Origin of the sequence: Kitasatospora sp. SolWspMP-SS2h (assembly GCF_003259315.1) — a bacterium.
Classification (GTDB): domain Bacteria; phylum Actinomycetota; class Actinomycetes; order Streptomycetales; family Streptomycetaceae; genus Kitasatospora; species Kitasatospora fiedleri.
In genome coordinates, this window is sequence record NZ_QLLT01000022.1 from 57,442 (window position 1) to 114,639 (window position 57,198).

Genomic DNA, 57,198 nt, shown 5'->3' on the forward strand with positions numbered 1-57,198 from the left:
TCTCCGGGTCGGTCATGATGGTGGCCGGGTTGGAGTTGACCAGGATCACCCGCAGGCCCTCGGCCTTGAGCACCCGGCAGGCCTGCGTGCCCGAGTAGTCGAACTCCGCCGCCTGGCCGATGACGATCGGACCGGAGCCGATCACCAGGACGGACTTGATGTCGGTGCGCTTAGGCACGCTGGCCCTCCATGAGCGAGACGAAGCGGTCGAAGAGGTAGGCGGCGTCGTGCGGGCCGGCCGCCGCTTCGGGGTGGTACTGCACGCTGAAGGCGGGGGTGTCGAGTGCCTGGAGGCCCTCGACCACGTCGTCGTTGAGGCAGACGTGGGAGACCTCGACCCGCCCGAAGGGGGTGTCGCTCACCCGGTCCAGCGGCGCGTCCACGGCGAAGCCGTGGTTGTGGGCGGTCACCTCGACCTTGCCGGTGGCGCGGTCCTGCACCGGCTGGTTGATGCCGCGGTGGCCGTACTTGAGCTTGTAGGTGCCGAACCCGAGGGCCCGGCCCAGGAGCTGGTTGCCGAAGCAGATGCCGAAGAACGGGGTCTTCTTGGCCAGCACGCCGCGCAGCACCTCGACCTGCCGGTCGGCGGTGGCCGGGTCGCCGGGGCCGTTGGAGAAGAACACGCCGTCGGGCCGCACGGCGTAGATGTCCTCCACCGAGCTGTTCGCGGGCAGCACGTGCACCTCGATGCCGCGCTCGGCCATCCGCTGCGGGGTCATGCCCTTGATCCCGAGGTCGAGGGCGGCGACGGTGAACTTCTTCTCGCCGACCGCCGGGACGACGTAGGCCTCCTTGGTGGCGACCTCGGCGCACAGGTCGGCGCCCTTCATCTCCGGGGCCTGCTGCACCTTGGCCAGCAGCTCGGCCCGGTCGGCGACGGCCGGGCCGGAGAAGATGCCGACCCGCATCGCGCCGCGCTCGCGCAGGTGGCGGGTGAGCGCGCGGGTGTCGATCCCGCTGATGCCGACCACGCCCTGGCGCTCCAGCTCCTCGTCCAGCGAGCGCTTCGAGCGCCAGTTGGAGGGGACCCGGGCGGGGTCGCGGACCACGTAGCCGGCGACCCAGATCCGCTGCGACTCGTCGTCCTCGTCGTTCCAGCCGGTGTTGCCGATCTGCGGGGCGGTCATCACGACCACCTGGCGGTGGTAGGACGGGTCGGTCAGGGTCTCCTGGTAACCGGACATGCCGGTGTTGAAGACCGCCTCGCCGAAGGTCTCGCCGACCGCGCCGTACGCCTGGCCGCGGAAGGTCCGGCCGTCCTCCAGGACGAGCACGGCGGGCACGCGCTCCTGCCTGGTGCGCTGCGAGGTGGGGGCAGGTGCGGTCATGTGGCGGCCTCTTCCGTCTTCGTCGTCTTCGTACGTGTCACTAGTGCCTGCACGGCCTCGACCCAGTCGTCGTGCGCGGCGGCGGCGTCCAGGCGGAAGCCGCTCTCCAGCTCGCTCCCGCCGAGCCGCCAGCCGACCACCAGCAGTCCGCTCGGCACGACCTTCCCGGCGAGGCCGGAGTCGGTGCGGGCGCCGGTGAGCGCGGCGGCCGGGATCCACAGGTCGTCCTCGCCGGGGCGGCGGGCCAGCAGGCCCCGCTCGGTGAGCGTGAGTTCGGCCAGGCTGCGCCTGCCCAGGCCGTGCGCGACGACCCGGTCCAGCCAGTTCCCGGCGGTGGTGGAGCCGTGGTAGCGGCCGGGCGCCGCCAGCAGCGCCGGGCCGGGGTCCTGCGGTGCGGGCTCCGGCGCGGGCAGGTCGGACTGGAGCGTGCGCCGCCAGTTCCAGCCCTGCCGCATCAGCCAGTACACCAGCGCGATCAGGATCAACAGGCCGACCGTGGCGCCGATGTACCCGGGCCAGTCGGTGACGCGGCCCTTCTCGGTGGCCAGCAGCATCAGCGCTCGACCAGCTCTCCGGCCAGCACGGTCGCCTCACCGCGGAGGAAGGTGGCGTGCACCCGGCCGGGCAGGTCCGTCCCCCGGTACGGGCTGTTGCGGGAGCGGGTGGCGAAGGTGTCGGGGTTCACCACTCCACGGTACGCGGGATCGAACAGCACCAGGTTGGCGGGCTCGCCCACCGAGACCGACCGTCCGTGGCCGCTCAGCCGCCCGATCCGGGCCGGGCGGTGCGACATCCGGTCCGCGACGCCCTCCCAGTTCAGCAGGCCGGTGTCGACCATGGTCTGCTGCACGACCGACAGCGCGGTCTCCAGCCCGACCATGCCCATCGCGGCGACCGTCCAGGCGCAGTCCTTGTCCGCGGCGGGGTGCGGGGCGTGGTCGGTGGCGACGGCGTCGATGGTGCCGTCGGCCAGCGCCTCGCGCAGCGCCTCGACGTCGGCGGCGGTGCGCAGCGGCGGGTTGACCTTGTACACCGGGTCGTTGCTGCGCACCATCTCGTCGGTGAGCAGCAGGTGGTGCGGGGTGACCTCGGCGGTGACGTCCCAGCCGCGGCCCTTGGCCCAGCGGACGATCTCGACCGACCCGGCGGTGGACAGGTGGCAGACGTGCACCCGGGCGCCGAGGTGGGCGGCGAGCAGCACGTCCCGGGCGATGATCGACTCCTCGGCGACGGCGGGCCAGCCGGGCAGGCCCAGCTCGTCGGAGACGGCGCCCTCGTTCATCTGGGCGCCCTCGGTCAGCCGGGGCTCCTGGGCGTGCTGGGCGATCACGCCGCCGACGGTCCGCACGTACTCCAGGGCGCGGCGCATGAGCACCGGGTCGTCCACGCACTTGCCGTCGTCGGAGAACACCCGGACCGCGGCGGCGGAGTCGTGCATCGCGCCGAGGTCGGCGAGCTCCTTGCCCTCCAGGCCGACGGTGACGGCGCCGACCGGCTGCACGTCGCAGTAGCCGGAGGCCCGGCCGAGCCGCCAGACCCGCTCGACCACCTCGGCGCTGTCGGCGACCGGGGAGGTGTTGGCCATCGCGTGCACCGCGGTGTAGCCGCCCATGGCGGCGGCCCGGGTGCCGGTGAGCACGGTCTCGGCGTCCTCCCGGCCGGGCTCGCGCAGGTGGGTGTGCAGGTCGACCAGGCCGGGCAGGGCGACCAGGCCGTGCGCGTCGAGGTCGATGTCGGCCGTGACGTCCAGGTCCTCGCCGATCGCGGCGAAGACGCCGTCGGCGATGTGGATGTCCCGGGGGGCGCCGCCGAGGATCTGGGCGTTGCGGATCAGGTAGGTGGTCACTGGGCGGCCTCCTGGGGGTCGGGGGTGCGGGGAGCGTCGGTGTCGGTCGCCGGGCCGGGGGCGCGGCGCGGGGCGGCCGCGGCGCCGTCGGGGCCGGGGTCGGGGTGGCGCTGCACGCGGCGCTACTGCGCGGGTTCGGGGTCGGCGGCGAGGGCCTGGGAGGAGCGGGCCGCGTAGTCGCGGTCGCCCAGCAGGACGGCGTCCAGCCCGTCGGACTCGGCCAGCCGGACCTGTACGGCCTCGCGCAGCGAGGTGGGCAGGTTCTTGCCCACGTAGTCGGCGCGGATGGGCAGTTCGCGGTGGCCGCGGTCGACCAGGACGGCCAGCCGGACGGCGCGCGGGCGGCCGATGTCGTTGAGCGCGTCGAGCGCGGCGCGGATCGTCCGGCCGGAGAACAGCACGTCGTCGACCATGACCACCAGCTTGCCGTCGATGCCGCCGGGCGGGATCTCGGTGTGCTCCTGGGCCCGTGCGGGCTTCAGCCGCAGGTCGTCCCGGTACATGGTGATGTCCAGCGTCCCGAGCGGGATCTCCCGGCCGGTGATCTGGGCCAGCTTGCCCTGGAGCCGGCGGGCCAGGTGGACGCCGCGGGTGTGGATGCCGAGCAGCACGACGTCCTCGGCGCCCTTGGCGCGTTCGACGATCTCGTGCGCGATCCGGGTGACGACCCGGGCGATGTCGGTGGCGTCCAGCACCTGGTGCGGGGCGCGGGGGGTGGAACTGGGTGTGGTCATGCCGGAGCGGACCTCCTTCCCCGCCTCACGGGACGGGTCTTAAAGGATGTCTGGACTGGTTTCCGACCGCAGCCGGAGCCTCGCCCATGGTAGCAGCGTGCTGATCGCGGCCCGTTCGCCGCCCGTTCGCACGAGTGCCCCATTCGGCTTGACGCGCCACCCTCACTCTACGTAACCTCACAGTGAGTTACGAAGATGCGCCGCAGTGGCCCTCGTCACTCACATTTCAGCGCACGCGAAGCAATCTCGTCCGGGGAGATCCATTGTCCAGCGACTACGCGAAGCAGCTCGGAGCCAAGCTCCGGGCGATCCGCACTCAGCAGGGGCTCTCCCTGCACGGCGTCGAGGAGAAGTCCCAGGGTCGCTGGAAGGCTGTGGTCGTCGGCTCCTACGAGCGCGGCGACCGCGCGGTCACCGTGCAGCGCCTCGCCGAGCTGGCCGAGTTCTACGGCGTCCCGGTGCAGGAGCTGCTGCCCGGCGGCACCCCGGGCGGGGCCGCCGAGCCGCCGCCGCGCCTGGTCCTCGACCTGGAGCGGCTGACCCAGGTCCCGTCCGAGAAGGCCGGCCCGCTGCAGCGCTACGCCGCGACCATCCAGTCGCAGCGCGGCGACTACAACGGCAAGGTGCTCTCGATCCGCCAGGACGACCTGCGCACCCTGGCCGTCATCTACGACCAGTCCCCCTCGATCCTCACCGAGCAGCTGATCAGCTGGGGCGTGCTGAACCCGGACGCGCGCCGCGCGGTCCGCGAGGAGGACGCGAGCTGACCTCGGTCGGCCGCTCGTCCGTTTGAAGAAACGTCACAGCGGGGCGGGGCACCGGAAACGACCGGTCTCCCGCCCCGCCGTCACACCCGAGCCGCCCGCCGGGCGGCTCAGACCACCGTGCCCAGGCTGAACCCGGGGGCCGCCGCCACCCCGGCCACCGCCAGCTCGGCCGGCGACCACTCCTGGCCGGTGCTCCGCCAGGCCCAGGCCACCTGCCGGTACTCCCCGCACAGCGCGCCCGAGCCCTGCGTCCCGTGCAGCACGGCGGCGCCCGGCAGTTCGCGGTAGAGCCCGGCGCACAGCACCGCGGTGACCAGGTCCAGGTCCTCGTCGTTGATCCGCACCGCGCCGTCCTCCCAGTGCAGCACCCGGGCCCGGGCCTCCAGCGGCCCGGACGGCGCGTCCACCACCACCCGGAACTCGTACGCCCCGCAGCCCGCCCCGACCAGCACCCGCCGGAACACCTCGGACGCCTGCTGGTACGTCCAGCGCGCCCGCGGCTCGGCCACCGCGCCCGCCGTCCCGCACAGCGCCCCGTCCATCAGCAGGTCCGCGTACCGGAGCGTCAGCCCGCCCTCGCGGGCCCGGACCAGCCGCGGCAGGAAGTCCGGCAGGTCCTCGCCGCGGTACGTCACCAGCTGGGTCTGCAGCGGCGGGTTGACCAGGTAGCCGTCCCGCGCGGCCTGCTCCCGCACGTCCAGCCCGTGCAGCAGGCAGTAGTCGGCGAAGTCCTGCGGGTGGAACATCCGGGCCCGGACGGTGCCGTACTCCTCGACCGCCCCGGCCAGCAGTTCCCCGGCCTCCCGCAGGTACGTGGCGTAGTCCGGCGCGTCCGTCACCCGCCAGGCCCGCACCCGCTCGAAGTCCGCCTCGCCGGTCAGGATGCCCGTCACGAAGACCTCCCCGCCCCGGTGCGAGGGCTCTGCACTGCAACGGCGCGGCCGGCGGCTGTTCCTGGACATCGGTGGCTCCCGGGGTTCTCGGTCGAGCAACTGCTGTCCCAGTCCTCCCCTCCCACACCCGCCCCACACACACGGCCTGTCACAAGTCTGCAACCGACCGTCGCCGGAGCCGGTCCGGGCCGGGGGGATCAGCGCGGCGTCTTCGCCAACTGGCGGGACTGGGCGACCAGTCGGCCGTTCTCGTCCCAGATCTCGCAGTCCTCCTCGAAGTAGCCGCCGGCCACGTTGCGGGTGGCGTGGGAGACCCGGAGCCAGCCGTCGGCGGGCAGCGCCCGGACGTGCACGGTGAGTTCGATGGTGGGGGCCCAGCCGGGGCGGCCGAGGTCGAAGGTGACCGGCGGGAGGGCGTCGGCCGCGAGCAGCAGGGAGAGCGGGTCGGCGGGGCGCTTGTCGGCGAGCCGGAACCAGCCCTGGATCCGCCCCCGCTTGGACGGCTGCCCCACCGCCCAGCCGATGGCGGCCGGGTCGAGCCGCAGGTCGAGGCGGCGCAACAGGGCGGCCTGGGCGATGAGTTCGCGCGGGGCGTGCTCGACGCCTATGCACTGCTCGGGGCCGGGCAGCTCCGGCGGCAGCGCGGTGGTGGCGACCTCCGCGTCGAGCCCGGCGAGGTCGGTGAAGGAGGCGGTCAGGCGCAGCCGCTCCTCGCCGCCCTGGGAGAGGACGGCGCTGCCGGTGGCCAGGCTGCGCCCGCGCCGGACGATCTCGGTGCGGACGGTGGCCGGGCCGGGCCGGGAGGCGGAGACGTAGGTGCCGCTGACGGTGAGCGGGTGCGGGTGCGCCGGTCCGGCCTCCCGGGCGAGGGCGTGCGCGGCGAAGGCGAGCAGCAGGCCGCCGTTGACGCCGCCGCCGATCTGCCAGCCGTCGCCGAGTTCGCCGTCGTAGCGGCCGGGTTCGCCGGGGTGCGGGGTGAGCGCGATGCCCTGGTCGAACTCGAAGGCGGGGATGGTCTCCGGCATGGCTTCGCGGCCCTTCTGCGCGGCGGGCAAGAACATTACTTGCCGGTAGCTTACGCGCGAAGGCCGCCGGACCAACAGGTCCGGCGGCCTTCGGGAGGTGCGGGGCTCAGCGCCGGATGCTCGGCTTGAGCTCCATGAACCGGGCGAGCAGGCCGTTGACGAAGGCCGGCGACTCGTCCGTGGAGAACTCCTTGGCGATCTCCACCGACTCGTCCAGGACCACCGCGTCGGGCGTCCCGTCCTCCCAGATCAGCTCGTACGCACCGAGCCGGAGCACGTTGCGGTCGGCGATCGGCATCCGGTCCAGCGTCCAGCCCACCGCGTAGGTGGAGATCAGGTCGTCGATGGTGCGCGCGTGCTGCGCGTAGCCCTCGACCAGCTGCATGGTGTACTCCGCGACCTGCGGGATGCCCTCGTCCGGACGGGGGTCGCGGGCCCGCGCGATCCAGTCGGCGAGCACCCGCTCGGGGGACACGCCGCGGTGGTCCGCCTCGAACAGGATCTGGAAGGCCCGGGTGCGGGCCTTGCTACGAGCAGCCGCCACGGTTACTTGACCCGGCCGAGGTAGCTGCCGTCGCGGGTGTCGACCTTGACCTTCTCGCCGGTGGTGACGAAGAGCGGCACCTGGATCTCGGCGCCGGTCTCCAGGGTGGCGGGCTTGGTGCCGCCGGTGGAGCGGTCGCCCTGGACGCCCGGCTCGGTCTCGGCGATGACCAGCTCGACCGCGGCGGGGAGCTCGACGTACAGCGGGACGCCCTCGTTCTGCGCGACCAGGGCCTCGAAGCCCTCCAGCAGGTACTTGGCGGCGTCGCCGACGGTGGCGGCGTCGACCGGGACCTGGTCGTAGGTGTCCATGTCCATGAAGATGAACGCCTCGCCGTCGCGGTACGAGTACTGCATGGTCCGCTTGTCGACGTTGGCGGTCTCGACCTTGATGCCCGCGTTGAAGGTCTTCTCGACGACCTTGCCGGAGAGGACCTCCTTCAGCTTGGTGCGAACGAAGGCCGGGCCCTTGCCGGGCTTGACGTGCTGGAACTCGACGACGGTCCAGAGCTTGCCGCCGTCCAGCTTGAGGACCATGCCGTTCTTGAGATCGTTCGTGGTAGCCACGGGCGCACTTACTCCTGATATGTCCGCTGTCAAGGAACACCAAGCGGCGCGCCGCCGGGACCGGGCTCGGTCACAGCGCGAGGAGCTCCTTGGTGGTGATGGTGAGCAGCTCGGGCCCGCCCTCCTCGGGAGGCCGCACCACGAGCGTGTCCTCGATCCGGACGCCGCCCCGACCCGGGAGATGGACCCCGGGGCCGACGGTGACCGGCACGCGATTGTCCAGTTTACCCATGTCGGCGGGCCCCAGGCGCGGAGCCTCCCGGATCTCCAGGCCGATGCCGTGCCCCAGGGCGTGCACGGAGCGCTCGGCGTGGCCCGCGGCCTGGAGGATCGAGCGGGCCGCGTCGTCCGGGACGTGCTGCTCGACGCCGGGGCCGAGGGCCTCCCGGCCGGCCCGCTGGGCGTGGAAGACCAGCCGGTGCAGCTCGACCTGCCAGGCGGCGGGGGCGGCGCCGATCACGAAGGTGCGGGCGGTGGAGATGCCGTAGCCGCGGTAGCTGGCGCCGAGCGCGACGGTGAGGAAGTCGCCCTCCTCGACCCGGCGGTCGGTGGGCTGGTGGCGCTCCAGTCCGGAGTGGGTGCCGGTGCCGACCGAGACCGGGAAGGCGGCCCGGTCGGCGCCGTGGTCGATCATCCGGCGCTCCAGCTCCATCGCCAGGTGCCGCTCGGTGCGGCCGACCAGGATGGATTCGAGCAGCTCGCCGAGGGCCTGGTCGGCGATCTCGGCGGCGATCCGCAGGTCGGCGATCTCGTGCTCGTCCTTGACCACCCGCAGCCGCTCGACCGCCCGGTCCAGGTCCAGCAGCCGGTCCGCCTGCGCCAGCCGGGCGACGGCGCGGTGCCGGGCCACCGTGAGGTCGTGCTCCTCGACGGCCAGGTCGCGCACCCGCAGCCGGGCGGCGGCCTCGGCGGCGGCGCACGCCGCGTCGGCCTCGCCGGGCACCGGCAGCCGGGTGACCTCCGGGTCGAGCCGCCACCCGCCGCCCTCGCCGCCGCCGGGGGGCGCGGCGTCCTCGGGCAGCGCGAGCAGCGCGCGCTCGCGGGTGAGCAGCAGCGCGGCGCCCAGCGGCGGGCAGCCGGTCAGGTAGCGGACGTTGGCGGCGCGCGTGATCAGCGCGGCGTCGGCCCCGGAGGCGCTGCAGTGCTCGCGGAGGCGTTCGCGTCGTTCGGCGTGCGCGTCGGACATGCCCCGAGCCTACGAACGGGGGCCCCGGGGCGCCTGTCGGGGCGGGCCGTCGGGTGGGGAATGCCCGGCGTGGCGGCCGTGTTGTGACCTGATGAAAACGGCAATCGTTGCCGGGAGAAGGACGGAGAGGAGGCGGGCATGGCACGCAGCGAACTGCGACCGGTGGTCACGCTCCGGTCGACGGCGGGCACCGGGTTCACGTACGCGACGCGGAAGAACCGCCGCAACGACCCGGACCGGATGGTGCTGAGGAAGTTCGATCCGGTGGCCGGGCGGCACGTGGAGTTCCGCGAGGCCCGCTGAGGCCCCCGGGGGGCTCGGTGAGCCCGAAAGCCCGGACCGACCGACACACACAGCGAGGAGGAGCAGTCATGCAGCAGGGAATTCACCCCGACTACCGTCCGGTGGTGTTCCGCGACAAGACCGGGGGCCTGTCGTTCCTGACCCGCTCCACCGCCGCGAGCGAGCGGACGGTCGAGTGGGCCGACGGGCGGACGTACCCGGTGGTGGACGTGGAGACGTCCTCGGCGAGCCACCCGTTCTACACCGGCAAGGCCCGGCTGATGGACACCGAGGGCCGGGTGGAGCTGTACCGGCGCAGGTACGGCGGCTGACGGCGCACGGCGTGACGCGAAGGGCCCCGGGGCTTCCCCGGGGCCCTTCGCCCGTGTCCGGACCGCCGGCCACCGGTCGGCTGTCGGCGATCGGCTACGCGCCGGGCGGGGGGACCGAGACCACCATGGTGACCAGGCACGGCGCGTCGCCGTCGTTGCGGTAGCCGTGCGCGGTGCCGGCCTCGTAGGAGGCGGTGGCCCCGGCCGGGACGCGGTGCTCGCGGCCGTCCAGGGTGAGGGTGAGCACGCCCTCGTCGACCCGGGCGATCTCGACGGTGCCGGGCGGGTGCGGGTCGGAGGCGTGCGACTCGCCGGGGTGCAGCCGCCAAGACCACAGCTCCAGCGGCCCGGGGGCCTCCGCGCCGCCGAGCAGGGTGCCGCTGCCGCCCCCGGGGCCGCTCCACAGCCGGACGGCCTGCTCGGCGGGGACGATCCGGACGGCGGAGGTCTCGTCGTAGTCGAGCAGCCGGGCGATCGAGACCCCGAGCGCGTCGGCGAGCCGGACCACGGTGCCCACGCTCGGGTTGGTGCGGGCCTGTTCGATCTGGACGACCATGCCGCGGCTGACCCCGGAGCGGGCGGCCAGGGCGTCCAGGGTGTGCCCGCGTTCGAGCCGCAGGCGCTTGAGGTTGCGGGCGAGGGCCTGGGTGACGAGATCGGCGTCCGGCACGGGCAGTCCAATATTCTGGTTGGGTGGGTGCAGCAGGTTGAACTATGCTGCGGCGGCATCGACAGATCCACCGACTGTACTGCGGGGTCCACCATGCTGTCCGCCCGCCGGTTCCTCCGGTGAGCGCCGCGTTCGCGCTGCTCGCCAGCCTGCTCTGGGGCGTCGCCGACTACGGGGGCGGGGCGATCACCCGGCGGGTGCCCGCCCCGACCGTGGTGGTGCTCTCCCAGTCGGCCGCCGCCGCGGTGCTCGCGGCGGCGGTGACCGCCACCGGCGGCTGGTCCGGGGCCTCCCCCGCCCTCTGGTACGCGGTGGCGGCGGGCGCGGTCGGGCCGTTCGCGCTGCTGGCGTTCTACCGGGCGCTGGCGCTCGGGCCGATGGGCGTGGTGTCGCCGCTGGCCACCGTCGGCGTGCTGGTGCCGATCGGCGTCGGCCTGTTCCTCGGCGAACGGCCGGGCGCCGTCCAGGGGTTGGGCATCGCGGTGGCCGTCGTCGGGGTCGCCCTGGCGGGCGGCCCGCAGCGCGGCGGGCCCGCGGTCGGCCGGCGGGTGCTGACACTCGCCCTGGGCGCGGCGTTCGCCTTCGGGGCGGTGCTGGCCCTGGTCGCGCACGCCAGTGCGGGCGGCGCCCTGCTGCTGACGCTGTGCGTGCAGCGGCTGACCAACGCGGTGGTCGGCGCCGGGATGCTGGCCGCCGCGGCCCGCCGGCGGCCCCTCGGACTGTCGGCGGGCGCCCGGTCGCTGCCCGCGCTGACCGCCGTCGGGGTGGCCGACGTGGCCGCGAACGGCCTGTACGCGGCCGCCTCGCACCTGGGGTCGGTGGCGGTGGCGGCCGTGCTGGCCTCGCTCTACCCGGTGGTCACCGCGCTGATGGCGCGCGGCCTGCTGAAGGAGCGGCTGCTGCGGGTGCAGGTGGTGGGCGCGGGCCTCGCGGTGGCCGGGACGCTGATCCTGGCCACCGGCTGACGCGCCGCCAGGACGCGCCCGCCCCCGGGCCGCCGAACGTCCGGGAGCGCTCGGCGATCCGCCGGCAGCCGGTCGCGGCGGCCCGGACCACCACGAGCGGGCCGGCGATCACGGAGCCGACGCCGTCCGGGCCGAGCACCGGGCCGACCGGGACCGTCCGCCCGGGGCGGCCGGTCGAGCGGGTGGCCCGGTGCGGCGCCCGGGCCGGGGTGGCGCGGACCGCGCCCGGCCGGCGGCGTGCCGAGCGCGGGTCCCGATCGGCGGCGTACCGAGCGCGGGTCAGGCCATCCAGAAGAAGACGCAGGTCATCCGCTTCTCCTCCAGCGCCGTCCCGTGGTACTCGGTCGCGGTGTGGATCAGGTTGGCGGTGTAGAGCAGCAGCCGGTTGTAGCGGTGCGGGACGGCCAGGTCCTCGGTGAAGGAGTCCGGCGGGACGAAGCGGGTGCCCAGCGCGTCCACCAGGTTGTTGTGCGGGGCGACCACGCTGTTGCCGCCGAGCCGGCCGCCGGGCAGGCTCTGCCGGTAGAAGCTGGTGCCGCAGCGCTTGGGGACGGCCGGGTTGAGGTACAGCACGGCGGCGTAGCGGCACAGCGAGCGGGAGTCGGTGTGCGGGCGCGGCTCGCACTCCCCGGCGCCCACCACCTGCACGCAGTTGTGGTTGAAGGTGCCGCCCTCGGCCTCGTCCAGCGCCCAGATCCGCGGCGCGCCGGTGGCCTCCCGGACCAGTTCCTCGACCCGCGCCAGTTCCGCCGGCTCCAGGCCGGGCATGGCCCGCAGGCCCGGCCAGGACTCCGGCTTGTGCGGGTAGCCCTCGTCCCAGTCGGTGCGCGCCAGGTGCCGGGCGCGCACCGCGTCCGGGTCCGGGAGGACGTCGTCCAGGACCCAGTAGTCACGGCCGCGGGTGGGCTTGCGGTACGGCAGGACCGGGAGTGCCGGGGTGGGGCGCCGGTCCTGGAACGGGAGAGCTGGCATGGACCCGACCATAGGAGCGGCCTGCCGGGGCCTCGCCCAAGGCCCGGTCAACCTTGCGTCAAGGCTTGCCCGTGACGCGGCGTCAGGACCGCTGGCAGCGCGGGCACACCGGCACCACCTGGTGCGCCGAAATCGCGCTCCTGTCGATGGGGCGAACGGCAGACGAGCACCAGCCGCGCAAGCGTCCGGCCGCGACGATTCCGATTGCGGCAAGAACCACCGAACACACCCTGCGCAACCAGACGAGCGCACTATGCTGCCCCCACCCAATCCGCACGACATTCACACGGTCTGACAGGTTTGAACGGAGTCATCTGCATGGTTCACCGCCGCTCCGGACAGCGCAGCGCCACCGACCCCCTGGAGCCGCTCCTGGAGTCCTGGCAGAAGTCCCTGATCGACCTGGGCTTTCGCAACCGGCTGGTGCACTACCGTCGCGGCGGCAGACAGGCGGGCACGGACATCGCTGCCCCGGAACTGGCGCGGGTGCTGGAAGCGCTGCCCAAGGGCTGCCTGTTCGCCCCGGTACCGGAGACGAGCCCGGATGCCGGGACATCGGTCGAGCTGTTCGGATACTCCGACCCCCCGCTCACGAAGCCGACCGGAGGCCGCCCCCTCGACACACCCGCCTCTCGCACGGGCACCGGCGGGACCCGGCTCGCCCTCCGCACGACCAAGGCGACCCAGGGCGAGCAGGACAGGCACCTCAAGCGCCTGGCCACCGTGGCGCAGGAGAAGTACAACGACTTCGGCCTGTGGGTCCTGCACCTCGGTGTCGGTTTCCTACAGTGGTGGCCGGCCGCCGACGCCGATCCCGTATCCTCCCCCCTTCTGCTGGTGCCGGTACGGCTGCGCAAGTGGAAGGGCGACTCCTTCCTTCTGGAACCCAACGGGGACGAGGAGCCGAGCTTCAACCCGGCGCTAGCCGTCAAGATGGAGGAGATGGGCCTCGAATGGCCCGCTCCGGAACAGATCGACCTCACTGACGCCGTGGGCCTGTTGGAGCAGGTCCGCAGGACCGTCTCGGGCCGCACGGGGTGGCAGGTCAGCGAACGTGTGGTGCTGGATGCCTTCAACTCCAGCAAAGAGGTGATGTACCGGGACCTGCGGGACAACATGCAGAGGATCCTGGGCAGTCCGCTGGTGCGCACCCTGGGGCTGGGCTCCGGTCCGGCCGACACCGCAGGCTGGTTCGACTTCGATCCGGTGCCGCTCGACCTGATAGACCAGAAACAACCGCCGGAGAGAGCACCGCTCGTGCTGGACGCGGACTCCTCCCAGCGCCAGTGCGTCGCCGCCGCGATCGACGGCAGGAGCTTCGTGATGGACGGCCCGCCCGGTACCGGCAAGAGCCAGACCATCACCAACATGATCGCCGGGCTCCTCGAGCAAGGGCGCAGTGTCCTGTTCGTCAGCGAGAAGGCCGCCGCGCTGGACGTGGTGCGCAACCGCCTCGAACAGGTCGGTCTGGACGACTACGTCCTCGCCCTGCACAGCAACACCGCCAACCGCAAGCAGGTCGCACAGGAGCTGGGCCGCGCGCTCGCCGCGCCCCGCCGCTCCTTCCCCGCTGCACGTCGGGACGAGCTCCTCACCGCAGAGGAGCTGCGCCGGGAACTCTCCGGGTACGCCGCTGCGATGAACGAGCACCACGAGGGCATGAACCGCTCCCTGCACGACGTCCTGGGCCGGGTCTCGTTGCTGCATTCCCTGCCGCAGCTCGCCCCGGAACGGGAGTTCGACGCGGTCGGCCTCACCGAGGAACTGCTGCGCGGCATCCTCGACGGCGCGCGGTGGGTTTCCCGGTCTTGGCGGCCCGCGGTGGAAGGCGAATCGTTCGTCTGGCGCGGACTCGGTGAATCCGGCGGCGAACTGAACGCCCTGGCAAGGGCCTTGGAAGACTTCGCTGGCCTGCGCGGAGCCTTGGCCCCACATGGCCCGCTACTGGAGGCCATGGGCTGGGACGGCCTCTACGACGTCGAGCGTCTGATCAACGCCATCCGGCTGGGTGCCGGTCGGCCCGCCGTCCCCCTGCCCTGGTTGACGACCGAACCGGACCGGATCACCGACGGCATCCGGATGTTCGAACGCCGGCTGGAGGCAGTGGAAACGTCCGAGCGGAAGGCCCGCGACCTGCTCGGAGCGGGCTGGGCCGAACTCGCGGATCCCCTTGCACCGGTCTCCCCCGAACCCGGGCCACAGGAACGGGCACTGACCGAGCTTGTCCCGGCCGGCCTGGACCTGGCCGAGGCCACCGCCGTACAGGTCGATGCCCTCACCAACCGGCTGACGGCCGATGCGCGGAACCTGGAACGCGCACTGCAGCAACTCGCCAACGCAGCACGCGTGTACGGCGTCCCCGCGCCGGAGACCTGCGCCCAGGGCCTGCGCTTGGTCCAGCTGACCGGTCTGTCCCTGCCGGAACAGACCCAGAAGCCTCCGGCGCAGTGGCTCACTCCCGCCGGTGCGGCCCAGGCCCGTACCGCCCTGGACCGGCTGTCCGACGTAATCGCCGATCTGCGTGCGGCCCGCGACAAGGCCCGTCGGCAGTTCACCGAGCAAGTCCTGGCGGAGACTTCGCTGGTGGATGTGGCCCAACGCTTCGCCACCGTGCATCGCTCGATCACCGCACGCCTGTCCTCCGCGTGCCGGGCCGATCGTCGTACCGTACGAACCCTGCTACCTGCGGGTGCCAAATGCACGAAGGCCGTCCTCGCCGCACTGCCGGACGCAGTCGCCTGGCAGCAGGCCCAACAGCAGCTCGAGTACGAGGGCCGCCGGAGCGGGGAGCTCCTCGGCCACTTCTGGCAGGGCGAGGAGACCGATTTCGCCTCGGCGGAGAAAGCGCTCGGCCTGGCCTCACGGGCCGCCGAACTAGCTCCGCAGGTCCTGGACCTAGAAGCGTTCCGCTCCCAGCTCGCGCACGACGGGGAACCCCGTCCGACGGCCCGCGAGGCCGCCCGGCAGGCTGGCGAATCGCTCGCCGCGTGGCGCGACTCGCTGGTCCTGCCGCCACGTCTGGGCGCGCCCGGCGAGTTGGAGGACGGTTCCCTGGCCGATGCCGTCCGTTGGAGCACCGCCCACCTGCCACCGTTGCGGGAGGCCTCCCGGTTGCTCGCGCACGTCCGTACGGTGTCCGGACACGACGACCTGACCCTGGGGCGGGCACGCGCCGCGGTCACGGCCGCGCTGACCGCTCGGGCCGCCGACGAGGAGTTCGCCGCCCACTCCGTCGGAGACGGTGAGCTCCTCGACGTGCTGTACGCCGGCCGCGGCACGAAACGAACCATGCTGGAGCAGGCCTTGGCCTGGCTGCGGAGGCTGCGGGAGAACTGCCTACTCGAAGATGGGGTGTTCCCCACCGAGGCGGCCCGGATCCTCCATCGGGCGCTTCCCGACCCCGTGCTGGAAGAGGCCAGGGACTTCTGGGACCGCTCCAGCGCCAGATTGGCCGACATGTTCGACGCGTCACGTGAACGTGAACTGCGCGCTGCGCTGTCCGTGACCTCGTCGGCCGAGCTGCTGCTGTCGCTGCTGGACGGCGATCACGGCGGACCTGACGAGTGGGCCGCTTACCAGCGAGGCCAAGGAGCCCTGGAGAAGGCCGGCCTGGGCGATCTGACCTCCCGTGCCGTCCGGGCCGGGATCACCCCGGAGGACTTCCCGAAGGTGGTGGAGAAATCCGTATTGCGCTCCTGGACGGATCGCGTGATCCAGCGCGACCCCCGACTGGTGTGGAACCGGGCCGAGGACCGCGACGACAAGGTCGCCGCGTTCCGCGACATCGACCGCTCCCTCGCCGAACACGCCCGGACGCGGGTGGCCCGCGCCTGCGATCTGAATCGCCCCGACGCGCTCAGCAGCCCCGGCGCGAGGCTGATCCAGCACGAAGGCAAGAAGAAGATCCGGCACAAGCCCGTGCACGTGCTGCTCCGGGAGGCCGGAGCGGCGGCGCTGCGCGTCAAACCCTGCTTCATGATGAGCCCCCTGACGGTCAGCCGGTTCCTGCCGCCGGACCTCACCTTCGACGTTGTGATCTTCGACGAGGCGTCCCAGATCCTGCCGCAGGACGCGATCAACTGCGTTTACCGGGGCAAGGCCCTGATCGTGGCCGGGGACGAGAACCAGTTGCCGCCCACCGCTTTCTTCACCGCAGGCGAGGAGGAGGACGACGACCCGTACACCGAGGACGAAGTCCCTCGGTACGAATCGCTGCTCTCCCTGGCCAAGGGCAACGGGATGCTCAAGGAGCTCTCGTTGCGCTGGCACTACCGCAGCCGGCACGAACACCTGATCGCCTTCAGCAACCGCCAGTTCTACCGGGGTGCGATGACCACCTTCCCCGGCGCGTTCTCCGAGGGCCCCGACGTGGGCGTGGCCTTCTTCCGAGCCGAGCAGGGCCTGTACCGCTCCGGTGTGGCAGCGCGCAACAACCCAGGCGAAGCCGCCGAGGTCACCCGTCGCGTCATCCACCACTTCCGCACCCGCCCGGGCCGTTCGCTGGGCGTCGTCGCGCTCTCCCAGGCCCAGGCCGAGGTGATCCGGGAGGCGGTCGACCAGGAACGCCGGCGGAACCCCGGTCTGGACGAACACTTCTCCGACGACCGGCTGGACGGTTTCTTCGTCAAGAACCTCGAAGCGGTCCAGGGCGACGAGCGCGACGTGATCATCATGTCCGTCGGCTACGGCCCCGATGAGAACGGCAAGCTCAACCAGAACTTCGGACCGATCAACCGCAAGGACGGCTGGCGGCGACTCAATGTCGCCGTCACCCGGGCCCGCTACCGGGTCGAGGTGGTCGCCTCCTTCGAGCCCGATGCCCTCCGCCCGTCCGAAAGCGCGAGCTTCGAACACTTCGCCCGCTACCTCAAGTACGCCAAGTACGGCCCGGCCGCACTCGCTCAGGACAGCGCGGACGACAACGCCCTGCCCGAGAGCCCGTTCGAGGAGTCGGTGCTGGAGGTACTACGCGGCTGGGGCTACACCGTCCAGCCTCAGGTGGGCGTCGCCGGCTACCGCATCGACCTGGGGGTGCGTGACCCTCGATGGCCTGGACGCTACGCCCTCGGGGTCGAGTGCGACGGTGCCATGTACCACTCCTCCAAGGCGGCCCGTGACCGGGACCGGCTGCGCGAATCCATGCTCACCGGTCTCGGCTGGACGCTGCACCGGATCTGGGGCACCGACTGGTACCGCAACCGGGCGGCAGCCGAGAATCGGCTACGAACCGCCGTCGAACGGGCTGCGGCCCGCAGCGCGGACACCGCTCCCCCGTCCGGGGTCGCTGCGGAGATCCCCCGAACCGCGTCCGCGCCGCACTCTCCGACGGCGGCACCCGCACTGAAGCCCTCGTCCTCCGACAGCTCGGTCCCGGCTAAGGGTGCCCTTCCGAATTCCTCCGAACAGCGCGTCCGCCACGAGTTGGAACAGTTGCGAGCACAACTGGAACTGCACTCTGACGCGGCCGTTTCCGACTCCCGGCCCCGGGCCCGTACCGACCAGCAGCGCAGGCAGCGCGGGCTCGCCGAGCAACTGGAGGAGCGTGCCGCCCTGCTCAAGGCCTACCTGACCGGCGACCGTAGAGCTATAGCGGGCACGGTGTGCCCCGGCCGCCTGGTACGGATCGATTTCGGCGGGGACCAGCAGGAGTACGAGATCACCTCCCAGGAACCGCACTCCACCGAGGTCGAGAAGCTCAGCCCATTCACACCGCTCGGCCGGGCTCTGCACGGCCGGATGGCCGGCAACCGTATCGAGTACGAGCACGACGGACGCCGGATCACGGTGCAGCTGCTGACCGTCCGGGACTGACCACACTGCGGTGCGCGTCGCCGGGTGGCCTTCCGACAGGAGCCGCCACCCGGCTCGGCACGCCCCTCGGGCGAGGGGTACCCCAGCCCAGGGTCAGGAGTGCGTCAGGACCGCTGGCAGCGCGGGCACCAGAACAGGTTCCGGGCGGCCAGCTCCTCGGTGCGGACCGGGGTGCCGCAGACCAGGCAGGGCCGGTCGTGCCGCCGGTACACGTACACCTCGCCGCCGTGGTCGTCCACCCGCGGCGGGCGGCCCATCGCCTCCGGGGTGTGCTCGGGGCGGACGGTGTCGATCCGGCCCGCGGCCACGCCGTCGTGCATCAGCGCCACCAGGTCCGTCCAGATCGCGTCCCACTCGGCCCGGGACAGCTCGCGCCCGGGGCGGTGCGGGCTGATCCCGAGCCGGAACAGCACCTCGGCGCGGTACACGTTCCCGACGCCGGCCAGCACCTTCTGGTCCATCAGCAGCGCGGCCACCGTGCTGCCGCTGCGGGAGACCCGCCGCCAGGCCGCCTCCCCCGACTCCCCGGCCCGCAGCGGGTCCGGCCCCAGCCGGTGGTGGACGGCCGCCTTCTCCTCCGGCGTGAGCAGCTCGCAGGCGGTCGGCCCGCGCAGGTCGGCGTACCCGGTGTCGTTGACCATCCGCAGCCGGACCTGCCCGACCGGCTCGGGCGCCTCGCCCGCCCCGAACGCGTACTTCCCGTACAGCCCCAGGTGCACGTGCAGCCAGTGCTCGCCGAAGCCCAGGAACAGGTGCTTGCCGTGCGCCTCCGCCTCGTCCAGCACCCGCCCGTCGATCAGCGCGGCCCCCTCCGCGAAGCGCCCCTGCGGGCTGGACACCCGCACCGGGCGCCCCCCGAACAGCTCGTCGTTCTGCCTGGCCAGGCGGTGGATCACATGCCCCTCGGGCACCGGCGGTCAACTCCTCGGTCGGTGTGGCGTGAGGAGTCCATTGTCCCAGGGCGCTCGGACAGCCCGGGCGGCCCGGCTCAGGGGGCGGCCCGGCTCAGGAGGCGGACCGGTTCAGAGGGCGGCGGCGGCCTCGCGCAGGGCGGCGAGTTCGGCCAGGGCGAGGGCGGTGAAGTCCTGGCCCGGGCGGTCCGCCCAGCGGGCGAGGGCGGTGCGCAGGGCGAGCAGGGCGAGTTCGGCGGTGAGGACGGCGGCCGGGTCGGGGACGCCGCGCTCGCGCAGGGCCGCGGTGAGGGCGGTGGCGAGGGCCTCGCGCTTGAGGAGTTCGCGTTCGGTGAGCTCGGGGTTGGCGGCGACCACCTGCTGGCGCTCGCGGACGGCGGGGTGGCGTTCGGCGGTGAAGGCGTGGGCGCCGGCGGCGGCGAGGGCGGCCCCGGCGGCCTCCAGCGGGCCGGCCCCGGGCGGGGCGGCGGCGATCGCGTCGGCGAGCAGGCGCAGCAGCGCGTCGCCGCCGGAGAGCACCTCGCGCTTGTCGGCGAAGTGCCGGAAGAAGGTGCTCTTGGCCAGCCCGGCGCGTTCGGCGATCTCGGCGACGGTGGTGCGGTCGTAGCCCTGGTGGACGAAGAGTTCGAGCGCCGCGCGCTCCAGCCGTTCGCGCGCGTTCGGGTCCCATCTGGCCATGGCACGGAGTCTACGTGACGGGAGATGGTCGCATCACGGGGCTCGGCGCGTTATGGTGACGGGACAAGGTCTCATCACTCGGAGGTCCACCCCCATGCGCGTCTTCGTCACCGGAGCCACCGGCCACCTCGGCTCCGCCCTCGTCCCCGAACTGCTCGCCGCCGGCCACCGAGTCACCGGCCTGGCCCGCTCCGACGCCTCCGCCACCGCGCTCACCGCCCTCGGCGCGGACGTCCGCCGCGGCGACCTCGACGACCTGGACGGCCTGCGGGCCGCCGCCTCGGCCGCCGACGGGGTGGTCCACCTCGCCTTCAAGCACGAGGCGATGCTCGACGGCGACTACGCGGGCGCGATGGCCGACGACCTGAAGGCCGTCCGGGCCCTGGTCGAGGCGCTCGCGGGCACCGGCAAGCCGCTGGTCGGCACCGGCGGGACGGGCGGCGGCAACACGCCCGGCCGGCCCGCCCTGGAGAGCCTGGTCGCCCCCGGCGCCCCGCGCACCGAGGCCGAGCAGGCGATCGTCGACGCCGCGGCGGACGGCGTGCGCTCCAGCGTCGTCCGGCTGCCCCCGGTCGTCCACAGCCCGCTCGACCGGCACGGCTTCGTCCCCACCCTGATCCGGATCGCCCGCGCCACCGGCACCTCCGGCTACCTCGGCGAGGGCACCAACCGCTGGCCCTCCGTCCACACCCTGGACGCCGCCCACCTCTACCGCCTCGCCCTCGAACACGCCCCCGCCGGCACCCGCCTGCACGCCGTCGACGACGAGGGCGTCCCCTTCCGCGAGATCGCCGAACGCATCGGCATCCGCCTCGGCGTCCCCACCGCCCCCGTCCCCGAGGAGAGCGCCGCCGACCACTTCGGCTTCCTCGCCCGCCTCGTCCCCCTCGACCTGCCCGCCTCCTCCGAAGCCACCCGCGCCCTGCTCGACTGGCGGCCCCGGCACCCGGGCCTGCTCGACGACCTCGACCAGAACCACTACTTCACCGGGAGCTGACCCCCGCCCACCCCCGACCGCACCGCCCGGGGCGGCCACCGCCTCCGCCCCCCTCCGCCCCTCGCCGCGCGGCGGAACCCCCGCGTACGTGCAGCGGACTCAGGACCGGGCGAACCCCGACGCGCGTGCAACCGGACCAGGTTCGCGCGGTCCGGGCCGACGGCGGCCCCCGACGCGCCCCCGCCCCTCGCCGCGCGGCGGAACCTCAGCGCGCCTGCAACCGGCTCAGGACCGCGCGGTCCAGGGCCGCCGCGGTCTCTGGGACGCTCAGGTTGGAGTTGTCGATGATCGGCAGGCCGGAGGTGCGCCAGCCGGCCATCCGGCCGTGGATGCGGGCGACCTCGTCGTCGGAGAGGCGGCGGTTGCCGGAGCGTTCGGCGTTGCGGGCGAGGACGCGGTCGAGGCCGGGGAGCAGGACGACGGGGATCATGCCGGGGCCGATGTGGCGCTTCCAGCCGCCGAGGCCGATCGCGGGGCGGTCGGGGAAGACCGCGTCGTCGATGATGCAGGAGATGCCGTTGGCGAGGTAGTTGCGGCAGGCGAAGCCGCAGGTGCGGCGGGCCAGCCGGTACTGGGCCTCGGAGGCGGTGTTCCAGCCGGACTGCGGGTTGGCGAAGCCGGACTGGACCCACTCGCGGACGTCGTCGAGGCTGATGTGCGCGGTGGGGGTGGGGCGGCGTTCGGCCCAGTACCGGGCGACGGTGGTCTTGCCAGCGCCGGCCGGGCCGATCAGCAGGACGGCGACCGGGCCGGGCAGCGGGGCGGGGAACGCGGGCTGCTGCGGTGGCGGGGCGGGCAGTTGGACGGTGCCTCCGGTCGGGAGCAGGAAGTGGCCGGTGCCGCCGGGCGCGACCGGGCCGACGGCCTTCAGCGGGACGGTCGGGCGGTCCGGCCGGGGCGCGGCCGGCCCCAGGGTGGGGATCGCCTGGGTGGCGCCGGGCAGGGCCGGTGCGGGGTACGGCGGCTGAGGGCCCGTCGGCTGCGGGGACACCGCAGGTCGTGGTGGCACCTGGCCCCCCGCGTGCTGGTTCTGCGCGTACTGGCTCACCGTCACCTCCCTGCGCCGAATGTACACGTCGGCCCGGTGGCGGGCACAAGTCCGCCACCGGGCCCGGCGTGCGTCAGCGGCCGGTGAGCTGCTCGGCGAGGGCGCGCAGGGCGAGCTCGTAGGAGCCGAGGCCGAAGCCGGCGATGGTGCCGGAGGCGACGGCGGCGATGACCGAGGTGTGCCGGAAGGTCTCGCGGGTGTACGGGTTGGAGATGTGCACCTCGACCAGCGGGGCGGTGCGCTGGGCGGCGGCGTCGCGCATCGCGTACGAGTAGTGGGTGAAGGCGCCCGGGTTGATCACCACGGGGGTCTTCGCGTCCGCCGCCTCGTGCAGCCAACCGACCATCTCCGCCTCGGAGTTGGTCTCCCGGACCTCCACCGACAGGCCCAGTTCGGCGCCGAGCGCGGTGCAGCGCTCGACCAGGCCCGCGTACGAGGTGGAGCCGTACACGTCGGGTTCGCGGGAGCCGAGCCGGCCCAGGTTGGGGCCGTTGAGGACCAGGACGCGGGTGGCGGGCGTGCTCATCCGGAGACCTCCCCGTAGGCGGCGACCAGCACGGACGGGTCCGGGCCCTCCAGGATGGAGGTCTTGGCCAGGCCGTCCAGGACGACGAAGCGCAGCAGGTCGCCGCGCGACTTCTTGTCGATCTTCATGGCGTCCAGCAGCTTCGGCCAGGCGTCCGCGCGGTAGGTCAGCGGCAGGCCGACCGAGGCCAGCACGGTGCGGTGGCGGTCGGCGGTGGCGTCGTCCAACCGCCCGGCCAGGCGGCCGAGTTCGGCGGCGAAGACCATGCCGATGGAGATCGCCGCGCCGTGCCGCCACTTGTAGCGCTCGTTGCGCTCGATGGCGTGGCCCAGGGTGTGGCCGTAGTTGAGGATCTCGCGGCGGCCGGACTCCTTGAGGTCGCCGGAGACCACGTCGGCCTTGACCTGGATGGCCCGGCGGATCAGCTCCAGGGTGTGCGGCCCGGCCGGGGTGGTGGCGGCCTCCGGGTCGGCCTCGATCAGGTCGAGGATGACCGGGTCGGCGATGAAGCCGGCCTTGATCACCTCGGCCAGGCCGGAGACGTAGTCGTGCTTGCCGAGCGTCTCCAGGGTGTCGAGGTCGGCCAGCACGCCCGCGGGCGGGTGGAAGGCGCCGACCATGTTCTTGCCCTCGGCGATGTTGATGCCGGTCTTGCCGCCGACGGCCGCGTCGACCATGCCGAGCAGCGTGGTGGGCACCGAGATCCAGCGCACCCCGCGCAGCCAGGTCGCCGCGACGAAGCCCGCCAGGTCGGTGGTGGCGCCGCCGCCGAGGCCGACCACCACGTCGCTGCGGGTGAAGCCGGTCTGGCCGAGCACCGACCAGCAGTACGCGGCGACCTCGGCGCTCTTGGCGTCCTCGGCGTTCGGCACCTGGAGGGCGATCGCCTCGTAGCCCTGGTCGGCGAGGTCCGCGCGGACCGCCTCGCCGGTGGCCTCCAGGGCCTCCGGGTGGATGACGGCGACCCGCTTGGCCTTCGGGCCGATCAGCGGGGCGAGTTCGCCGAGCAGCTGGTGGCCGATCAGCACCTCGTAGGGGGCGTGGCCGTCGCTGCCCGCGACCTGGATGCGGACGAGGTCCGGGTCAGACATGGGGGTTCTCCAACTCCAGTGCGTCGAGTACGGCGTCGGCGACCTGTTCGGGCGTGCGGTCCCCGGTGTCGGCTACGGTGGTGGCGACCTCCAGGTAGAGCGGGCGGCGGGCCTCCATCAGCTCGCGCCAGCGGGCCCGCGGGTTGACCGCGAGCAGCGGGCGGGGGGCGTCCAGGCCGACCCGCCTGACCGCGTCGGCGAGCGGCACCTCCAGGAACACCACGGGCAGCGGGGCGAGCAGCGCCCGGGTCTCCTCGGCCATGACCGCGCCGCCGCCGAGCGCGAGGACACCGGGGAAGCCGGTGACGGCGGCCCGGACGGCGGCCCGCTCCAGCTGCCGGAAGTGCGGCTCGCCCTCGTCGAGGAAGATCTCCGGGATGGGCTTGCCCGCGGCCCGCTCGACATCGGTGTCGGTGTCGCGGAACGGCAGGCCGAGGCGGTCGGCGAGGACCCGTCCGACGGTGGACTTGCCGCTGCCGGGCGGGCCGACCAGCACCACCGCGGGTGTGGCCGGTGCGCTCATCGGACGATCAGGTTGTCGAGGTAGGACCGGACGTTGCGGCGGGTCTCGGAGACGTTGTCGCCGCCGAACTTCTCCGCCACCGCGTCCGCCAGCACCAGCGCCACCATCGCCTCGGCGACGATGCCGGCCGCCGGGACGGCGCACACGTCGGAGCGCTGGTGGTGCGCCTTGGCCGGCTCGCCGGTGCGCACGTCCAGGGTCTGCAGGGCCCGCGGGACGGTCGCGATCGGCTTCATCGCGGCCCGCACCCGCAGCAGCTCGCCGGTGGACAGGCCGCCCTCGGTGCCGCCGGAGCGGCCGGAGGTTCGCCGGACGCCGTCCGGCGTCGGGACGATCTCGTCGTGCGCCTGCGAGCCGGGCACCCGGGCCAGGTCGAAGCCGTCGCCGACCTCGACGCCCTTGATCGCCTGGATGCCCATCAGCGCGGCGGCCAGCCGGGCGTCCAGCCGGCGGTCCCAGTGCACGTGCGAGCCGAGGCCGACCGGCACGCCGTAGGCCAGCACCTCGACCACGCCGCCGAGGGTGTCGCCGTCCTTGTGGGCCTGGTCGATCTCGGCCACCATCGCCTTCGACGCGTCGGCGTCCAGGCAGCGCACCGGGTCCTCGTCGAGGCGGGCCTCGTCGGCGGGCAGCGGCAGCACCCCGGCCGGGGCCTTGGCGGCGGCCAGCTCCACCACGTGGCTGACGATCTCGATGCCGCAGGTCTCCTTGAGGTAGGAGCGGGCGACCGCGCCGAGCGCGACCCGGGCCGCGGTCTCCCGGGCGCTGGCGCGCTCCAGGATCGGCCGGGCCTCGTCGATCGAGTACTTCTGCATGCCCGCCAGGTCGGCGTGGCCGGGGCGGGGCCGGGTCAGCGCCTCGTTGCGGGCCAGGCCCGCGAGCACCTCGGGGTCGACCGGGTCGGCCGACATGACCTGCTCCCACTTCGGCCACTCGGTGTTGCCGACCATGACCGCCACCGGCGAGCCCATGGTCTCGCCGTGCCGGACGCCGCCGAGGAAGGTCACCTGGTCCTGCTCGAACTTCATCCGCGCGCCGCGGCCGTAACCGAGCCGGCGGCGGGCCAGCGCGTCGGCCACCATCGCGGTGGTGACCGGCACCCCGGCCGGCAGGCCCTCCAGCGTCGCGACCAGAGCGGGGCCGTGCGACTCCCCCGCCGTGAGCCAGCGCAAGCTACCCACCGAAAGCTCCTTCGTCAGCGGCCCGCGCCGTGAACGGCGGCCGGCCCGGCGTCTCGTCCTGCCCGGCCGCAGGAACACGGCGGGCGAACTCCGATCCTTTCACGTCCCGCAGGTCACCGGGGCCACGGTCCGGGTGGCGGACAGCGAACGTCCGGAACCGAGCGGGTCCGTCACCCGGCGAGCGCGGTCTCGCCCGCCTTCCGCATCGCCGCCAGCGGGCCGTGCGGCACGCCCGTGAACCGCTCGAACTGGAGCCCCGCCTGGTGCACCAGCAGGTCCAGCCCGCCCAGCACGGTGCCGCCGCGCTCCAGGCAGGCCGCGGCCAGCGCGGTCGGCCACGGGTGGTACAGCACGTCGAACAGCACGCCGGGCGCCGCCGTCAGCTGCGCCGCGAAGCAGTCGGTCGCCCCGACCGGCGTGGTGGAGACCGTCAGCGGCCCGGCCAGCGCCCGCGCGGCGTCCGCCCAGTCGGCGGTGCGCACCACCACGCCCAGCCGCTCCCCCAGCTCCCGCATCTCGGCGGCCCGGGCGGCGCTGCGCACGTACGCGGTGACCTCGCCGTCGCAGACCTGGGCCAGCGCGGCCAGCGCCGAGGAGGCGGTGGCCCCGGCACCCAGCACCGCGGCCGACCCGACCCGCTCGACGCCGTGCTCGCGCAGCGCGTTGACCAGGCCGGGGACGTCGGTGTTGTCGCCGTGCCGCCGCCCGTCGCGGTCGATCACCACGGTGTTGACGGCGTCCACCGCCCGAGCGGTGTCGCTGACGGTGTCCAGCAGCGGCCGAATCGCCCGCTTGAGCGGCATGGTCAGCGACAGGCCGGCCCACTCGGCGGGGTCGAGGCCGGTGACGAACGCCGCCAGCGCCGGCTCGTCGACCTCGTACCGGCCGTACCGCCAGTCGGTCAGCCCGAGCGCGGCGTACCCGGCCGTGTGCAGGAGCGGGGAGAGCGAGTGGGCGATCGGCGAGCCGAGCACGGCGGCGCGGTGCGGGGTGGTCACGAAGCGGCCTTTCAGGGAGTGGTGCTGGTGGTACGGGTGGTGCAGGAAGCGGCGGTGGCGGCGGGGCGGTGCAGGAAGACGTCGACCGGCCCCTCGGACTCCGGCACGAAGCCGTGCCGCTCGTACAGCCGCCGGGCGGGGCTGCCCCGCAGCACGTTCAGCCGGACGGCCAGACCGGCCGCGTCGGCCCGCTCCAGCGCGTCGCGCAGCACGGCGGTGCCCAGGCCGCGGCCGTGCAGCGCCGGGTCGAGGTAGAAGTGCTCCAACAGCAGGGTGCCGGGCCGCTCGTCGGGGGCGAGCGCCAGGCACCCGGCGGGCGACGGGAAGCCGGGCACCTCGACCACCGAGGTGTGCCGCGGCCGGTACGCGTCGCGCAGCCGCTGCCGGACGCCGTGCTCGTCGTAGCGGCCCAGCCGTTCCAGGTCGGGGCGCATCGCCCCGGCCCGCAGCTCGGCCAGCGGCTCCAGGTCGGCGGCGGTGGCGGGGCGCAGCGTCCAGGCGGGCGGGGCGGTGGTCACTCGGTGCCCCGGCGGGTGCGGGCGGACCAGCGGCCCTCGCTGTGGGTGATCCGGATCGGGTGCCGGAAGCACGCGGAGACCAGCTCGGTGGTCAGCACCTCGGTGGCGGGGCCGGCCGCGGTGGTCAGGCCGTCGCGCAGCAGCAGGGCGTGGCTGGTGGTCCCGGGCAGTTCCTCCAGGTGGTGGGTGACCAGCACGGAGGCCAGCTCGGGGTAGCGGGAGCGCAGCTCGTCCAGGCTCTCCAGGAGCTGTTCGCGGGCGGTCAGGTCGAGGCCGGTGGCGGGCTCGTCGAGCAGCAGCAGCCGGGGCTCGGGCATCAGCGCGCGGGCGATCAGGACCCGGCCGCGCTCGCCCTGGGAGAGCGTGGTCCAGGGGCTCTCGGCGCGGTGCGCGACGCCCAGGGTCCGGATCAACTCCTCGGCGTGGTCGAGCTGTTCGGCGGTGGGCTTGTGCCACAGGTCCGGCTCGATGGTCTGCGTGGTGCCGGTCAGCACGACCTGCCGCACCGTCAGCGGGGAGCGCAGCGGGTGCCGCGGGTTGACGTGCCCGAGGTGCGCGCGCAGCTCCCGGACGTCGACCCTGCCGAGCTGCCTGCCGAGCACCTTCACGGTGCCCGCGGTGGGGTGCTCGACCGCGCCCAGCAGCGACAGCAGGGTGCTCTTGCCGGCCCCGTTCGCCCCGAGCACCGCCCAGTGCTCCCCGGCCCGGACGGTCAGCGACACGTCCCGCAACAGGTACTGCCCGCCCCGGACCACGTCGACGGCGGCGGCCTCCAGCAGGGCCGGTTCGGGCGGCTGCGGTGTCTGCGGTGTCTCCATCCGCCTCACGCTACCCGCACCACCCGGCCGTCCCGCAAAGCCATATCGCCCACCGGACGGCCCGTCGTGCTCAGGTCAGGACACGCAGGTCAGGACGTGCAGGCGACGTGCTTGGAGTCGTACTTCATGCCCTTGGCCAGACACCACTCCTGGGTGTTCTTGGCGTGCTCCGCGCCGGTCGCCGCGAACTTGGTCTCCTGCGGCGAGACGGCCAGCCAGAACACCCAGTCGCCCGGTGTCGGGTTGAGCACGGCGTCGAGCGCCTCCTGCCCCGGGTTGCTGATCGGGGTCGGCGGCAGGCCCGGGTTGATGTACGAGTTGTACTTGTTCGACCCGTCGTTGATCTCCTGCTCGGTGAGCTTGGTGCGGCCCAGCGAGTACTGCAGGGTAGTGTCCACGCCCAGCTTGTGCTGGGTGACGTTGGTGGTCAGGCGGTTGGAGATGGCGCGGGCCATCTTGCCGAAGTCCTCCGAGTTGTTGCCCTCGGCCTGCAGGATGCTGGCCTCGGTCACCACCTCGTACGCGTTCTTCAGGCCGATCTTCTGCGCCGCCTCGTCCAGCTTGAGGTCGCCGTACTTCTGGACGGCGTTGGCGACCATCTGCTTCAGCAGCTCCTCGGGCTTCATGCCGTCGGCGACCGAGTAGCGGGTCGGCCAGAGGAAGCCCTCCGGGTTGTTGTTGGCGTAGCCGGGCAGGCCCAGGCTGCCGGCCTGGGCCTTGGCGACGTTCGCCGTGGTGCCCGGGGCGAGCTTCAGCTTGCCGTCGATCTTGGCGTAGACGTCGGCGGCCTTCAGCCCCTCGGGGATGATCAGCGCGTTGCCGCCGTTGGACTCCACCAGTTCCTTGAGCGCCGCGGCGGCGGACATCTGGTGCTTCAGGGTGTAGACGCCGGGCTGGATGCCGCGCCCCTTGGGGTCCTTCTCGTACGCGGCGCTGAACGCCTTGATGCTCTTCACCACGCCGGCGTCCAGCAGGGTCCTGCCGATCGCCTCGCCGGCCGCGCCCTCCTTGACGGTGATGTTCACCGAGCCGGAGCCGTCGCCCTTGAAGTCCGGCGGCGGGCCGAAGTGGTCCTGGTAGAAGCCGTAGCCCCACCAGCCCGCGCCGCCCATGCCGCCGAGCAGCACCAGGGCGACCACCAGGCACGCGCCGCGGTTGCGGCGGCCCGACTTCTTGCCCTTCTCCTTGCGCTTGCGCTCGGCCTCGCGGGAGTCGTCCTGCTCGGAGAAGAACGAGGCGTCCCCGTCCTCCTCGTCCGGGTACCCGTCCTCGGCCCAGTCCCCGTGCTCCTCGTCGGCCCGCTCGTCGGGCGCGGCGGCGCTCCGGCGACCGGCCGACGGGTCGTCGAGGGCCGCGGCCTCCGCCTCCCAGTCGATGCCGTCCGGCCCGGGGCCGCCGACCGCCTCCGCCGACCGGGGCTGCGCCGCCCGCGCGGCGGGGCCCTGCTGCGGCTGCTGCACGCCCTGCTGCTGCGGGTGGCCAGGCTGCGGGTGGCCGGGCTGCGGCGGCAGGCCCGTCCGCCGGCCGAACTGCTGCTGGGGCTGCACGCCCTGCTGCGGCATGCCCTGCTGCTGCGGATAGCCCTGCGGCACGCCCTGCTGCGGGTAGCCCTGCGGCATCCCGGGCTGTTGCTGTTGTTGCTGCTGCTGGACGAACTGCTGCTGCCCGCCGTAGGAGCCGCCCTGCTGGTACCCCTGCTGCGGCATGCCCGGCTGCGGCATGCCCGGCTGCTGCCCGAACTGCTGCTGCCCGCCGTACGAGCCGCCCTGCTGCTGCGGGTAGCCCTGCGGCGCGCCCTGCTGCTGCGGGTACCCCTGCTGCTGCCCGAACTGCTGCTGCCCGCCGTAGGACCCGTCCGGCTGCTGCGGGTACCCCTGGGGGTACTGCTGGAGGTAGTCCGGCTGCCCGTACGGGCCCTGGGGCTGGGGCTGTTCGCCGGGGTACCACGGCTGGTCGCCCTGGGAGCCGTAGCGCCCGTTCTGATCAGTCATCGATCCCCTTACAGCGTCCAGGGTGTCCGTCGAACCCGCGTGCTGTCCGCGCAGCCCGTGGTCGGAGACGCTACCGTACCGCAGCGTAGCCAAGGACGGTCACTGCCTGCTGTCGTTCACGGGGAGGGGCTCCCGGCGGGCGGGGGCGAGGCGTGCTGGGCGCGGTAGGCGTTGAACTCCTCGACGTTCTTGCGCTGCTGCTCCTCGCTGTCGGTGAACCTGGTGTCCCCGGGTCGGACGGTCACGAAGTACAGCCAGTCACCGTCGGCGGGGTGCAGGGCGGCCCGCAGCGCGTCCCGGCCGGGGTTGCCGATGGGGGTGGGGGGCAGGCCGGGGTGGGCGTAGGTGTTGAAGGGCGAGTCGAGTCGGGTGTCGTCCTGGGTGGTGGTGAGGGTGGAGCGGCCGAGTGCGTAGTTGATGGTGGAGTCGAGCTGGAGCGGCATCTTCTTGGCGAGCCGGTTGTAGACGACGCGGGCGACCCGGGCCATGTCCTCGGGGTTGTCGGCCTCGGCCTGGGCGAGGCTGGCGACGGCCAGCAGCCCGTACGGGGAGACGCCGTTGGCGCCGGCCGCGTCGGCGACCGCGGGGCCGTCGAGGTTGCCGTCGGCCTCCTTGACCATGTCTTGAAGGAGGGTGAGCGGGGTGCTGTCGCCGGTCACGGCGTAGGTGGCCGGGTAGAGGTAGCCCTCCAGGTGGCCGGCGGCGTCGGCGGGGAGGCCGAGTTCGGCGGCGTGCTGCTCGGCGGCGGCCGCGGTGGTGCCCGGTTTCAGGCCGAGCCGGGTGTCGATCGCGGCGAAGACCTGGGTGGAGCGCCAGCCCTCGGGGATGGTCAGGGCGTTGGCGTTGGACGGGTCGAGCAGCACGTTGAGTGCCGAGACCGCCGACATCTTCTCCTTGAGTGTGTAGGTCCCGGGGTGGATGTTGTCGCCGGCCGGGCTCTTCGCCGCGGCCTCGGTGAACGCCCGGGTGGAGGCGACCACGTGCTCGGCGGTCAGCGTCTTGCCGATCTGGGTGATGCTGGCGCCCTGCGCGACCGAGACCTGGACCTGCCCGGTGCCGCCGCCGGGGTAGTCGGGGGCGGGCTGCTCGCCCTCGGGCCAGAGCACGAACAGCGCGAGCGCGGCGGCCATCGCCACGCCGAGCAGCCCGGCGACGCTCAGGCAGCACGCGGCGCGGGTGCGCAGCCGCTCCGGGTCGGGCGGTTCGACGCCGTACGGCAGGCCGGGCGGGGCCCCCTCGGGCTCCAGCACGGGGGCGCCGAGGTGGCCGGGGGTGAGTCCGGGCGCGGTGTACGGGTCGGTCACGGCGGGCCTTCCGGCGGCGGGCGGCGTCCTGGCGCCGCGGCCGGGCGGCCTCCGCCCCCGCGCGACGCCAGGGGCCCGTGCGGACGCGCGTCCGCACGGGCCCCTCGACCGGGAAGCTAACCCGTACCGGTCAGACCACCGGCTCGACACTCTCGCCGGGCGCGCGCCCGCTCACCCGTTCGGTCTCCAGGGCCGACTGGAGGATCACCACGGCGGCGGCCTGGTCGATCACCGAGCGGCCCTTCTTGGCCGACCGCCCGGAGGCGCGCAGCCCGGCGGCGGCGGTGACGGTGGTCATCCGCTCGTCCACCAGCCGCACCCCGACCGGGTACAGCAGGCCGGCCAGCCGGCCCGCGTACTCGCGGACCTTGGCGGCGGCCGGGCCCTCCTTGCCGTTCAGCGAGCGCGGCAGGCCGACCACCACCTCGATGGCCTCGTACTCCTCCGCGATCGCCCGCAGGCGGGCCTGCGAGCGGCCCCCGGCGGGGACGGTCTCCACCGGCGTGGCGATCAGCCCGTCGGGGTCGCAGACCGCGACCCCGATCCGGGCGTCGCCCACGTCGACGGCGATCCGCCGGCCGCGCCGGAAGACCTTCTCCTCGATGGGCTGCTCGCTCACGCGCGCTCGGCCACCAGCGCCCGCACGGCCGCGACGGCGTCCGCGACGGCGGCCGGGTCGGTGCCGCCGCCCTGCGCGACGTCGTCCTTGCCGCCACCGCCGCCGCCGAGGGTCTTGGCCGCGGCCCGGACCAGCTCGCCGGCCTTGATGCCGCGCGCCCGGGCGTCCTCGTTGGTGGCGATCACGGTCAGCGGGCGGTCGTTCGCGACGGTGAACGCGGCGACCACGGCCGGGCGGTTGCCGAGCCGGGCCCGGACGTCCAGCACCAGCTTGCGCAGCTCGTCCGCGCCGGTGCCGTCACCGACCCGGGCGGCGACCAGGGCCACGCCCCGGACGTCCTCGGCGCCCTCGGCGAGGCCCGCGGCGGCCTGGAGGACCTTCTCCGCGCGGAACTTCTCGATCTCCTTCTCGGCGTCCTTGAGCTTGGTGAGCATCCCGGAGATCTTCTCCGGCAGCTCCTCCGGGCGGCCCTTGACCAGCTCGGTCAGCTGGGAGACCACGGTGTGCTCGCGGGCCAGGAACTTGTACGCGTCGACGCCGACCAGCGCCTCCACCCGGCGCACGCCGGAGCCGATCGAGGACTCGCCGAGCAGCTTCACCAGGCCCAGCTGGGCGGTGTTGCCGACGTGGGTGCCGCCGCACAGCTCCTTGGAGAAGTCGCCGATGGTGACCACCCGCACCGAGTCGCCGTACTTCTCGCCGAACATCGCGATGGCGCCCTGCTTGCGGGCCTGGTCCATCGTCATCACCTCGGCGGTGACGTCGAGTTCGCGGACCAGCACCTCGTTGATCTTCTGCTCGACGTCGGTCAGCACCGCGCCGGGGACGGCGGCCGGCGAGCCGAAGTCGAACCGGAAGCGGCCCGGCGCGTTCTCCGAACCGGCCTGGGCGGCGGTCGGGCCGAGCGCGTCGCGCAGCGCCTGGTGGGTCAGGTGGGTGGCCGAGTGGGCCCGCGAGACGGCCCGGCGGCGGTCGGTGTCGATGGTGGCGTACGCGGACGCGCCGAGCACCACCTCGCCGAACAGCACCCCGCCGGAGTGCACGATCACGCCGGGCACCGGCTGCTGCACGTCCCGGACCTCGACCACCGCGCCGGAGTCGAGCCGGATGCGGCCGTGGTCGGCGAGCTGGCCGCCGCCCTCGGCGTAGAACGGGGTGCGGTCGAGGATCAGCTCGACCTCGTCGCCCTCGGTGGCGGCCGGCGACGGGACGCCGTCCACCAGCAGGCCGACCACGGTGGCCTCGCCCTCGGTGTGGGCGTAGCCGGTGAAGACGGACGCACCCGCCTTGTCGGCGACCTCGCGGTACGCGGCGACGTCGGCGTGGCCCATCTTCTTGGCCCTGGCGTCGGCCTTGGCGCGGTCGCGCTGCTCCTGCATGAGGCGGCGGAAGCCGGCCTCGTCGACCTGGAGGCCCTGCTCCTCGGCCATCTCCAGGGTGAGGTCGATCGGGAAGCCGTAGGTGTCGTGCAGCTTGAACGCCTGCTCGCCGGAGAGCACCGCGCCGCCGGACTGCCTGGTCTCGGTGACCGCGGCGTCCAGCAGGCTGGTGCCGGAGCGCAGGGTCTGCAGGAAGGCGTTCTCCTCGGCGACGACGACCGTCTCGATCCGCTTGCGGTCGCTCTCCAGCTCCGGGTACTGCGGGGCCATCGCCTTGATCGAGACGTCGATCAGGTCCTTGGCGACCGGCTCGGTGGCGCCCAGCAGCCGCATGTTGCGGATCGCCCGGCGCAGGATGCGGCGCAGCACGTAGCCGCGGCCCTCGTTGCCGGGGGTGACGCCGTCGCCGACCAGCATCAGCGCGGTGCGGAAGTGGTCGGTGACCACGCGCAGCGAGACGTCCGACTTGTGCTCGGCGCCGTAGGTGTGGCCGGTGAGCTCGGCGGCGCGGTCGAGGATCATCCGCGAGGTGTCGATCTCGAAGAGGTTGTCGACGCCCTGGAGGACGGCGGCGAGGCGCTCCAGGCCGAGGCCGGTGTCGATGTTCTTGCTCGGCAGGTCGCCGAGGATCTCGAAGCCGTCCTTGCCGTCGCCGCGGCCGCGCTCGTACTGCATGAAGACCAGGTTCCAGATCTCCAGGTAGCGCTCGCCGTTGACCGCCGGGCCGCCCTCCTCGCCGTACGCGGGGCCGCGGTCGTAGTTGATCTCCGAGCACGGGCCGCACGGGCCGGGGACGCCCATCGACCAGAAGTTGTCCTTCATGCCCAGGCGCTGGATCCGCTCGGCCGGGACGCCGATCTTGTCCCGCCAGATCTGCTCGGCCTCGTCGTCGTCCTTGTAGACGGTGATCCAGAGCTTCTCGGGCTCCAGGCCGTAGCCGCCGTCCGCCACCGAGCTGGTCAGCAGCTCCCAGGCGAACGTGATGGCGCCTTCCTTGAAGTAGTCGCCGAACGAGAAGTTGCCGCACATCTGGAAGAACGAGCCGTGCCGGGTGGTCTTCCCGACCTCCTCGATGTCCAGGGTGCGGACGCACTTCTGCACGCTGGTGGCGCGCGAGAACGGCGGCTTGACCTCGCCCAGGAAGTACGGCTTGAAGGGCACCATGCCGGCGTTGACCAGCAGCAGGGTGGGGTCGTCGGCGACCAGCGAGGCCGACGGTACGACGGTGTGGCCGCGCTCCTCGAAGAAGCGCAGCCAGCGGCGGCGGATCTCTGCCGACTCCATCAGTGGGGGTCCTTCCGATCGGTCGTGCGGCCCGGCAGCTCGCGCTGGCGGGGCTTGGCAACGAGGGTCTGGGGGGTGGTGCGGCGCGGTGCGCGCGACGACGGGGGCAGGGCGGCGGCCGGGGAGCCCGGGGCCGCCGAGATAGCTCGGGCCCCGTCGTCGGCGGCCGGTCCGCCCAGTGCGCGGCGGCGGGGCGGCTCGACGACCGCCGTGCCGTCCAGGCCGAGGTCCGCGCGCAGTTCGCGCTCGCGCTCGTCCATGCCGTCCCGGACGTCCCGGGCGAAGCGCTTGGCCGCGTCGCCGAGGTGGAGCGCGCCGCGGGCGGCGGTGCCGGACAGCGAGTCCGGGGTGAGGCGCTGCACCGCCTCGTTGGCCTTGTTCATGGCCCAGACGGTGGCGCCCGCGCCGACCGCCATCCAGAAGATCCTGCGCACCATCGCCGTCAGCCCCTCACGGCCCGGCGGACCCGGGCCAGCAGCCCGCCGCGCGGCGCCGTCGCGGCCCGCACCTCGGCCCGGATCAGCCGGGCCAACTCCTCGCGCTCACCCGCCTGCTGCGGCACCGCGCCGGGCCCGGCCTGCTGCCGGGAGACGGCCTTGCGGACGCCGTAGCTGAACGCGGCCACCTTCACCAGCGGCCCGCCCAGCGTGGCGGCCACGGTGGACGACAGCGCCTTGGCGTCGGCCGCCGCGTCCTGCACGTTGGCGGTGATCTCGTCCACCCGCTCCAGCTGCTCCTGCGCGCTGTGCACGGCGCTGCTCGCGTCCCGCAGCAGCGGCACGGCCTGCTCGGTGACGGCGGAGACCAACCCGGTGGCCTCCCGCAACACCTTGGACAGCCGCACCAGCACCACGGCGAGCAGGGTGACCAGGACCGCCCAGAACACGGCCACCAGCAGCCCGGCCAGCTCTCCCACGGACACCTTCGCGCGCTCCCTCGGCAGTGATTCCTCACGTGTGCAACTCGTACTGAACCCTACCGTGACAGCGGCTCGTTCCCCGACCGGTATATCCGGCGGCGGGCCCGCCCCGACCCGGCCGGACCGGCGGGTCCGGCGCGTAACCCACCGCCGGGTCACCTCGTTGGGGGTGTGGCTCGCGGAACGCGGGCCGGCGGGTTCCGGGTTTCCTAGCGGCGGGGGCGTCCATGGCGGGCACGGCGGCGGGCCGGCTGCCGGCCGAGGTCACCAGCTTCGTCGGCCGGGCCGCCGAACTCGACGCGCTGTCCGCCCTGCTGGCCCGGGCCCGGCTGGTCACGGTGACCGGCCCGGGCGGCGTCGGCAAGTCCCGCCTCGCGCTGCGCGCCGCCGCCCGGCTGGCCGACGGCTTCCCGGACGGCGCGCACCTCGCCGAGCTCGCCCCCGTGCGGGACCCGCGGCTGCTCGGCCACGCCGTGCTGGAGGCGCTGCACCTGACCGACCACACCGCCCGCCCGCCGCTGGACGTGCTGGTCGAGCAACTCTCCGACCGCCGGGCCCTGCTGGTGCTGGACGGCTGCGAGCACCTGGTCGACGCCTGCGCCGAGCTGGCGGGCGCCCTGCTGCGCGCCGCGCCCGGCCTGCGGGTGCTCGCCACCTCCCGGCAGTCGCTGCGCGCCGCGGGCGAGCACCTGCTGCCGCTGGCCCCGCTGGCGTACGAGGCGGCGGCCGGCGGCGGGCCGGACCCGGAGGCGGTGCTGCTGTTCGCCGACCGCGCGGCGGCCGTCCGGCCGGGCTTCCGGCTGGAGGCCGGCAACCGGGCCGGGGTGGCCCTGCTCTGCCGCCGGCTGGACGGCATCCCGCTGGCCCTGGAACTGGCCGCCGGGCGGCTGCGCGCGCTCTCCGTCGAGCAGGTGGCGGCCCGGCTGGACGACCGCTTCCGGCTGCTCACCGGCGGTGCCCGGACGGCCCCGCCCCGGCACCGGACGCTGCGCACCGCGATCGGCTGGAGCCACGAACTCTGCACCATGCAGGAACGTTTACTCTGGGCCCGCCTCTCGGTCTTCGCCGCCGGCTTCGACCTGGACGCCGTCGAGTACGTCTGCGCCGGGCACGGCCTGGAGCCGGACGACGTGCTCGGGCTGGTCGACTCGCTGGTCGACAAGTCCGTCCTGGAACGCCTCGACGGCGACGGCGCCGTCCGCTTCCGGATGCTCGACACCCTGCGCGAGTACGGCGGGCACTGGCTGCGGGCCGGCGGCGACGGCCCCCGGCTGCGCCGCCGCCACCGCGACTGGTACCTCGGCGTCGCCACCTGGGGCGAGGTCGAGTGGTTCGGCCCCCGGCAGGCCGAGACCGCCGACCGCACCCGGCTCGCCCACCCCAACCTGCGCGCCGCGCTGGAGTTCTCGCTCGCCGAACCCGGCGAGGAGCAGTTCGCCCTCGTGCTGGCCGGCACGCTCTGGTACTTCTGGGTCGGCACCGGCCACCTCGGCGAGGGCCGGCACTGGCTCGACCGGGCCCTCGCGCTCGCCCCCGAACCCACCGACGCCCGGGCCAAGGCGCTCTGGGTCACCGGCTACCTCGCCACCCTCCAGGGCGACCTGGACCGGGCCCGCCCCGCCCTGGAGGAGTGCCGCCGCCAGGCCCAGGACACCGGCGACGACCGGGCGCTGGCCTACGCCGTCCACCGGCAGGGCTGCGCCGCCCTGATCGGCGACGACCCGGCCCGCGCCGCCGAGCTGTTCGAGGAGGCGCTCTGGCACTACGACACCCTCGGCGAGCTCAACTCCAACGTCCTGATGGCCAGGTTCGAACTCGCCCTCGCCCGGCTGTTCCAGGGCGACGAGGAGGGCGGCCGGGCCGGGATCGAACGGCTCCGGGAGACCTGCGAGGAGTACGGCGAGCAGTGGGCGTACGGCTACTGCCTGTACGCGGCGGCCTTCGCCCGGCGGCAGGCCGGCGACCTGCGGGCGGCCCGGACCCTGGCCCGCGAGTCGATGCGGCTGAACCACCTGTTCCGCGACCTGCTGGGGATCGTGCTGGCGATGGACCTGCTGGCCCTGCTGGCCACCGAGGGCGCGGACGCCGACCTGCGCGAGGCCCGGGTCCTCCAGGGCGCCGCGCACCGGCTCTGGCGGGCCGTCGGCACCCCGTTCTTCGGCTCCCGCTCCTTCAACGGCCCGCACCTGGAGTGCGAGCGGCGCGCCCGGGCGGGCCTCGGCGGCGAGGAGTACGCGGCGGCCTTCCGGCTCGGCTCCCGGCTCGGCCTGGACGCCGCCGTCCGCCGCGCCCTCGACCCGCCCGCGGCGGACGGCCCCGGGGAACGGGAAACGCCCCCCCGGTCCGAGGACCGGGGGGGCGCTACGCTCGCGGGTCAGCGCGAGTAGTACTCGACGACGAGCTGCTCGTCGCAGACGACCGGAACCTCGCGGCGCTGCGGCGCGCGGTCCAGGCGGAAGGCCAGGGCCTTCAGGTTGACCTCGAGGTACTTCGGGGTCTGGCCCTCGCCGGCGTTGCCGCCCTCACGAGCCACCTGGAAGGGGACCTTCTCCTTGGACTTGTCCTTCACCGTGACGACGTAGCCCGGCTTCATCTGGAACGACGGCTTGTTGACCTTCGAGCCGTTGACCTCGATGTGACCGTGCACGACCATCTGGCGGGCCTGGTAGATGGTGCGGGCGATGCCCGAACGCAGGACCAGGGAGTCGAGGCGGACCTCCAGCAGGGCGACGAGCGCCTCACCGGTCTTGCCCTCGACCTTCTTGGCGGCCTCGAAGGCACGCGCCATCTGCTTCTCGCTGAGGTCGTACTGCGCGCGCAGACGCTGCTTCTCGGTCAGACGGACCTTGTAGTCAGAGTTCTGCTTGCGGCCGCGGCCGTGCTGGCCGGGCGGGTACGGGCGGGCCTCGAAGTACTTGACGGACTTCGGGGTCAGCGGAACGCCGAGAGCACGGGCGATCTTGACCTTGGGGCGCTTCTGGTTCGCCATGTTTCCTTTTCCTGTTCAGATACGGCTGTCACCAGGTGTTGACGGAGGACGCTTCTCGCGGCCCGGAGAAAAACCGCCCGCTGCCGGACGGTCAGCCGCTCTCCGCGACCGGGCACTATGTGCTTGCACACGGGGCACCCACGACCGGGAAGGGTGGTGGGAGGCCCGCGACACCGAAGGCCGGTGCACGCCGCTCCTGGGGGAACTCCCTCGCGGGAGGCCCCGGTTCGGTGCCCCGCTGGTGCGGCCGGTCGCTCCTCGCGGAACCCCGGGCCCGGGACACACCCCCCTACTATACGGGACGGTCACTCCCCCTTGAGCCGGGCCCTGGTCCACTCCGCGATGTCCGCGTACCGGGCCTCGCCGCCCCGCCTGGTCGGCCGGTAGTACTCCTTGCCGTGCACCTCGTCCGGCGCGTACTGCTGCGCGGCGATGCCCTCCGGCAGGTCGTGCGGGTACTGGTACCCCTTGCCGTGCCCGAGCTTCTTCGCCCCGCCGTAGTGCGCGTCCCGCAGGTGCGCGGGCACCGCGCCGGCCAGGCCCTGCCGGACGTCGGCCAGGGCGGCGTCGATGGCCAGGTACGCGGCGTTCGACTTGGGCGCCAGGGCCAGCGCGATCGCCGCCTGGGAGAGGATGATCCGGGCCTCCGGGAAGCCGATCAGCGCGACCGCCTGGGCGGCGGCCACCGCGGTGGACAGCGCGGTCGGGTCGGCCAGGCCGACGTCCTCGCTGGCGGAGATCATCAGGCGGCGGGCGATGAAGCGCGGGTCCTCCCCGGCCTCGATCATCCGGGCCAGGTAGTGCAGGGTGGCGTCCACGTCGCTGCCCCGGATCGACTTGATCAGCGCGCTCGCCACGTCGTAGTGCTGGTCGCCGTCCCGGTCGTAGCGCACCGCGGCCTGGTTGACCGCCGTCTCGGTCGCCGCCAGGGTCAGCACCTTCCCGCCCTGCTCCAGCGCCGCCCCGGCCGCCGCCTCCAGCGTGGTCAGCGCCCGCCGGGCGTCGCCCCCGGCCAGCCGCACCAGGTGGTCCTCGGCCTCCGCGCTCAGCTCCACGCTGCCGCCCAGGCCCCGCTCGTCGGTGGTGGCGCGGCGCAGCAGGGTGCGGACGTCCTCGTCGGTGAGGGACTCCAGGGTGAGCAGCAGGCTCCGCGACAGCAGCGGGGAGATGACCGAGAAGTACGGGTTCTCGGTGGTCGCGGCGATCAGGGTGACCCAGCGGTTCTCCACGGCGGGCAGCAGCGAGTCCTGCTGGGCCTTGGAGAAGCGGTGGATCTCGTCCAGGAACAGCACCGTCTCCCGGCCGCTCATCCCGACCGCCCGCCGGGCGCCCTCGATCACCGCCCGGACCTCCTTGACGCCGTGCGTGATCGCCGAGAGCTCGACGAACCGGCCCTCCACCGCCTGGCTGATCACGTGCGCCAGCGTGGTCTTGCCGGTGCCGGGCGGCCCCCACAGGATCACCGAGCTGGTGGCCGCCGGGCCGCGCGACCCGGCGACCAGCCGGCGCAGCGGCGAGCCCTCCTTGAGCAGCTGCCGCTGCCCGGCCACCTCGTCCAGCGTCCGCGGCCGCATCCGCACCGCGAGCGGGGCGCGCCCCGGCTCGGCGCTCTGGCGTTCCTCGGCGGCATGGGTGAAAAGGTCGGGCTCGTCCACGCCCCGAGCCTATGCGACGGCTCCGACAGCGCGGGCCCGGTGCCGGGCCGGGCTACTCGAAGCGCTCCGGGTCCCCGGCCCCGTAGCGGACGATCTCCGGCACCCCGTCGGAGAAGTCGACGACCGTCGTCGGGACCGTCCCGCAGTCGCCGGAGTCGACCACCGCGTCCAGCACGTGGTCGAGGCGCTCCTTGATCTCCCAGCCCTGCGTCATCGGCTCCTCCTCGCCGGGCAGCAGCAGGGTGCTGGAGACCATGGGTTCGCCGAGTTCGGCGAGCAGCGCCTGGGTGACGGCGTGGTCGGGGATGCGGACGCCGACGGTCTTCTTCTTCGGGTGCAGCAGCCGGCGCGGCACCTCCCTGGTGGCGGGGAGGATGAAGGTGTAGCTGCCGGGCGTCGCCGCCTTGACGGCGCGGAAGACGTTGTTGTCGAGCTGGGCGAACTTGCCCAGCTGGGCGAAGTCCTGGCACATCAGGGTGAAGTGGTGGCGGTCGTCGAGCCGCCGGATGGTGCGGATCCGGTCCAGGGCCTCCCGGTTGTCGAGGCGACAGCCGAGGGCGAAACAGGAGTCGGTGGGGTACGCGATGAGGGCGCCGTCCCGGAGGCTCGCCACCACGGTGCCGATGGTGCGCGGCTGGGGCGTCTCGGGGTGCACGTCGAAGTACTTCGCCATTGCTCGACCCTACTTCCCGGTCCGGGCCAGCACCGTCGCGGCGTGGTCGGGGACGTACTTCTGGAGGTCCCGCGGCGGACGGCGGTAGCCGCGCGGCTCGGGGCGCGGCGGCAGGGCCACGGCGGGCTCGACCACCTCGTGGTACGGGACGGTGGACAGCAGGTGGGCGATCATGTTGATCCGGGCGCGGCGCTTGTCGTCGCTCTCGACCACGTTCCAGGGTGACTCGGGGATGTCGGTGTAGACGAACATCTCGTCCTTGGCCCGCGAGTAGTCCTCCCACCGGGTGAGGGACTCGACGTCCATCGGGGAGAGCTTCCACTGCCGCATCGGGTCGTGGAGCCGGTCGCGGAAGCGGCGCTCCTGCTCGACGTCGCTGACCGAGAACCAGTACTTGCGCAGCAGGATGCCGGCCTCGACCAGCATCCGCTCGAAGGTGGGGCACTGGTGCAGGAACTGCCAGTACTCCTCGTCGGTGCAGAAGCCCATCACCTTCTCGACGCCCGCCCGGTTGTACCAGGAGCGGTCGAACAGCACCATCTCGCCGGCCGCCGGGAGCTGTTCGACGTAGCGCTGGAAGTACCACTGGCCGCGCTGGCGCTCGGTGGGGGCGGGCAGGGCGACCACCCGGGCGATCCGGGGGTTGAGGTACTCGGTGACGCGCTTGATCGCGCCGCCCTTGCCGGCCGCGTCCCGGCCCTCGAAGACGACCACCATCCGGACGCCCTCGCTGCGCACCCACTCCTGGAGCATGACCAGTTCGCGCTGGAGGCGGAGCAGTTCGTCCTCGTAGAGCTTCCTGGGCATCCGCTCGGCCCGGCGGGGCTTCTTGTCCGCCTTGCCCGCCTTGCCCGCGCCGCCGGCCTTGCCCGGCGCCTTGTTGCCGGCCGCTTTGTTGCCCGCGCCGCCCGCCTTGCCGGTGCTGCTGCCCGCCTTGCCCGCCCTGCCCGCCTTGCCTGTACTGGGTGCCGCCACGGGTGTGCCCTCCGCTCACCGGGTCGCCGACGCTGACGATCCCTCAGGCTAAGGGCCGCCGGGCGCCGCCGCAGTTCGGGCGGCCCGCGGGCCCCTCCCCGGCGGGCGCCCCTCCCCGGCGGGCACCGGCGGTCCCCCGTGCCGCCGGTGCCGTGCGCGCCGGGGAAGGCCGGACCACTCTGCGGCACCCCCGGGGCCCGGGTCCAATGCCCCGGTCCATAACCTGGAGGCATGGACGTGGACACCCGGATGCTGCGCTACCTGACCGCGGTCGCCGAGGAGGGCCAGCTGACCGCGGCCGCGGCCCGGCTGGGGGTGAGCCAGCCGACGCTGACCAGGCAGGTCAGGGCGCTGGAGCGGCAGCTGGGGGTGGAGCTGTTCCGGCGCTCGCGGACCGGGGTGGCGCCGACCGCGGCGGGCGCGGAGCTGGTGGCGCGGGCCGCGGCGCTGCTGGCGGGCTGGGAGGGGGCGCTGCGGGCGACCAGACTGGCGGCGGCGGAGGCCGGCGGGGAGCTGCGGGTGGGCTTCGAGGGGTCGACGATCAACCTGCTGGGCCGGGCGGTGGTGAAGGACTTCACCCGCCGGATGCCGGGCTGGCGGGTGCGGCTGCGGCAGAACGACTGGTTCGACGAGTCCTCCGGCCTGGCCTCGGGCGAGCTGGACCTGGCGCTGTGGCACGCCCCGGCGTCGATGGCCGAGCGGTACGCGCACGCGCCGCTGGGCACCGAGGAGCGCTGGGCGGTGCTGGCGGCCGACCACCGGCTGGCGGCCCGGACCGCGCTGGACGCGGCGGAGCTGTGGGACGAGCCGTTCGTGGCGATCCCGGAGCAGGCCGGGGTGTGGCGGGAGTACTGGCTGGGCGCGCCGGAGCGCGGCGGCCGGCCGGTGCGGATCGGGGCGGTGGCGCACAACGCGGACGAGTGGATGGCCGCGGTGGCCTGCGGGCAGGGGGTGGGGTTCGCGCCGCGCGCGGTGGGCCGCTGGGCGAGCCGCCCGGACGTGCGCTGCCTGCCGGTGCGCGGGCTGGGGCCGAGCCTGGTGGGGCTGTTCCGGGCGCCGGGGCGGGCGGAGACGCCGGCCATGGCGGCGTTCGCGGAGTCCTGCCGGCTGCACCTGGAGGTGCAGTTCCGGGCGACCGGTGGCGGCCGGTCGGCCCCGGCGGCGGGTGCTCAGACCTCGACGAACGGCGCGGGGTAGCGGCACGCCCCGTGCGGGACGCCGTCGGCGCCGGGCAGCGGCAGGGCCTGGAAGTACCCGTCGGGGACGTCGAAGGGCCCGGTGATGCGGTGCCCGGAGGCGGGCACGAAGCCGAACCGGCCGTAGTAGCCCGGGTCGCCGAGCACCACCACGACCCGCTCGCCGGCCTCGGCGGCGGCGGCCAGCGCGGCCCGCACCACGACGGTGCCGACACCCTTGCGCTGCCACTCGGGGGCGACCGCGACGGGCGCGAGGGCCAGGCCCCGGCCGTTGCCGATCCGCAGCCGGGTGAGCAGGGCGTGGCCGATGACGACCTCGCGCTCGTCCACCGCGACCAGGGACAGGGCGGGCAGCCAGGCGGCGTCGCGGCGCAGCGCGTCCACCAGGTCCGCCTCTTCGGGGCCAGGGAAGGCCGCCATGTGCACCCGCCGGGTCTCGGCGGTGTCGGTGGGGAGTTCAACTCTGGTGCGTACGGTCATCCTTGATCCCTCGTGCGCCCTGCACCCCGTTGTGCAGCGGTCCGGCCCCGGGCGGTGGCAGCCTACTCCTGGTGGGCGCGCACCGGCCGGGGCCGGGACGAATCGTGATCTCCGTGATGCCCCGTCAGAACGCGGCGGGGCGACCGGGGGCGGGGGTCAGGCGGTGGGCTCGGCCTCGCTCCCGGCACCGGCCTTGGCGGCGTCCTTGGCGTCCTTGGCGTCCTTGGCGTTGTCCTTGGCCTTGGGCTGGGCGTCCACCCCGGCCTCGCGGCGCTGGGCCGGAGTGATGGGGGTGGGGGCGCCGGTCAGCGGGTCGCCGCCGGTGGAGGTCTTCGGGAAGGCGATGACGTCCCGGATGGTGTCGTAGCCGCCCAGCAGGGTGACCACGCGGTCCAGGCCGAGCGCGATGCCGCCGTGCGGCGGCGGGCCGTAGTTGAAGGCGTCCAGCAGGAAGCCGAACTGCGCGGCGGCCTCCTCCTCGGACAGGCCGATCGCGTCGAACGCCCGCTTCTGCACCTCGCGCTGGTGGATGCGGATCGAACCGCCGCCCAGCTCCGAGCCGTTGAGGACCAGGTCGTAGGCGTTGGAGAGCGCGCTGCCCGGGTCGGTGTCGAAGGTGGCCAGCGACTCGGCGGTCGGCGCGGTGAAGGGGTGGTGCACGGCGTGCCAGCCCTGGAACTCGCCCTTGTCGTCCTCGATCGGCTCGAACATCGGGAAGTCCACGACCCAGAGGAAGGCCCACTGCGACTCGTCGATCAGCTGGCAGCGGCGGCCGATCTCCAGGCGGGCGGCGCCGAGCAGCTCCTGCGAGGGGGTCTTCTTGCCGGCCGCGAAGAACACCGCGTCGCCGGGCTTGGCGCCCGCGGCGGCGGCCAGGCCGGCCAGGTGCTCCTCGGACAGGTTCTTGGCGACCGGGCCGCGCAGCTCGCCGGTCTCGGCGTCCACCAGGACGTACGCGAGGCCGCGGGCGCCGCGGGCCTTGGCCCAGTCCTGCCAGGCGTCGAGCTGCTTGCGGGGCTGCGAGGCGCCGCCGGGCATCACGACCGCGCCGACGTACGGGGCCTGGAAGACCCGGAACCCGGTGCCCTTGAAGTACGCGGTGAGGTCGGTGAGCTCCTGGCCGAAGCGGACGTCCGGCTTGTCGGAGCCGTAGCGCGCCATCGCGTCGGCGTAGGTCAGGCGGGGCAGCGGGTTCGGGATCTCGTACCCGTGCACCTCCTTCCAGATCCGGCCGACGATCTTCTCGCCGAGGGCCAGCACGTCCTCCTGGTCGACGAAGGACGCCTCGACGTCGAGCTGGGTGAACTCGGGCTGCCGGTCGGCGCGGAAGTCCTCGTCGCGGAAGCAGCGGGCGATCTGGTAGTAGCGCTCCATGCCGGCCACCATCAGCAGCTGCTTGAACAGCTGCGGCGACTGCGGCAGGGCGTACCAGTGGCCCGGCTGGAGGCGGACCGGGACGAGGAAGTCGCGGGCGCCCTCGGGGGTGGAGCGGGTCAGGTACGGGGTCTCGATGTCGAGGTAGTCGTTCTCCTCCATCACCGTGCGGATGATGTGGTTGACCTTCGAGCGCAGCCGCAGCGCGCGGGCCGGGCCCTCGCGGCGCAGGTCGAGGTAGCGGTAGCGCAGCCGCACCTCCTCGTTGACCGAGCCGGGCTCGTACTCGGCGACCTGGAACGGCAGCGGCGCGGCCTCGGACAGCACCTCGATGGACTCCACGACGACCTCGACCGCGCCGGTCGGGATGTCCGGGTTCTCGTTGCCCTCGGGGCGGACCCGGACCTCGCCGGTCACCTTCACGCAGTACTCGGACCGCAGCCCGTGCACCGACTCCAGGTCGCGGACCACGACCTGCACGGTGCCGGAGGCGTCCCGCAGGTCGATGAAGGCCACGCCGCCGTGGTCACGGCGGCGGGCCACCCAGCCGGCCAGGGTGACGGTGGTGCCGGCGTGCTCCGCGCGGAGCGTGCCCACGTCGTGCGTGCGGATCACAGCTGCTTCTCCTTCAGGGTGGTGACGAGCGCCGCCAGGGCGACGGGGGTCTGCTCGCCGGACTCCAGGTCCTTGAGCTGGACCACGCCCTCGGCGAGGTCCCGGTCGCCCGCGATCAGGGCGTAGCGCGCCCCCGACCGGTTGGCGGACTTCATGGCGTTCTTGATGCTCTTGACGCCGAAGGCGAGGTCGGTGGCGACGCCGGCCCGGCGCAGCTCGACGGCCTTGGCGAACAGCACGCTCTTGGCCTCCTCGCCGAGCGCCACCGCGTACACCTCGGTGGTGCCGGGCAGGTCGAGGACGACGCCCTCGGCCTCCAGCGCGAGGAAGGTGCGGTCCACGCCCAGGCCCCAGCCGACCGAGGGCAGCGCCGGGCCGCCGAGCATCTCGGACAGGCCGTCGTAGCGGCCGCCGCCGCCGATCGCGGACTGCGCGCCGAGGCCGCCGTGCACGAACTCGAAGGTGGTGCGGGTGTAGTAGTCCAGGCCGCGCACCAGCTTGGGGTCGTCGACGAACGCGACGCCCGCGGCGGTGAGCAGCTCGCGGACCTTCTCGTCGTACGCCTTGCAGTCCTCGCACAGGTGGTCGCGCAGCCTGGGCGCGTCCACCAGCTGGGCCTGGACGGCCTCGCGCTTGTCGTCCAGCACGCGCAGCGGGTTGATCTCGGCGCGGCGGCGGGTCTCCTCGTCCAGGTCGAGGCCGGAGAGGAACTCGACCAGGGCGGCGCGGTAGGCCGGGCGGCACTGCCGGTCGCCGAGGCTGTTGAGCAGCAGCCGGTAGTCGCGCAGGCCGAGCGAGCGGAAGGCGTCGTCGGCCAGGATGATCAGCTCGGCGTCCAGCGCCGGGTCCTCGGCGCCGATCGCCTCGGCGCCGACCTGGGAGAACTGCCGGTAGCGGCCCTTCTGCGGGCGCTCGTAGCGGTAGAAGTTGCCGGAGTACCAGAGCTTGACCGGCAGGTTGCCCAGCTTGTGGAGGTTGGCCTCCAGCGCGGCGCGCACCACCGAGGCGGTGCCCTCGGGGCGCAGCGCGAGCGACTCGCTGCTCTCCGGGCGCTTGGCGATGGCGAACATCTCCTTGGTGACGATGTCCGTGGACTCGCCGACGCCGCGGGAGAACAGCTTGACGTCCTCGAAGACCGGGGTCTCGACGTAGCCGTAGCCGGCCCGGCGCAGCGGCGCGGAGAGCCGGTCGCGGATCGCCAGGTAGGCGGCCGAGTTGACCGTCGGCAGCAGGTCGTAGGTGCCCTTGGGGGCGGTGAAGGTGCTCAACTTCTCTTCCGTCACATTCCTCGTCGCGGGAAGGCCGGTGCGCCCTGCGCACCGCCCGCCTGCTGGAGGTAGGGGTTGGTGGCGCGCTCGCGGCCGATGGTGGTCTGGGAGCCGTGGCCGGAGAGCACCACGGTCGCGTCGTCGAGGGGCAGGCACACCCGGGCCAGCGAGCGCATGATCGCCGCGCTGTCCCCGCCCGGGAGGTCGGTACGCCCGATGGAGCCGGCGAACAGCAGGTCGCCCGAGAAGAGCACCGGCGGGACCTCTGCCGATGCGGGCGTCCTGAACGTCACCGACCCCTCGGTATGGCCGGGGGCGTGGTCGACGGTGAGCCGCAGCCCGGCGAGCTCCAGCACGCCGCCGTCGGTCAACTCGCGGACGTCGTCCGGCTCGCCGACGGTGATCGAGCCCATCAGCTGCTGCCCGAGCGAGCGCCCGAGCGCCTTCTCCGGGTCGGCCAGCATGAAGCGGTCCGCGGGGTGGATCCAGGCCGGTACGCCCTGCGCGCCGCAGACCGGGACCACCGAGGCGACGTGGTCGATGTGCCCGTGGGTGAGCAGCACCGCGACCGGCTTGAGCCGGTGCTCGCGGATCAACTCCTCGACGCCGTCGGCCGCTTCGTGGCCCGGGTCGACGATCACGCACTCCTCGCCGGCGGCGGGTGCGACCAGGTAGCAGTTGGTGCCCCAGGCCCCGGCGGGGAATCCGGCGACGAACACGCGAGTCCTTCGTTCATGCGGTGGCGGTCTGCTTTTCCCCCGCAGCCTACCGGCGGCACCGGGCCGCGGGCGAACCGGTTGTCCGGTGCGTTCAGGGCTTTCTCATCTCGCGCTGATCCCGTCCTGACGGGCGGGGTCCTTACACTGGGCCGCCGACGGGTGCGATGATCCGTGCACGCCAGCTCGAAGTCCCCCCACTACACATCCCAGGAGACACGTCCGGTGGTCAGCAGCGAACAGCGGCGACGGCAGCTCGCCCGTGAGAAGTACGAGCGCCAGATGCAGGCGCGCGCCGAGGCGTCCGCCAAGCGCAGGAAGCGCAACGCGATCGTCGCCGGGGTGCTGGCCGTCGTGGTGATCGGCGGCGTCTCCAGCGTCGCCGCGGGCGTGTTCGACTCGGACAAGAAGAAGGACGACAAGGCCGCCTCCGCCGCGCCGTCCCCGTCCGCGAGCGGCAAGCAGTGGGCCACCGAGCCCGCGATGTCGATCGACACCGCCGCCGCGTACACCGCGACGATGGACACCTCGGCCGGCAAGGTCACCTTCAGCCTGGACGCGGCGAAGGCCCCGCACACCGTCAACTCCTTCGTCTTCCTGGCCGGACAGCAGTTCTGGGACGGCACCAAGTGCCACCGCCTGACCACGGAGGGCATCTACGTCCTGCAGTGCGGCGACCCGACCGGCACCGGATCGGGCGGCCCGGGCTACCAGTTCGCGGACGAGAACCTCACCGGCGCGACCTACCCGGCGGGCACCGTGGCGATGGCCAACTCCGGCGCGAACACCAACGGCAGCCAGTTCTTCCTGGTCTACAAGGACACCCAACTTCCCCCCAGCTACACCCCGTTCGGCAAGATCACCGGCGGCCTGGACGTGCTGCAGAAGATCGCCGCCGCCGGTGTCCAGGGCGGCGGCGGCGACGGCGCGCCCGCCACTCCGGTCAACGTCACCGGCATCACCGCCGCGAAGGGCTGACCCGCCGCGAAAATCGACCGGCGCCGGATGCGGACAGCACCGGCGCTGGTCGCCTATGTTGCTGTTGTATAGGGTGCCCAGACCGTCGGCCGTCACCCTCGGCGCGAGAACAACGGCGGCTCGGGACGGCGGGCTCCATCGGTCCGCCGCACATCAACTGTGGACGACGCTCCCGCCCGTGGGCGTGGCGTCATGTGGAGGAGGCGCTGTGAGCAGCGACCCGTGGGGCCGTGTCGACGAGCAGGGGAACGTCTACGTGAGGACGGCCGACGGCGAACGCCAGGTCGGCTCCTGGCAGGCCGGCTCCCCCGAGGAGGCCCTCGCCTACTTCGAGCGCAAGTTCCAGGGCCTGGAGGCGGAGACCGCCCTCCTGGAGCACCGGGTGCGCAAGACCGACCTGGCCGCCAAGGAGGCGCAGGCCGCGCTGGAGCACCTGCGCGCCCAGGTCGCCGAGGCGCACGCGGTCGGCGACCTGGCCGGGCTCGCCGCCCGCCTGGACACCCTGGCCGGTGAGATCGAGACCCGGCAGAGCGAGCGCAAGGCCGCCCGGGCCAAGGCCCAGGAGGAGACCCGCGCCGCCAAGGAGGCGCTGGTCGCCGAGGCCGAGCAGCTCGCCGACTCCGAGCAGTGGCGGGAGGCCGGGGACCGGCTGCGCGCCCTGGTCGACAACTGGAAGGCGCTGCCGCGGCTGGACCGCAAGAGCGACGACGAGCTCTGGCACCGCTTCTCGCACGCCCGCTCGGTCTTCTCCAAGCACCGCAAGGCGCACTTCGCGGCGCTCGACTCGGAGCGCGAGTCGGCCCGTTCGGTCAAGGAGAAGCTGGTCGCCGAGGCCGAGGCGCTGTCCGGCTCCACCGAGTGGGGCCCGACCGCCGCCGCCTACCGCGACCTGATGACCCAGTGGAAGGCCGCCGGCCGCGCCCAGCGGGACGCGGAGGAGGAGCTGTGGGCCCGCTTCCGCGGCGCCCAGGACGTCTTCTTCCAGGCCAGGTCCGCCGCGTTCTCCGAGCGCGACGCCGAGCAGGGCGAGAACCAGAAGGCCAAGGAGGCGCTGCTGGTCGAGGCCGAGGCGATCCTGCCGATCACCGACCTGAAGGCCGCCAAGGCCGCGCTGCGCGACGTCTCCGAGCGCTGGGAGGCGATCGGCCACGTCCCGCGCGACGCCCGCCCGAAGCTGGACGGCCGGCTCAACGCGGTGGAGCGCGCCGTCCGCGAGGCCGAGGAGGCCGAGTGGCAGCGCTCCAACCCGGAGGCCCGGGCCCGCGCCACCGGCATGACCGCCCTGCTCCAGGCCGCCGTCGACAAGCTCCGCGCCGACCTGGACAAGGCCCGCGCCGCGGGCAACACGTCCCGGGCCGCCAAGCTGGAGGCCGAGCTGGAGGGCCGCCAGGCGCTGCTCGACCAGGCCCAGAAGTCGCTCCAGGAGTTCACCTCCTGACCCGGCTCCGCACGAAGGGCCCCCGTCCGATGCGGACGGGGGCCCTTCGCGTGCGGGCCCTCCGCGTGCGGGGTCACACCACCGAGGGCGAGGCGGCGGGCGACTCCAGCTGGTCCAGGTCGAGGCTCTGGTCCGGCCCGGGGGTGGCGCTGGGGACGGGGGTGCCGAACTCGCTGAACTCGACCTTCCCGGCGTCCTGCTCCAGCTCCAGCGGCACCGGCGCGCCGGTGGTGGCCACGTACAGGGTGCCGGTGCCGGAGCCGCCGCTCAGCGCGAGGGCGGGGCGGCCCTGCACGGTGGCCGGTTCGCCCCGGGTCAGGCCGCTCCCCGCGCTGCCGAGCCGGTCGGCCAGCGCGGCCAGGTCGCACAGCTCGGTGATCTCGGCGAAGTCCGGGTTGTCGCTGGTGGTCCGCAGGTAGCGGTCGCCGACCCGGTCGGACATCGCCGAACCGCCGTGGGTCTGCCAGAACTCCTGGTCGGGTCTCACCCACAGCTGCGGGCCGGCCTTGACCACCTCGAAGCTGCCGACGCCGAGCTGGCCGAGCGTGCCGGTGCAGTCGCCGGCGGTGTTCAGCCGCAGGTCCACCCGGATGCGCGCGCCCTGGGTGCTCAGCGTGCCGGCCGTCCGGACCGTGCCCGCGTCCCGGAGGCCCTGCACCGCCCGCTGGAGGGCCTGGTCGGCCGGGAGTCCGGCCACCCCGTTGTCCCCGGGTGCGGAGGCCGCCGCCGCGGAGGCCGTCACCGCGCTGCCGGTGCCGCCGGCCGCCGGAGCCGCCCGAGCCGCCGCCGCAGCCGGCCACCAGCGCCGCGGCCGCCGCCGCGCCGACCGCCGCCGTCCTGAGCCGTACGCCGTGCACGCTGCCTCCCGGAAAGCCGTCCGCCCCCACCCGGCCAGTGTCGGCGGGGCGGGGGCGGGCGGCGACCGGAGCGGCCGCGGGGCCGCCGGACCTGCGGCTACCTGTTGCGCGCGGAGGTGACCCGGTAGACGTCGTAGACGCCCTCGACGCCGCGCACCGCCTTGAGCACGTGGCCCAGGTGCTTGGGGTCGCCCATCTCGAAGGTGAACCGGCTCATCGCGACCCGGTCGCGGGAGGTCTGCACGGCCGCCGACAGGATGTTGACGTGCTGGTCGGAGAGCACCCGGGTGACGTCCGAGAGCAGCCGGGAGCGGTCCAGCGCCTCCACCTGGATGGCGACCAGGAAGACCGAGGACTGGGTGGCCGCCCACTCGACCTCGATCATCCGCTCGGGCTGCTGCTGGAGGGACTCCACGTTGACGCAGTCCGCGCGGTGCACCGAGACGCCGTTGCCGCGGGTGATGAAGCCGACGATCGGGTCGCCGGGCACCGGGGTGCAGCAGCGCGCCAGCTTCACCCAGACGTCGTCCACGCCCTTGACGATGACGCCCGGGTCGCCCTTGGCCCGGCGGCGCATCGCGCGCGGCTGGTGCGAGGGGGTGGCGGTCTCGGCGAGGTCCTCGACCGCGCCCTCCTCGCCGCCCATCGCCTGGACCAGCTTCTGCACGATCGCCTGCGCGGCGACGTGGCCCTCGCCGATCGCCGCGTACAGCGAGGAGATGTCCGGGTAGCGCATCTCGTGGGCGAGGGTGACCAGCGAGTCCCCGGTGAGGATGCGCTGGATCGGCAGGCCCTGCTTGCGCATCGCCCGGGCGATCGCCTCCTTGCCCTGCTCGATCGCCTCCTCGCGGCGCTCCTTGGAGAACCAGGCGCGGATCTTGTTCCGGGCCCGGGGCGACTTGACGAAGCTCAGCCAGTCCCGGGACGGGCCGGCGTTCTCCGCCTTGGAGGTGAACACCTCCACCGCGTCGCCGTTCTCCAGCGTCGACTCCAGCGGCACCAGCCGGCCGTTGACCCGGGCGCCGATGCACCGGTAGCCGACCTCGGTGTGCACCGCGAACGCGAAGTCCACCGGGGTGGCCTGCGCGGGCAGCGCTATCACGTCGCCCTTCGGGGTGAAGACGAAGACCTCGTTGCTGGACAGGTCGAAGCGCAGCGACTCCAGGAACTCGCTCGGGTCCTCGGTCTCCTTCTGCCAGTCCAGCAGCTGCCGCAGCCAGGCCATCTCGTTGACCGCGTCGGCCTTGTCGTGCTGCCGCCCGTGGGTGGGCGTGTCGGTGCGCACCTTGGAGGCGCCGGCCACCGCGCGCTGCTTGTACTTCCAGTGCGCGGCGATGCCGTACTCGGCGCGGCGGTGCATGTCGAAGGTGCGGATCTGGAGTTCGACGGGCTTGCCGCCGGGGCCGATCACCGTGGTGTGCAGCGACTGGTACATGTTGAACTTGGGCATCGCGATGTAGTCCTTGAACCGCCCCGGCACCGGGTTCCACCGCGCGTGGATGGTGCCCAGCGCCGCGTAGCAGTCGCGGACGGTGTCGACCAGGACCCGGATGCCCACCAGGTCGTAGATCTCGGCGAAGTCCCGGCCCCGGACGATCATCTTCTGGTAGACCGAGTAGTAGTGCTTGGGCCGGCCGGTCACCTGCGCGGTGATCCGGGCCCCGCGCAGGTCGCCCTGCACCTGGTCGATCACGGTGGCCAGGTACTCGTCGCGCTTGGGGGCGCGCTCGGCCACCAGCCGGACGATCTCGTCGTACATCTTGGGGTAGAGGATGGCGAAGGCCAGGTCCTCCAGCTCCCACTTGATGGTGTTCATGCCCAGCCGGTGCGCCAGCGGGGCGTAGATCTCCAGCGTCTCGCGGGCCTTCTTCTCCTGCTTCTCCCGCTTGAGGTAGCGCATCGTGCGCATGTTGTGCAGCCGGTCGGCGAGCTTGATCACCAGTACCCGCGGGTCCTTGGCCATCGCCACGACCATCTTGCGGACGGTCTCCGCCTGGGCGGCCTCGCCGAACTTGACCCGGTCCAGCTTGGTCACGCCGTCGACCAGCAGCGCCACCGAGCCGCCGAAGTCCTGCCGGAGCGTCTCCAGGCCGTAGTCGGTGTCCTCCACCGTGTCGTGCAGCAGGCCGGCCATCAGGGTCGGCGCGTCCATCCCCAGCTCGGCCAGGATGGTGGCCACCGCCAGCGGGTGGGTGATGTACGGGTCGCCGCTCTTGCGCTTCTGCCCGCGGTGCCACTTCTCCGCGACGGCGTACGCCCGCTCGATGTCCTTCAGCAGCCCCGGGTCGGCCTTGGGGTCGTTCGCCCGGATCGTCCGGAACAGCGGCTCCAGCACCGGGTTGACCATCGAACTGCGCTGTCCGCCCAGCCGCGCAAGCCGAGCCCGCATCCCGCCCTGCGAGGAACGGGAACTGGCGGCAGCGGCCGTGGGCACAACCTCGTCGGGCAAGGACACTCCTACGTCGGATCAACCTTCATCGTACCGACAGTGCGCCCCCCTGCGGCGGCGCGCCCGCCTCGAACGGAGAACCGCCCGGGAACGGTCGTGTTCCCGGGCGGCCCTCGAACAGCGCGGTGTCACACCACGACGAGCGTCTCCAGCGGTGCGCCGTGCAGGTGCGCGGCGAGCTTCGCGCGCCCCGGCAGGAAGCCGAGCTCCATCAGCACCACCACGCCGGCCAGTTCCGCCCCGGCCTCCTGGACCAGGTCGAGCGACGCGGCGATCGTCCCGCCGGTGGCCAGCACGTCGTCCACCACCAGCACCCGCTCGCCGGGCTCGAACGCGTCGCACTGCACCTCCAGCGTCGCCGACCCGTACTCCAGGTCGTACGAGCGGGAGAACACCTCGCCGGGCAGCTTGCCCTTCTTGCGGATCGGGACGAACCCGAGGCCCGCGGCGAACGCGGCCGGCGCGGCGAGCACGAACCCCCGCGCCTCCAGCCCGACCACCTTGGTGGCGCCGAGCTCCTTCGCCCGTCCGGCCAGCGCCCGGGTCAGCGCGCCGAACGCCTCGGCGTCGGCGAGCAGGGGGGCGATGTCCTTGAACAGGACACCCGGCTTCGGGTAGTCCCGCACGTCCCGGATCCGGCTGTTGAGCAGCTCGGACAGGACGGGGTCGGTGGTGGAGGTCACGGGGGTTCCTTCGCGGAGGGTCAGCGCTTGCCGGACGGCCGGCCCTTGCCTCGGGCGCGGCCGGCCGGCTGGTTACGCTGTCCGACCATACCGGCCGGAACCTCGTCCCCGGTCACCTCCGCACTGTCGGGGTCCTCACCCCGGGCCTCGGCCTCGGCCGCGGCCTTGGCCTCCGAGGCGCGCCGCTGGGCGACCCGCTTGGCCAGCGCCTTCATGTCCGGGGACTGCTCCTTGAGCTGCGCGAGCAGCGGGGTGGCCACGCAGATGGAGGAGTAGGCACCGGCCGCGAGGCCGATGAACAGGGCCAGCGAGATGTCGTTCAGGGTGCCGGCGCCGAGCAGGCCACCGCCGATGAAGAGCAGCGCGGAGACCGGCAGCAGGGCCACCACCGTGGTGTTGATCGAGCGCACCAGGGTCTGGTTGAGGCCGTGGTTGGCGGCCTCGCTGTAGGTGCGGCGGGACTGCTTGGTGAGGCCCCGGGTGTTCTCCTTCACGGTGTCGAAGACGACGACCGTGTCGTAGAGCGAGTAGCCGAGGATGGTCAGGAAGCCGATCACGGTGCCCGGGGTGACCTCGAAGCCGACCAGGGCGTAGACGCCGATGGTGATCAGGAGGTCGTGGATCAGGGCGACCAGGGCGGCCACCGCCATCCGCCACTCGAAGGCGATCGCCATGTAGACGGTGACCAGCACCATGAAGACGATCAGGCCGGTCAGCGCCTTCTTGGAGATGTCGGCACCCCAGGAGGGGCCGATCACCTGGGCGTTGACGTCCTTCTCCTGGACGCCGACCGCCTCGGAGAACTCCTTGGTGAAGGTGGTCGCCGGGATCGACTCCTGGGCGCTGACCTGGATCCGGACGTCGCCCTTGTCCGTGGTCTGCACCAGCGCGGTGTGCGAGCCGATGATCCGGTCGGCGGTGTCCTTCGCCTGGGAGGCGCTCAGGCCGGGCTTGTGCACGGTGTAGACCGAGCCGCCCTTGAACTCGATGCCCAGGTGCAGGCCCAGGGCCAGGCCGATGCCGGCCACCAGGACGATCACCGCGGAGATCGAGTACCAGATCTTCCGCTTGCCCACGAAGTCGAAGGAGACCTCGCCCTGGTAGAGGCGGTGACCGATGTTGCGGAGCGACATGGGTCAGACCTCCTGGGTCGTGGTGGGACGGCGGCGGGAGCCGCGCAGCGGCGGACGGGCGCCGAGCCGCTTCGGGTCCAGGCCGGACAGCGGGTGGCCGGAGGCGAAGAACTTGGTGCGGGCGAGCAGGCTGATCAGCGGCTTGGTGAACAGGAAGATCACCACGACGTCGAGCAGGGTGGTCAGGCCCAGCGTGAAGGCGAAGCCCTGCACCTTGCCGACCGACACCAGGTACAGCACCGCGGCGCACAGGAAGGAGACGAAGTCCGAGACCAGGATGGTGCGCCGGGCCCGCGGCCAGGCGCGCTGCACGGCGGCCCGCAGCTGGGCGCCCTCGCGGACCTCGTCCCGGATGCGCTCGAAGTACACGATGAAGGAGTCCGCGGTGATGCCGATCGCGACGATCGCGCCGCAGACCGCGGGCAGGTTCAGCGCGAAGCCGATGCCCGCGCCCAGCAGGCTCATGATCGACCAGGTCAGGATGCCCGAGACGACCAGGCCGGCGATCGAGATCAGGCCCAGGCCGCGGTAGTAGACCAGCGAGTACGCGACCACCAGCAGCATGCCGATCAGACCGGCGATCAGACCGGCCTTCAGCTGCTCGGAGCCGAGCTGCGGGGAGACGGTGGTGACGTCGCTCTTCACGAAGTCCAGCGGGAGCGCGCCGTAACTCAGCACGTTCGCCAGCGACTTGGCGTCGTCCGAGGTGAAGCTGCCGTTGATCACGGCGCTGCCGCCGGTGATCGACTCCTGCACGTACGGGTGGGAGACGACCTGGCCGTCCAGCACGATGGCGAACTGGTTGGCCGGGGAGGACTGGGTGGCCAGCTGGCCGGTGGTGGAGGCGAAGGCCTTGGAGCCGGCGTCGTTGAACGACAGGTCGACCATCCAGCCCTTGCCGGTCTGGGTGTCGTACACGGCCTGCGCCTTGGTGACGTCCGAGCCGTTCACCGCGACGCCGCCGAGCACGAACTTGTACCAGAGGCCCTGCTCCGCGTCGTACGAGCAGGCCAGGGCCGGCGCGGTCTGGTCGCTGGTCTGGTAGTTCTTGCGCTGCTCCTTGACCGAGCAGTCCAGCGCGGCGTACTGCTGCTGGAGCGCGGCGGTGGCGGGGTCCGGGGTGGGCGCGGCGGCCGGGTCGGCGGCGGGCGCGGAGGCCGGGGCGCTCGGCTGGGCGGCCGGGGCGGAGGCGCCGGCGCTCGCGGAGGCCGTCGGGTCGGCCTGGAGCGCGCCGGAGAGGGCGCGGCCGGCCTTGCTGGCGGACGCGGAGGGGGACGCCGGGGCGGAGGAGCCCGCGGCGGCGGAGGCACCGGCCGAGGCCGAGGCGCCCGCGCTCGGGGCGGCGGAGGCGGCGGCGTCCGGGGAGGCGGACGGGTCGGCCGGCTGCGGGGCCACGCCGGACGGCTCGGCGGCCAGCACCGGGCGGAAGTAGAGCTTGGCGGTGTCACCGACCTTGTCGGTGGACTGCTGCGTGTTACCACCGTCGGGAATGTTGACGATGATGTTGGCATTGCCCTGGGTCTGCACCTCCGCCTCGGAGACGCCCATGCCGTTGACGCGCTTCTGGATGATGCCGACCGCGGTGTTCAGATTGGTCTTGTTGACCGCGGAGGGGTCGTCCGACTTTGCGGTCAGCGTGACGCTGGTGCCACCGGCGAGGTCGATACCGAGACGGGGCTTGGTGTTGCCCGTCCCGAACATGAGGGCCACAAGGCCGACGGTGACCACCAGGATGAGCGCCAGCGCCCGTCCCGGGTATCCGTCGCGCGACCGCGACTTGGGTGTTGCCACCTTGCTCGTTTCTCCCTGTCCATGCCGCCCGGCGGCCGGCCTCCGGCCCCGCGCTGGCGGGGGCGGAAGGCGGCGGACGCACGACGGCCCACGAGGTCCTGTTGGGCTTGCGGCGGATGCCGCTGGTCGAGGGTGCCCCCGACCGTACTACTTGCTCTCGGGAGCCTCGGCGTCGGCCTTCGCCTCGTCCTTGGACAGGCTCAGGGGCTTCTCGTCGGCATCCGCGTCGACGGCCTCCTCGGCCTCGTCCTCGACGGGGCGGCCGTTGATGATCGCGTCGTACTCGAGCGGCTCCAGGACGGCCGCGATCGCGCCCTTGGTGTAGTGGGCCACCACACCGGGGGCGACCTCCAGCTCGACCGTCTCGTCGTTGACCGCCTTCACCAGCGCGTACATGCCGCCGATGGTGCGCACTCCCGATCCCGGCTGCAGCGCGGACTGCATGGTCTGCGCCTGGGCCTGTCGCTTCTTCTGCGAGCGGAACATCAGGAAGATCGCGAGGAGCGGGAGGATGAGGATGATCAGGTTCACGGCCAGGGTCCTTTGCGGCCGCTCTCGGCGACCAGTGCGTATACGTCGGCCCGTCGGGTGAGAGGGGCGGTCCGGCGGAGTCTAGGCGACCCGCACTGAACGGACAACGCCAAGCATGCCAGTGTGCCGCCGGAAGTGGCGAGCCTTGGCATGCACATAAACTCCCGATAAGGCGGCCGAGTTATGCCTGGCCGTCGGCCCACAGCCCGTTCTGCTGCCCGCCCCGGCCCGGCCTCGGACCGCCGGGCGCCGGCGGCGGGGTCAGCCCCAGGTGCCGCCAGGCCGCCGCGGTGGCGATCCGCCCGCGCGGGGTGCGCGCCAGCAGGCCCTCCCGGACCAGGAACGGCTCGGCCACCTCCTCGACCGTCTCCGACTCCTCGCCCACCGCCACCGCCAGCGTGGACAGGCCCACCGGACCGCCGCCGAACAGCTTCAGCAGCGCCTCCAGCACCGCCCGGTCCAGCCGGTCCAGGCCGCGCACGTCCACCTCGTAGACCTCCAGCGCCCGCGCGGCGATCTCCCGGGTGACCAGGCCGTCGTGCCGGACCTGCGCGAAATCCCTCACCCGGCGCAACAGCCGGTTGGCGATCCGCGGCGTGCCGCGCGAGCGCCCGGCGATCTCGGCCGCGCCCGCCGGGTCGATCTCGACGTCCAGCAGGCCCGCCGAGCGGTGCACCACCCGTTCCAGCTC

Annotated in this window: 52 protein-coding genes and 1 pseudogene (2 of these 53 cut by a window edge); 10 read left to right on the plus strand and 43 right to left on the minus strand. The window is 73.4% G+C overall.

Features of this window, described 5'->3' with window-relative positions:
- The 5 genes from carB to pyrR form a co-directional block, all read right to left on the minus strand.
- A protein-coding gene (carB, locus tag K353_RS25320; RefSeq protein ID WP_111555849.1) for a carbamoyl-phosphate synthase large subunit crosses the window boundary here: on the minus strand, positions 1 to 178 show its beginning. 3,131 nt of this gene lie to the left of the window's left edge; 178 of the gene's 3,309 nt are visible here — the first part of the coding sequence; the start codon lies at positions 176 to 178; its stop codon lies off the left edge, out of view.
- Entirely contained in the window at positions 171 to 1,328 is a 1,158-nt protein-coding gene (gene carA, locus K353_RS25325) for a glutamine-hydrolyzing carbamoyl-phosphate synthase small subunit (protein WP_111555850.1), read from the minus strand. Before carA ends, carB begins: the two co-directional genes overlap by 8 nt.
- Positions 1,325 to 1,882 (minus strand): hypothetical protein, encoded by a 558-nt coding sequence (locus K353_RS25330; protein ID WP_111555851.1) that lies wholly within the window; start codon positions 1,880 to 1,882, stop codon positions 1,325 to 1,327. Before K353_RS25330 ends, carA begins: the two co-directional genes overlap by 4 nt.
- Positions 1,882 to 3,174 (minus strand): dihydroorotase, encoded by a 1,293-nt coding sequence (locus K353_RS25335; RefSeq protein ID WP_111555852.1) that lies wholly within the window; start codon positions 3,172 to 3,174, stop codon positions 1,882 to 1,884. The genes K353_RS25330 and K353_RS25335 overlap by 1 nt, the downstream gene beginning before the upstream one ends.
- 122 nt (positions 3,175 to 3,296) lie before the next feature.
- Positions 3,297 to 3,908, minus strand: coding sequence for a bifunctional pyr operon transcriptional regulator/uracil phosphoribosyltransferase PyrR (pyrR, locus tag K353_RS25340; protein WP_111555853.1), 612 nt, complete (start codon positions 3,906 to 3,908; stop codon positions 3,297 to 3,299).
- A 263-nt stretch (positions 3,909 to 4,171) separates the two neighbouring features.
- On the opposite strand from pyrR, the gene K353_RS25345 reads away from it, so the two are divergent.
- Positions 4,172 to 4,675 (plus strand): transcriptional regulator, encoded by a 504-nt coding sequence (locus K353_RS25345; RefSeq protein WP_030459171.1) that lies wholly within the window; start codon positions 4,172 to 4,174, stop codon positions 4,673 to 4,675.
- Positions 4,676 to 4,782: 107 nt separating this feature from the next.
- Here the strand turns inward: K353_RS25345 and K353_RS25350 are convergent, their stop codons facing one another.
- From K353_RS25350 to K353_RS25370, 5 genes are all read right to left on the minus strand, one after another.
- Positions 4,783 to 5,568, minus strand: coding sequence for a hypothetical protein (locus K353_RS25350; RefSeq protein ID WP_111555854.1), 786 nt, complete (start codon positions 5,566 to 5,568; stop codon positions 4,783 to 4,785).
- A 197-nt stretch (positions 5,569 to 5,765) separates the two neighbouring features.
- Entirely contained in the window at positions 5,766 to 6,629 is an 864-nt protein-coding gene (locus tag K353_RS25355; RefSeq protein WP_370447655.1) for a thioesterase family protein, read from the minus strand.
- A gap of 70 nt (positions 6,630 to 6,699) precedes the next feature.
- Entirely contained in the window at positions 6,700 to 7,137 is a 438-nt protein-coding gene (nusB, locus tag K353_RS25360) for a transcription antitermination factor NusB (protein ID WP_099897939.1), read from the minus strand.
- Positions 7,138 to 7,139: 2 nt separating this feature from the next.
- Positions 7,140 to 7,703 carry an elongation factor P gene (gene efp / locus K353_RS25365; protein ID WP_111555856.1) on the minus strand — a complete coding sequence of 188 codons (564 nt, stop codon included), beginning with the start codon at positions 7,701 to 7,703 and terminating at the stop codon, positions 7,140 to 7,142.
- A 70-nt stretch (positions 7,704 to 7,773) separates the two neighbouring features.
- Positions 7,774 to 8,889: an aminopeptidase P family protein gene (locus K353_RS25370; RefSeq protein WP_111555857.1), complete on the minus strand. Its 1,116-nt coding sequence runs from the start codon at positions 8,887 to 8,889 to the stop codon at positions 7,774 to 7,776.
- A gap of 138 nt (positions 8,890 to 9,027) precedes the next feature.
- On the opposite strand from K353_RS25370, the gene rpmG reads away from it, so the two are divergent.
- Entirely contained in the window at positions 9,028 to 9,192 is a 165-nt protein-coding gene (gene rpmG / locus K353_RS25375) for a 50S ribosomal protein L33 (protein ID WP_100835254.1), read from the plus strand.
- Between the two features lie 68 nt (positions 9,193 to 9,260).
- Positions 9,261 to 9,503, plus strand: a complete 243-nt coding sequence (locus tag K353_RS25380; protein WP_111555858.1) for a type B 50S ribosomal protein L31 — start codon at positions 9,261 to 9,263, stop codon at positions 9,501 to 9,503.
- A 94-nt stretch (positions 9,504 to 9,597) separates the two neighbouring features.
- On the opposite strand, the gene K353_RS25385 is transcribed toward K353_RS25380, so the two are convergent.
- A complete protein-coding gene (locus K353_RS25385; RefSeq protein WP_111555859.1) occupies positions 9,598 to 10,173 on the minus strand; it encodes a helix-turn-helix domain-containing protein in 576 nt (191 codons plus the stop codon).
- 119 nt (positions 10,174 to 10,292) lie between these two features.
- Here K353_RS25385 and K353_RS25390 point away from each other — a divergent pair, with 119 nt between their 5' ends.
- On the plus strand, positions 10,293 to 11,138 hold the full coding sequence (locus K353_RS25390; protein WP_111555860.1) for a DMT family transporter: 846 nt from the start codon (positions 10,293 to 10,295) through the stop codon (positions 11,136 to 11,138).
- A 279-nt stretch (positions 11,139 to 11,417) separates the two neighbouring features.
- On the opposite strand, the gene K353_RS25395 is transcribed toward K353_RS25390, so the two are convergent.
- Positions 11,418 to 12,110, minus strand: a complete 693-nt coding sequence (locus K353_RS25395) for a DUF6445 family protein (protein ID WP_111555861.1) — start codon at positions 12,108 to 12,110, stop codon at positions 11,418 to 11,420.
- Positions 12,111 to 12,428: 318 nt separating this feature from the next.
- Between K353_RS25395 and K353_RS25400 the strand changes: the two genes are divergently transcribed.
- Positions 12,429 to 17,921 (plus strand): DUF4011 domain-containing protein, encoded by a 5,493-nt coding sequence (locus K353_RS25400; protein WP_111555862.1) that lies wholly within the window; start codon positions 12,429 to 12,431, stop codon positions 17,919 to 17,921.
- Between the two features lie 104 nt (positions 17,922 to 18,025).
- On the opposite strand, the gene K353_RS25405 is transcribed toward K353_RS25400, so the two are convergent.
- Together K353_RS25405 and K353_RS25410 are read right to left on the minus strand one after the other, a co-directional pair.
- Positions 18,026 to 18,832: an Fpg/Nei family DNA glycosylase gene (locus K353_RS25405; RefSeq protein WP_111555863.1), complete on the minus strand. Its 807-nt coding sequence runs from the start codon at positions 18,830 to 18,832 to the stop codon at positions 18,026 to 18,028.
- 111 nt (positions 18,833 to 18,943) lie between these two features.
- Entirely contained in the window at positions 18,944 to 19,510 is a 567-nt protein-coding gene (locus K353_RS25410) for a helix-turn-helix domain-containing protein (protein WP_111555864.1), read from the minus strand.
- A gap of 94 nt (positions 19,511 to 19,604) precedes the next feature.
- On the opposite strand from K353_RS25410, the gene K353_RS25415 reads away from it, so the two are divergent.
- Complete coding sequence (locus K353_RS25415; protein WP_111555865.1) at positions 19,605 to 20,507, plus strand: SDR family oxidoreductase; 903 nt, start codon at positions 19,605 to 19,607, stop codon at positions 20,505 to 20,507.
- Positions 20,508 to 20,712: 205 nt separating this feature from the next.
- Here K353_RS25415 and K353_RS25420 read toward each other — a convergent pair whose 3' ends face one another.
- From K353_RS25420 to K353_RS25485, 14 genes are all read right to left on the minus strand, one after another.
- Positions 20,713 to 21,555 (minus strand): AAA family ATPase, encoded by an 843-nt coding sequence (locus K353_RS25420; RefSeq protein ID WP_233533825.1) that lies wholly within the window; start codon positions 21,553 to 21,555, stop codon positions 20,713 to 20,715.
- A 73-nt stretch (positions 21,556 to 21,628) separates the two neighbouring features.
- The gene (gene aroQ, locus K353_RS25425) at positions 21,629 to 22,081 is read right to left on the minus strand and encodes a type II 3-dehydroquinate dehydratase (protein ID WP_100835262.1); all 453 of its coding nucleotides are present in this window, start codon (positions 22,079 to 22,081) and stop codon (positions 21,629 to 21,631) included.
- Positions 22,078 to 23,172: a 3-dehydroquinate synthase gene (gene aroB / locus K353_RS25430; protein ID WP_111555866.1), complete on the minus strand. Its 1,095-nt coding sequence runs from the start codon at positions 23,170 to 23,172 to the stop codon at positions 22,078 to 22,080. Before aroB ends, aroQ begins: the two co-directional genes overlap by 4 nt.
- Positions 23,165 to 23,695: a shikimate kinase gene (locus tag K353_RS25435; RefSeq protein WP_111555867.1), complete on the minus strand. Its 531-nt coding sequence runs from the start codon at positions 23,693 to 23,695 to the stop codon at positions 23,165 to 23,167. The genes aroB and K353_RS25435 overlap by 8 nt, the downstream gene beginning before the upstream one ends.
- On the minus strand, positions 23,692 to 24,876 hold the full coding sequence (gene aroC / locus K353_RS25440; RefSeq protein WP_111555868.1) for a chorismate synthase: 1,185 nt from the start codon (positions 24,874 to 24,876) through the stop codon (positions 23,692 to 23,694). Before aroC ends, K353_RS25435 begins: the two co-directional genes overlap by 4 nt.
- 170 nt (positions 24,877 to 25,046) lie before the next feature.
- Complete coding sequence (locus tag K353_RS25445; RefSeq protein ID WP_111555869.1) at positions 25,047 to 25,874, minus strand: shikimate dehydrogenase; 828 nt, start codon at positions 25,872 to 25,874, stop codon at positions 25,047 to 25,049.
- An 11-nt stretch (positions 25,875 to 25,885) separates the two neighbouring features.
- Positions 25,886 to 26,392, minus strand: coding sequence for a GNAT family N-acetyltransferase (locus K353_RS25450; protein WP_233533826.1), 507 nt, complete (start codon positions 26,390 to 26,392; stop codon positions 25,886 to 25,888).
- The gene (locus tag K353_RS25455; protein WP_111555870.1) at positions 26,389 to 27,210 is read right to left on the minus strand and encodes an ABC transporter ATP-binding protein; all 822 of its coding nucleotides are present in this window, start codon (positions 27,208 to 27,210) and stop codon (positions 26,389 to 26,391) included. The genes K353_RS25450 and K353_RS25455 overlap by 4 nt, the downstream gene beginning before the upstream one ends.
- Before the next feature lie 89 nt (positions 27,211 to 27,299).
- The gene (mltG, locus tag K353_RS25460; protein WP_111555871.1) at positions 27,300 to 29,201 is read right to left on the minus strand and encodes an endolytic transglycosylase MltG; all 1,902 of its coding nucleotides are present in this window, start codon (positions 29,199 to 29,201) and stop codon (positions 27,300 to 27,302) included.
- 116 nt (positions 29,202 to 29,317) lie between these two features.
- Positions 29,318 to 30,505 (minus strand): endolytic transglycosylase MltG, encoded by a 1,188-nt coding sequence (mltG, locus tag K353_RS25465; RefSeq protein WP_233533827.1) that lies wholly within the window; start codon positions 30,503 to 30,505, stop codon positions 29,318 to 29,320.
- Positions 30,506 to 30,635: 130 nt separating this feature from the next.
- Positions 30,636 to 31,124, minus strand: a complete 489-nt coding sequence (gene ruvX / locus K353_RS25470; RefSeq protein WP_233533828.1) for a Holliday junction resolvase RuvX — start codon at positions 31,122 to 31,124, stop codon at positions 30,636 to 30,638.
- Positions 31,121 to 33,787, minus strand: a complete 2,667-nt coding sequence (gene alaS, locus K353_RS25475; protein ID WP_111555872.1) for an alanine--tRNA ligase — start codon at positions 33,785 to 33,787, stop codon at positions 31,121 to 31,123. Before alaS ends, ruvX begins: the two co-directional genes overlap by 4 nt.
- On the minus strand, positions 33,787 to 34,224 hold the full coding sequence (locus K353_RS34940; RefSeq protein WP_199528240.1) for a DUF6167 family protein: 438 nt from the start codon (positions 34,222 to 34,224) through the stop codon (positions 33,787 to 33,789). Before K353_RS34940 ends, alaS begins: the two co-directional genes overlap by 1 nt.
- Positions 34,225 to 34,229: 5 nt before the next feature.
- Positions 34,230 to 34,709, minus strand: a complete 480-nt coding sequence (locus K353_RS25485) for a DUF948 domain-containing protein (protein ID WP_100835270.1) — start codon at positions 34,707 to 34,709, stop codon at positions 34,230 to 34,232.
- A 224-nt stretch (positions 34,710 to 34,933) separates the two neighbouring features.
- On the opposite strand from K353_RS25485, the gene K353_RS25490 reads away from it, so the two are divergent.
- A complete protein-coding gene (locus K353_RS25490) occupies positions 34,934 to 37,093 on the plus strand; it encodes an AAA family ATPase (RefSeq protein WP_111555873.1) in 2,160 nt (719 codons plus the stop codon).
- Here the strand turns inward: K353_RS25490 and rpsD are convergent.
- The 4 genes from rpsD to ppk2 all read right to left on the minus strand — a co-directional run bounded on the left by rpsD (position 37,081) and on the right by ppk2 (position 40,830).
- A complete protein-coding gene (gene rpsD, locus K353_RS25495) occupies positions 37,081 to 37,695 on the minus strand; it encodes a 30S ribosomal protein S4 (RefSeq protein ID WP_100835272.1) in 615 nt (204 codons plus the stop codon). The two genes, K353_RS25490 and rpsD, sit on opposite strands and share 13 nt — an antisense overlap.
- A gap of 305 nt (positions 37,696 to 38,000) precedes the next feature.
- A complete protein-coding gene (locus K353_RS25500) occupies positions 38,001 to 39,350 on the minus strand; it encodes a replication-associated recombination protein A (protein WP_111555874.1) in 1,350 nt (449 codons plus the stop codon).
- A gap of 52 nt (positions 39,351 to 39,402) precedes the next feature.
- Positions 39,403 to 40,023 (minus strand): L-threonylcarbamoyladenylate synthase, encoded by a 621-nt coding sequence (locus K353_RS25505; RefSeq protein ID WP_111555875.1) that lies wholly within the window; start codon positions 40,021 to 40,023, stop codon positions 39,403 to 39,405.
- Between the two features lie 9 nt (positions 40,024 to 40,032).
- A complete protein-coding gene (gene ppk2, locus K353_RS25510) occupies positions 40,033 to 40,830 on the minus strand; it encodes a polyphosphate kinase 2 (protein ID WP_111555909.1) in 798 nt (265 codons plus the stop codon).
- Positions 40,831 to 41,229: 399 nt separating this feature from the next.
- Between ppk2 and K353_RS34510 the strand changes: the two genes are divergently transcribed.
- Positions 41,230 to 42,195 (plus strand): LysR family transcriptional regulator, encoded by a 966-nt coding sequence (locus tag K353_RS34510; RefSeq protein WP_111555876.1) that lies wholly within the window; start codon positions 41,230 to 41,232, stop codon positions 42,193 to 42,195.
- Here the strand turns inward: K353_RS34510 and K353_RS25520 are convergent.
- From K353_RS25520 to K353_RS25535, 4 genes are all read right to left on the minus strand, one after another.
- The gene (locus K353_RS25520) at positions 42,168 to 42,674 is read right to left on the minus strand and encodes a GNAT family N-acetyltransferase (RefSeq protein ID WP_111555877.1); all 507 of its coding nucleotides are present in this window, start codon (positions 42,672 to 42,674) and stop codon (positions 42,168 to 42,170) included. The two genes, K353_RS34510 and K353_RS25520, sit on opposite strands and share 28 nt — an antisense overlap.
- 156 nt (positions 42,675 to 42,830) lie before the next feature.
- A complete protein-coding gene (aspS, locus tag K353_RS25525; RefSeq protein WP_111555878.1) occupies positions 42,831 to 44,663 on the minus strand; it encodes an aspartate--tRNA ligase in 1,833 nt (610 codons plus the stop codon).
- Positions 44,660 to 45,931 (minus strand): histidine--tRNA ligase, encoded by a 1,272-nt coding sequence (gene hisS, locus K353_RS25530; RefSeq protein WP_111555879.1) that lies wholly within the window; start codon positions 45,929 to 45,931, stop codon positions 44,660 to 44,662. Before hisS ends, aspS begins: the two co-directional genes overlap by 4 nt.
- An 11-nt stretch (positions 45,932 to 45,942) precedes the next feature.
- Positions 45,943 to 46,650, minus strand: coding sequence for an MBL fold metallo-hydrolase (locus K353_RS25535; RefSeq protein ID WP_111555880.1), 708 nt, complete (start codon positions 46,648 to 46,650; stop codon positions 45,943 to 45,945).
- A 222-nt stretch (positions 46,651 to 46,872) separates the two neighbouring features.
- Between K353_RS25535 and K353_RS25540 the strand changes: the two genes are divergently transcribed.
- A complete protein-coding gene (locus tag K353_RS25540) occupies positions 46,873 to 47,625 on the plus strand; it encodes a peptidylprolyl isomerase (RefSeq protein ID WP_111555881.1) in 753 nt (250 codons plus the stop codon).
- Positions 47,626 to 47,833: 208 nt separating this feature from the next.
- Complete coding sequence (locus K353_RS25545) at positions 47,834 to 49,063, plus strand: DUF349 domain-containing protein (protein ID WP_111555882.1); 1,230 nt, start codon at positions 47,834 to 47,836, stop codon at positions 49,061 to 49,063.
- Between the two features lie 73 nt (positions 49,064 to 49,136).
- Here the strand turns inward: K353_RS25545 and K353_RS25550 are convergent, their stop codons facing one another.
- The 7 genes and pseudogenes from K353_RS25550 to ruvB all read right to left on the minus strand — a co-directional run.
- Complete coding sequence (locus tag K353_RS25550; protein ID WP_233533829.1) at positions 49,137 to 49,805, minus strand: hypothetical protein; 669 nt, start codon at positions 49,803 to 49,805, stop codon at positions 49,137 to 49,139.
- 212 nt (positions 49,806 to 50,017) lie between these two features.
- Positions 50,018 to 52,312 (minus strand): annotated as a pseudogene (locus tag K353_RS25555) (bifunctional (p)ppGpp synthetase/guanosine-3',5'-bis(diphosphate) 3'-pyrophosphohydrolase); the annotation flags it as partial.
- A gap of 185 nt (positions 52,313 to 52,497) precedes the next feature.
- Positions 52,498 to 53,052 (minus strand): adenine phosphoribosyltransferase, encoded by a 555-nt coding sequence (locus K353_RS25560; protein ID WP_111555885.1) that lies wholly within the window; start codon positions 53,050 to 53,052, stop codon positions 52,498 to 52,500.
- 20 nt (positions 53,053 to 53,072) lie between these two features.
- On the minus strand, positions 53,073 to 54,185 hold the full coding sequence (gene secF, locus K353_RS25565; protein WP_111555886.1) for a protein translocase subunit SecF: 1,113 nt from the start codon (positions 54,183 to 54,185) through the stop codon (positions 53,073 to 53,075).
- A gap of 3 nt (positions 54,186 to 54,188) precedes the next feature.
- Complete coding sequence (gene secD / locus K353_RS25570; protein ID WP_111555887.1) at positions 54,189 to 55,976, minus strand: protein translocase subunit SecD; 1,788 nt, start codon at positions 55,974 to 55,976, stop codon at positions 54,189 to 54,191.
- Positions 55,977 to 56,123: 147 nt separating this feature from the next.
- Complete coding sequence (gene yajC, locus K353_RS25575) at positions 56,124 to 56,507, minus strand: preprotein translocase subunit YajC (protein WP_233533830.1); 384 nt, start codon at positions 56,505 to 56,507, stop codon at positions 56,124 to 56,126.
- A 181-nt stretch (positions 56,508 to 56,688) separates the two neighbouring features.
- Positions 56,689 to 57,198: the end of a Holliday junction branch migration DNA helicase RuvB gene (gene ruvB, locus K353_RS25580; RefSeq protein WP_233533831.1), read on the minus strand. It continues 576 nt past the right edge of the window; 510 of the gene's 1,086 nt are visible here — the last part of the coding sequence; its start codon lies beyond the right edge, outside the window; its stop codon occupies positions 56,689 to 56,691.

Bases quoted from the DNA above. Each gene is read 5' to 3' on its own strand.
- K353_RS34510 (WP_111555876.1), top strand. From the start codon at position 41,230: ATGGACGTGGACACCCGGATGCTGCGCTACCTGACCGCGGTCGCCGAG.
- aroB (WP_111555866.1), bottom strand. From the start codon at position 23,172: ATGTCTGACCCGGACCTCGTCCGCATCCAGGTCGCGGGCAGCGACGGC.
- K353_RS25455 (WP_111555870.1), bottom strand. From the start codon at position 27,210: ATGGAGACACCGCAGACACCGCAGCCGCCCGAACCGGCCCTGCTGGAG.
- K353_RS25330 (WP_111555851.1), bottom strand. From the start codon at position 1,882: ATGCTGCTGGCCACCGAGAAGGGCCGCGTCACCGACTGGCCCGGGTAC.
- alaS (WP_111555872.1), bottom strand. From the start codon at position 33,787: ATGGAGTCGGCAGAGATCCGCCGCCGCTGGCTGCGCTTCTTCGAGGAG.
- rpsD (WP_100835272.1), bottom strand. From the start codon at position 37,695: ATGGCGAACCAGAAGCGCCCCAAGGTCAAGATCGCCCGTGCTCTCGGC.
- K353_RS25490 (WP_111555873.1), top strand. From the start codon at position 34,934: ATGGCGGGCACGGCGGCGGGCCGGCTGCCGGCCGAGGTCACCAGCTTC.
- K353_RS25370 (WP_111555857.1), bottom strand. From the start codon at position 8,889: ATGTCCGACGCGCACGCCGAACGACGCGAACGCCTCCGCGAGCACTGC.
- ppk2 (WP_111555909.1), bottom strand. From the start codon at position 40,830: ATGCCCAGGAAGCTCTACGAGGACGAACTGCTCCGCCTCCAGCGCGAA.
- rpmG (WP_100835254.1), top strand. From the start codon at position 9,028: ATGGCACGCAGCGAACTGCGACCGGTGGTCACGCTCCGGTCGACGGCG.
- K353_RS25435 (WP_111555867.1), bottom strand. From the start codon at position 23,695: ATGAGCGCACCGGCCACACCCGCGGTGGTGCTGGTCGGCCCGCCCGGC.
- K353_RS25380 (WP_111555858.1), top strand. From the start codon at position 9,261: ATGCAGCAGGGAATTCACCCCGACTACCGTCCGGTGGTGTTCCGCGAC.
- pyrR (WP_111555853.1), bottom strand. From the start codon at position 3,908: ATGACCACACCCAGTTCCACCCCCCGCGCCCCGCACCAGGTGCTGGAC.
- aroQ (WP_100835262.1), bottom strand. From the start codon at position 22,081: ATGAGCACGCCCGCCACCCGCGTCCTGGTCCTCAACGGCCCCAACCTG.
- secF (WP_111555886.1), bottom strand. From the start codon at position 54,185: ATGTCGCTCCGCAACATCGGTCACCGCCTCTACCAGGGCGAGGTCTCC.
- K353_RS25395 (WP_111555861.1), bottom strand. From the start codon at position 12,110: ATGCCAGCTCTCCCGTTCCAGGACCGGCGCCCCACCCCGGCACTCCCG.
- K353_RS34940 (WP_199528240.1), bottom strand. From the start codon at position 34,224: ATGGTGCGCAGGATCTTCTGGATGGCGGTCGGCGCGGGCGCCACCGTC.
- mltG (WP_111555871.1), bottom strand. From the start codon at position 29,201: ATGACTGATCAGAACGGGCGCTACGGCTCCCAGGGCGACCAGCCGTGG.
- K353_RS25410 (WP_111555864.1), bottom strand. From the start codon at position 19,510: ATGGCCAGATGGGACCCGAACGCGCGCGAACGGCTGGAGCGCGCGGCG.
- K353_RS25415 (WP_111555865.1), top strand. From the start codon at position 19,605: ATGCGCGTCTTCGTCACCGGAGCCACCGGCCACCTCGGCTCCGCCCTC.
- carA (WP_111555850.1), bottom strand. From the start codon at position 1,328: ATGACCGCACCTGCCCCCACCTCGCAGCGCACCAGGCAGGAGCGCGTG.
- K353_RS25505 (WP_111555875.1), bottom strand. From the start codon at position 40,023: ATGGCGAAGTACTTCGACGTGCACCCCGAGACGCCCCAGCCGCGCACC.
- K353_RS25400 (WP_111555862.1), top strand. From the start codon at position 12,429: ATGGTTCACCGCCGCTCCGGACAGCGCAGCGCCACCGACCCCCTGGAG.
- K353_RS25520 (WP_111555877.1), bottom strand. From the start codon at position 42,674: ATGACCGTACGCACCAGAGTTGAACTCCCCACCGACACCGCCGAGACC.
- K353_RS25355 (WP_370447655.1), bottom strand. From the start codon at position 6,629: ATGTTCTTGCCCGCCGCGCAGAAGGGCCGCGAAGCCATGCCGGAGACC.